Origin of the sequence: Streptomyces incarnatus (genome assembly GCF_001027185.1) — a bacterium.
Lineage (GTDB): Bacteria > Actinomycetota > Actinomycetes > Streptomycetales > Streptomycetaceae > Streptomyces > Streptomyces puniciscabiei.
This window is the reverse complement of sequence record NZ_CP011497.1, coordinates 3,868,094-3,925,764: the sequence shown is the minus strand read 5'-3', so window position 1 is coordinate 3,925,764 and position 57,671 is coordinate 3,868,094. Positions and strand designations below refer to the sequence as shown.

General features: G+C 72.0%; 45 protein-coding genes, 1 tRNA gene and 2 pseudogenes (2 of these 48 running past the window's edge). 28 read left to right on the top strand and 20 right to left on the bottom strand.

All coding sequences use genetic code 11. From position 1 onward, the window contains the following. Positions 1-2,335 carry the 5' portion of a DEAD/DEAH box helicase gene (locus tag ABB07_RS17545; protein ID WP_208899587.1) on the bottom strand. Its footprint begins 170 nt before the window's first position, so the window shows 2,335 of its 2,505 coding nt (coding positions 1-2,335); its start codon is at positions 2,333-2,335; the stop codon falls past the left edge of the window. 83 nt (positions 2,336-2,418) lie between these two features. Between ABB07_RS17545 and bldG the strand changes: the two genes are divergently transcribed. The 11 genes from bldG (at position 2,419) to ABB07_RS17490 (ending at position 19,605) form a co-directional block, all read left to right on the top strand. After that, entirely contained in the window at positions 2,419-2,760 is a 342-nt protein-coding gene (gene bldG / locus ABB07_RS17540; RefSeq protein WP_010986038.1) for an anti-sigma factor antagonist BldG, read from the top strand. Positions 2,761-2,962: 202 nt separating this feature from the next. Next, positions 2,963-3,394 carry an ATP-binding protein gene (locus ABB07_RS17535; protein WP_055710162.1) on the top strand — a complete coding sequence of 144 codons (432 nt, stop codon included), beginning with the start codon at positions 2,963-2,965 and terminating at the stop codon, positions 3,392-3,394. A 283-nt stretch (positions 3,395-3,677) separates the two neighbouring features. Continuing rightward, entirely contained in the window at positions 3,678-6,080 is a 2,403-nt protein-coding gene (locus ABB07_RS17530) for a sodium-translocating pyrophosphatase (protein ID WP_208899586.1), read from the top strand. Between the two features lie 245 nt (positions 6,081-6,325). After that, positions 6,326-6,952, top strand: coding sequence for a small secreted protein (locus ABB07_RS17525; protein WP_208899585.1), 627 nt, complete (start codon positions 6,326-6,328; stop codon positions 6,950-6,952). Between the two features lie 283 nt (positions 6,953-7,235). Beyond that, on the top strand, positions 7,236-8,756 hold the full coding sequence (locus tag ABB07_RS17520; protein ID WP_208899584.1) for a N5-glutamine methyltransferase family protein: 1,521 nt from the start codon (positions 7,236-7,238) through the stop codon (positions 8,754-8,756). 525 nt (positions 8,757-9,281) lie between these two features. Next, positions 9,282-9,479, top strand: a complete 198-nt coding sequence (locus ABB07_RS17515; protein WP_208899583.1) for a hypothetical protein — start codon at positions 9,282-9,284, stop codon at positions 9,477-9,479. Positions 9,480-9,745: 266 nt separating this feature from the next. Beyond that, positions 9,746-12,577, top strand: coding sequence for a type I DNA topoisomerase (gene topA, locus ABB07_RS17510; RefSeq protein WP_208899582.1), 2,832 nt, complete (start codon positions 9,746-9,748; stop codon positions 12,575-12,577). Between the two features lie 305 nt (positions 12,578-12,882). Further along, positions 12,883-16,230 carry a dTMP kinase gene (tmk, locus tag ABB07_RS17505; RefSeq protein ID WP_208899581.1) on the top strand — a complete coding sequence of 1,116 codons (3,348 nt, stop codon included), beginning with the start codon at positions 12,883-12,885 and terminating at the stop codon, positions 16,228-16,230. 185 nt (positions 16,231-16,415) lie between these two features. Then, entirely contained in the window at positions 16,416-17,621 is a 1,206-nt protein-coding gene (locus ABB07_RS17500) for a DNA polymerase III subunit delta' (RefSeq protein WP_208899580.1), read from the top strand. Between the two features lie 187 nt (positions 17,622-17,808). Continuing rightward, positions 17,809-19,410: an alpha/beta hydrolase gene (locus tag ABB07_RS17495; RefSeq protein WP_208899579.1), complete on the top strand. Its 1,602-nt coding sequence runs from the start codon at positions 17,809-17,811 to the stop codon at positions 19,408-19,410. Between the two features lie 118 nt (positions 19,411-19,528). Further along, positions 19,529-19,605, top strand: a tRNA-Thr gene (locus ABB07_RS17490). Between the two features lie 101 nt (positions 19,606-19,706). Here ABB07_RS17490 and ABB07_RS17485 read toward each other — a convergent pair. Next, positions 19,707-21,482 (bottom strand): SpoIIE family protein phosphatase, encoded by a 1,776-nt coding sequence (locus ABB07_RS17485; RefSeq protein WP_208899578.1) that lies wholly within the window; start codon positions 21,480-21,482, stop codon positions 19,707-19,709. A gap of 157 nt (positions 21,483-21,639) precedes the next feature. Continuing rightward, positions 21,640-21,984: a hypothetical protein gene (locus ABB07_RS17480; RefSeq protein ID WP_208899577.1), complete on the bottom strand. Its 345-nt coding sequence runs from the start codon at positions 21,982-21,984 to the stop codon at positions 21,640-21,642. Positions 21,985-22,261: 277 nt separating this feature from the next. Here ABB07_RS17480 and ABB07_RS17475 point away from each other — a divergent pair, with 277 nt between their 5' ends. Continuing rightward, complete coding sequence (locus tag ABB07_RS17475) at positions 22,262-23,155, top strand: glycosyltransferase family 2 protein (protein ID WP_208899576.1); 894 nt, start codon at positions 22,262-22,264, stop codon at positions 23,153-23,155. Positions 23,156-23,637: 482 nt separating this feature from the next. Next, positions 23,638-26,826 carry an AfsR/SARP family transcriptional regulator gene (locus tag ABB07_RS17470; RefSeq protein WP_208899575.1) on the top strand — a complete coding sequence of 1,063 codons (3,189 nt, stop codon included), beginning with the start codon at positions 23,638-23,640 and terminating at the stop codon, positions 26,824-26,826. An 82-nt stretch (positions 26,827-26,908) separates the two neighbouring features. Here ABB07_RS17470 and ABB07_RS17465 read toward each other — a convergent pair whose 3' ends face one another. The 3 genes and pseudogenes from ABB07_RS17465 to ABB07_RS17455 form a co-directional block, all read right to left on the bottom strand. After that, complete coding sequence (locus tag ABB07_RS17465) at positions 26,909-28,609, bottom strand: bifunctional 3'-5' exonuclease/DNA polymerase (protein WP_208899574.1); 1,701 nt, start codon at positions 28,607-28,609, stop codon at positions 26,909-26,911. Positions 28,610-28,657: 48 nt separating this feature from the next. Next, positions 28,658-29,419, bottom strand: coding sequence for a Clp protease N-terminal domain-containing protein (locus ABB07_RS17460; RefSeq protein ID WP_208899573.1), 762 nt, complete (start codon positions 29,417-29,419; stop codon positions 28,658-28,660). A gap of 55 nt (positions 29,420-29,474) precedes the next feature. Continuing rightward, positions 29,475-29,800, bottom strand: a pseudogene (locus ABB07_RS17455) (LysE family translocator); the annotation flags it as partial. Between the two features lie 304 nt (positions 29,801-30,104). On the opposite strand from ABB07_RS17455, the gene ABB07_RS17450 reads away from it, so the two are divergent. After that, the gene (locus tag ABB07_RS17450; protein WP_208899572.1) at positions 30,105-31,256 is read left to right on the top strand and encodes a DUF2786 domain-containing protein; all 1,152 of its coding nucleotides are present in this window, start codon (positions 30,105-30,107) and stop codon (positions 31,254-31,256) included. Between the two features lie 152 nt (positions 31,257-31,408). On the opposite strand, the gene ABB07_RS17445 is transcribed toward ABB07_RS17450, so the two are convergent. Further along, positions 31,409-31,924: a DUF4232 domain-containing protein gene (locus tag ABB07_RS17445; RefSeq protein WP_208899571.1), complete on the bottom strand. Its 516-nt coding sequence runs from the start codon at positions 31,922-31,924 to the stop codon at positions 31,409-31,411. A gap of 195 nt (positions 31,925-32,119) precedes the next feature. Further along, positions 32,120-32,620 (bottom strand): hypothetical protein, encoded by a 501-nt coding sequence (locus tag ABB07_RS17440; RefSeq protein WP_244189400.1) that lies wholly within the window; start codon positions 32,618-32,620, stop codon positions 32,120-32,122. Between the two features lie 289 nt (positions 32,621-32,909). On the opposite strand from ABB07_RS17440, the gene ABB07_RS17435 reads away from it, so the two are divergent. The 4 genes from ABB07_RS17435 to ABB07_RS17420 all read left to right on the top strand — a co-directional run bounded on the left by ABB07_RS17435 (position 32,910) and on the right by ABB07_RS17420 (position 34,553). Further along, on the top strand, positions 32,910-33,284 hold the full coding sequence (locus ABB07_RS17435; protein WP_208899570.1) for a VOC family protein: 375 nt from the start codon (positions 32,910-32,912) through the stop codon (positions 33,282-33,284). Positions 33,285-33,291: 7 nt separating this feature from the next. Then, entirely contained in the window at positions 33,292-33,648 is a 357-nt protein-coding gene (locus ABB07_RS17430) for an ArsR/SmtB family transcription factor (protein WP_142218641.1), read from the top strand. Then, a complete protein-coding gene (locus ABB07_RS17425) occupies positions 33,645-34,109 on the top strand; it encodes an SRPBCC family protein (RefSeq protein WP_208899569.1) in 465 nt (154 codons plus the stop codon). Before ABB07_RS17430 ends, ABB07_RS17425 begins: the two co-directional genes overlap by 4 nt. Positions 34,110-34,283: 174 nt before the next feature. After that, positions 34,284-34,553 (top strand): DUF397 domain-containing protein, encoded by a 270-nt coding sequence (locus tag ABB07_RS17420; protein WP_208899568.1) that lies wholly within the window; start codon positions 34,284-34,286, stop codon positions 34,551-34,553. An 88-nt stretch (positions 34,554-34,641) separates the two neighbouring features. Here ABB07_RS17420 and ABB07_RS17415 read toward each other — a convergent pair whose 3' ends face one another. After that, on the bottom strand, positions 34,642-35,136 hold the full coding sequence (locus ABB07_RS17415) for an ATP-binding protein (RefSeq protein ID WP_208899567.1): 495 nt from the start codon (positions 35,134-35,136) through the stop codon (positions 34,642-34,644). A 344-nt stretch (positions 35,137-35,480) separates the two neighbouring features. Here ABB07_RS17415 and ABB07_RS17410 point away from each other — a divergent pair, with 344 nt between their 5' ends. From ABB07_RS17410 to ABB07_RS17400, 3 genes are all read left to right on the top strand, one after another. Next, positions 35,481-36,305, top strand: coding sequence for a helix-turn-helix domain-containing protein (locus ABB07_RS17410; RefSeq protein WP_208903486.1), 825 nt, complete (start codon positions 35,481-35,483; stop codon positions 36,303-36,305). 111 nt (positions 36,306-36,416) lie between these two features. Next, positions 36,417-37,877, top strand: coding sequence for an aldehyde dehydrogenase family protein (locus tag ABB07_RS17405; protein ID WP_208899566.1), 1,461 nt, complete (start codon positions 36,417-36,419; stop codon positions 37,875-37,877). 148 nt (positions 37,878-38,025) lie between these two features. Further along, positions 38,026-38,574 (top strand): DinB family protein, encoded by a 549-nt coding sequence (locus ABB07_RS17400; RefSeq protein WP_208899565.1) that lies wholly within the window; start codon positions 38,026-38,028, stop codon positions 38,572-38,574. 72 nt (positions 38,575-38,646) lie between these two features. On the opposite strand, the gene gad is transcribed toward ABB07_RS17400, so the two are convergent. The 3 genes from gad to ABB07_RS17385 all read right to left on the bottom strand — a co-directional run bounded on the left by gad (position 38,647) and on the right by ABB07_RS17385 (position 41,874). After that, a complete protein-coding gene (gene gad / locus ABB07_RS17395; RefSeq protein WP_208899564.1) occupies positions 38,647-40,053 on the bottom strand; it encodes a glutamate decarboxylase in 1,407 nt (468 codons plus the stop codon). Between the two features lie 32 nt (positions 40,054-40,085). Next, entirely contained in the window at positions 40,086-41,375 is a 1,290-nt protein-coding gene (locus ABB07_RS17390; protein WP_208899563.1) for an ion channel protein, read from the bottom strand. A 133-nt stretch (positions 41,376-41,508) separates the two neighbouring features. Beyond that, positions 41,509-41,874 (bottom strand): YbjQ family protein, encoded by a 366-nt coding sequence (locus ABB07_RS17385; RefSeq protein WP_208899562.1) that lies wholly within the window; start codon positions 41,872-41,874, stop codon positions 41,509-41,511. A 150-nt stretch (positions 41,875-42,024) separates the two neighbouring features. On the opposite strand from ABB07_RS17385, the gene ABB07_RS17380 reads away from it, so the two are divergent. Continuing rightward, the gene (locus tag ABB07_RS17380) at positions 42,025-42,927 is read left to right on the top strand and encodes a DedA family protein (protein ID WP_208899561.1); all 903 of its coding nucleotides are present in this window, start codon (positions 42,025-42,027) and stop codon (positions 42,925-42,927) included. A 75-nt stretch (positions 42,928-43,002) separates the two neighbouring features. Here ABB07_RS17380 and ABB07_RS17375 read toward each other — a convergent pair whose 3' ends face one another. Both ABB07_RS17375 and ABB07_RS17370 read right to left on the bottom strand, forming a co-directional pair. Further along, on the bottom strand, positions 43,003-44,658 hold the full coding sequence (locus tag ABB07_RS17375) for a threonine/serine exporter family protein (protein WP_208899560.1): 1,656 nt from the start codon (positions 44,656-44,658) through the stop codon (positions 43,003-43,005). Between the two features lie 118 nt (positions 44,659-44,776). Beyond that, positions 44,777-45,268, bottom strand: a complete 492-nt coding sequence (locus ABB07_RS17370) for an inorganic diphosphatase (RefSeq protein ID WP_031115900.1) — start codon at positions 45,266-45,268, stop codon at positions 44,777-44,779. Positions 45,269-45,347: 79 nt separating this feature from the next. Here ABB07_RS17370 and dacB point away from each other — a divergent pair, with 79 nt between their 5' ends. The 6 genes from dacB (at position 45,348) to folE (ending at position 53,123) form a co-directional block, all read left to right on the top strand. Continuing rightward, entirely contained in the window at positions 45,348-46,937 is a 1,590-nt protein-coding gene (gene dacB, locus ABB07_RS17365) for a D-alanyl-D-alanine carboxypeptidase/D-alanyl-D-alanine endopeptidase (RefSeq protein ID WP_244189399.1), read from the top strand. A 168-nt stretch (positions 46,938-47,105) separates the two neighbouring features. Next, complete coding sequence (locus ABB07_RS17360) at positions 47,106-48,251, top strand: zinc-dependent metalloprotease (RefSeq protein WP_208899559.1); 1,146 nt, start codon at positions 47,106-47,108, stop codon at positions 48,249-48,251. 190 nt (positions 48,252-48,441) lie between these two features. Continuing rightward, positions 48,442-49,521: a tRNA lysidine(34) synthetase TilS gene (tilS, locus tag ABB07_RS17355; protein ID WP_208899558.1), complete on the top strand. Its 1,080-nt coding sequence runs from the start codon at positions 48,442-48,444 to the stop codon at positions 49,519-49,521. A 48-nt stretch (positions 49,522-49,569) separates the two neighbouring features. Beyond that, entirely contained in the window at positions 49,570-50,130 is a 561-nt protein-coding gene (gene hpt, locus ABB07_RS17350; RefSeq protein ID WP_031165039.1) for a hypoxanthine phosphoribosyltransferase, read from the top strand. Between the two features lie 215 nt (positions 50,131-50,345). Beyond that, on the top strand, positions 50,346-52,385 hold the full coding sequence (gene ftsH / locus ABB07_RS17345; RefSeq protein WP_208899557.1) for an ATP-dependent zinc metalloprotease FtsH: 2,040 nt from the start codon (positions 50,346-50,348) through the stop codon (positions 52,383-52,385). 132 nt (positions 52,386-52,517) lie between these two features. Further along, positions 52,518-53,123, top strand: coding sequence for a GTP cyclohydrolase I FolE (gene folE / locus ABB07_RS17340; RefSeq protein WP_208899556.1), 606 nt, complete (start codon positions 52,518-52,520; stop codon positions 53,121-53,123). A gap of 24 nt (positions 53,124-53,147) precedes the next feature. Here the strand turns inward: folE and ABB07_RS17335 are convergent, their stop codons facing one another. The 6 genes and pseudogenes from ABB07_RS17335 to ABB07_RS17310 form a co-directional block, all read right to left on the bottom strand. Next, on the bottom strand, positions 53,148-53,636 hold the full coding sequence (locus tag ABB07_RS17335) for a DUF3180 domain-containing protein (protein ID WP_208899555.1): 489 nt from the start codon (positions 53,634-53,636) through the stop codon (positions 53,148-53,150). A gap of 79 nt (positions 53,637-53,715) precedes the next feature. Beyond that, on the bottom strand, positions 53,716-54,327 hold the full coding sequence (gene folK, locus ABB07_RS17330; protein WP_208899554.1) for a 2-amino-4-hydroxy-6-hydroxymethyldihydropteridine diphosphokinase: 612 nt from the start codon (positions 54,325-54,327) through the stop codon (positions 53,716-53,718). After that, on the bottom strand, positions 54,324-54,683 hold the full coding sequence (gene folB / locus ABB07_RS17325) for a dihydroneopterin aldolase (RefSeq protein WP_208899553.1): 360 nt from the start codon (positions 54,681-54,683) through the stop codon (positions 54,324-54,326). The genes folK and folB overlap by 4 nt, the downstream gene beginning before the upstream one ends. A 263-nt stretch (positions 54,684-54,946) precedes the next feature. Then, positions 54,947-55,474, bottom strand: a complete 528-nt coding sequence (locus tag ABB07_RS17320) for a nuclear transport factor 2 family protein (protein ID WP_208899552.1) — start codon at positions 55,472-55,474, stop codon at positions 54,947-54,949. Positions 55,475-55,674: 200 nt separating this feature from the next. Beyond that, a pseudogene (folP, locus tag ABB07_RS17315) lies at positions 55,675-56,565 on the bottom strand (dihydropteroate synthase); the annotation flags it as partial. A 175-nt stretch (positions 56,566-56,740) separates the two neighbouring features. After that, positions 56,741-57,671: the 3' portion of a phosphatidylglycerol lysyltransferase domain-containing protein gene (locus ABB07_RS17310; protein WP_208899551.1), read on the bottom strand. It continues 884 nt past the right edge of the window; only the last 931 of its 1,815 coding nucleotides appear in the window; its start codon lies off the right edge, out of view; it ends in the stop codon at positions 56,741-56,743.

Here is a 57,671-nt window from a genome sequence, read left to right as displayed (position 1 = left end):
CGCACTCGCAGGACGCGATGGCCTCGCGGGTGGCGGCGAGCCAGGTTCGGGCGGTGTGGAAGGCGCGCTCTGCGAAGCCCGCGCCGCCGGGGTGGCCGTCGTACACGAAGACCGTCGGCAGCAGGGTGTCCGGGTGCAGCGGGACCGAGACGCCGCCGATGTCCCAGCGGTCGCAGGTCGCGAAGAGCGGGAGCAGACCGATGGAGGCGTGCTCGGCGGCGTGCAGGGAGCCGCCGAGGATCTCCGGGATGATCCGGGCCTCGTCGAGCTGGTCGTCGGTGACCGTCCACCACACCGCGCGCGTGCGCAGCGTACGAGGAGGGAGGTCGAGTTTGGTCTCACCGAGCACTTCGCCGGTGATGAGGCGTCTGCGGAGGTAGGAGACCACCTGGTTGGTGACCTCGACCGAGCCGTAGCAGAGGCGGCCGGCACCCCAGGGGATCTCGGTGTCGGTCTCCAGGATGGAGATGGAGGTGGTGTCACGGGCGACCGTGGAGTACGGCGGGTCGGCCTGCTCGACCAGGGCGACCGAGTCCTCCAGGTCCAGGTGCCGCACCAGGTAGGTGCGGCCCTGGTGCAGGTGGACCGCGCCCTCGTGGACCGTGGAGTGCGCGGCGCCCGCGTCGACCGTGCCGAGCAGGCGGCCGGTGCCGGACTCGACGACCTGCACCGGGCGCCCGCCCGCGCCGCGGATGTCGGTCAGGTCGGCGGCCCGCTCGCGGCGTGTCCAGTGCCAGGCCTTCGTCCGCCGGCGCAGCAGCTTCGCGGCCTCCAGCTGCGGCAGCACATCCGCGCAGGCGGGGCCGAAGAGGTCCAGGTCCTCCTCGGTGAGCGGGAGTTCCGCCGCCGCCGCGCACAGGTGCGGGGCGAGGACGTAGGGGTTGTCGGGGTCGAGGACGGTGGATTCCACCGGTTGGTCGAACAGGGCCTCGGGGTGGTGCACCAGGAAGGTGTCCAGCGGGTCGTCGCGGGCGACGAGGACCGCGAGGGCGCCCTGGCCGGAGCGGCCCGCGCGCCCCGCCTGCTGCCACAGGGAGGCGCGCGTGCCCGGATAGCCGGCGATGACCACCGCGTCCAGGCCGGAGACGTCCACGCCGAGTTCCAGGGCCGTCGTGGCGGCGAGCCCGAGGAGTTCACCGGAGTGCAGGGCGCGCTCCAGGGCGCGGCGCTCCTCGGGGAGATAGCCCCCGCGGTAGGCCGCGACCCGCCGGACCAGGGCGCGGTCCACCTCGGCCAGCTTCTCCTGGGCGATCACCGAGATCAGCTCGGCGCCGCGCCGGGACCGTACGAAGGCCACCGAGCGCACGCCCTGCACGGTGAGGTCGGTCAGCAGGTCGGCGGTCTCGGCGGTGGCCGTCCGCCGTACGGGTGCGCCCTTCTCGCCGTGCAGCTCGGTGAGCGGGGGCTCCCACAGGGCGAAGACGAGTTCACCGCGCGGGGAGGCGTCGTCGGCGACCTCGGTCACCGGCAGGCCGGTCAGCCGGCGGGCGGCGACGGCGGGCTCGGCGGCCGTCGCCGAGGCCAGCAGGAAGACGGGTGAGGCGCCGTAGCGCGCGCACAGGCGGCGCAGCCGGCGCAGCACCTGGGCGACGTGCGAGCCGAAGACGCCCCGGTAGGTGTGGCACTCGTCGATGACGACGTACTTGAGCGCCTTCAGGAAGGAGGCCCAGCGCGGGTGGGAGGGAAGTATGCCGCGGTGCAGCATGTCGGGGTTGGTGAGGACGTAGTTGGCGTACTGGCGGATCCACTCCCGTTCCTCGAACGGGGTGTCGCCGTCGTACACGGCCGGGCGCACCGAGGTGCCGAGCGGTTGTGAAAGTTCCTTCACCGACCGGCACTGATCCGCCGCGAGCGCCTTGGTGGGGGCCAGGTAGAGCGCGGTGGCCCCTCGGCCGTTCGGAGCCTCGGCGCCATCCATCAGGGTGGACAGGACGGGCACGAGGTAGGCGAGGGACTTGCCGGAGGCGGTGCCGGTGGCGACGACCACCGAGTCGCCGTCCAGGGCGTGCTCGGCGGCCAGCGCCTGATGGGCCCAGGGGTGTTCGATGCCGCACGCCCGGACGGCCGCGATCACCTCGGCCCGGATTCGGTCAGGCCAGACGGCATGGCGGCCCGCGCGCGGGGGCAAGTGCTCCGTATGAGTGATGCGCGCAGACCGGCTCGGCCCGGAGGCGAGCCGGTCCAGGACCGCGCCCGGAGACGGGCGGGACGCCGGGGCTGCCGGGGATCGATCGGATCGGTGATTCTTGGCCATCGGCACCGAGTGTGTCACTGGCGTGACGGACAATGGAGCCAAGGCGTCGTGCACGCCTGCCGGTAAGTGATTGAATGCCATCGCGGCTGGCGATGCGTCCCGGGGGCCGCAAGCCGAGGTGTCCTTAAGGGGCGACCGCTCGATAGCAAGGTGCTGGAGGATCCGTGGACCTGTCCCTGTCGACCCGTACCGTCGGCGATCGTACGGTCGTCGAGGTCGGTGGCGAAATCGATGTATACACCGCGCCCAAGCTGCGCGAGCAGCTGGTCGAGCTGGTGAACGACGGGAATTTCCACCTCGTCGTCGACATGGAGGGCGTGGACTTCCTCGACTCCACCGGGCTCGGCGTGCTGGTCGGCGGCCTGAAGCGAGTGCGTGCCCACGAGGGCTCGCTGCGCCTGGTCTGCAACCAGGAGCGCATTCTCAAGATCTTCCGTATCACCGGCCTCACCAAGGTGTTCCCGATCCACACCTCGGTCGAGGAAGCGGTGGCGGCCACCGACTGACCCTGGACCGGTCACCGGCGCCGGGCTCCCGTCGGAGCCCGGACGTCGGCCGGTGCCGTCCGGCCCGCTGCGTTCGGGGCCGGTGCACCGGCCGGTTCCGTCCCGGGCCCTCAAGCGGACCGGGGCACAGAAGCACAGCAGGGGGTGTGGCCTCTCGGCGGCCCCGCCCCCGACCGCACGCCCGTAGTCGCTAGGGGGATGCATGGCCACCGTCGAACTCCGCTTCAGCGCGCTGCCCGAGCACGTACGGACCGCCCGACTGGTGGCGGCCGCGGTGGCACGCAGGGCCGGAGTGGACGAGGCCGTCCTCGACGAGGTCCGGCTCGCCGTCGGCGAGGCCTGCTCCCGTGCCGTCGGGCTGCACCAGATGGGCGGCATCAGCGCGCCCGTGAAGGTGGCGCTGATCGAAGAGGAGAAACAGTTCTCCATCGAGGTCGGCGACGAGGCTCCGCATGCCGTCCCGGGCGACACGCCCGGCGCCGCGCAGGACGGCGAGGCGGAGGTCGAGGAGGACGAGATGGGCCTCGCGGTCATCAGCGGCCTCGTCGACGACGTCCAGGTCACCACCGGGCACGACGGCGGCCTGATCCGCATGACCTGGCCGACCACACCGCCGGCCACGGCGCTGGTCTGACCGGCGCCGCAGCACGTCACGAGGGCCCTGCCTGGCAGGGCCCTCGGTGCTTTTCCGGGCGCGGCACATGCCCCCTCGAATTCGTGAAGGAATTCACGATCATTAAACACGATCATTGAACATGCCCTGAGCCCGTTACTCCATTCGGGTTGTCGGGTGGGATCTCGATCATTTACTGATGCGTCGGCGGAGGCGAATTCCGTTTACCGCGCTCTGTTTAGATCACACTGAGGTACCTAGAATCCCCACATCTTGAGCTCAGCCCAAACGTCAAGGAGGACGAATGGCGGGGCTTTCTACCCCTCAATCGGGTCATCCCACATCCCTCGCGGCCGCAGTCCTGACCGGCGACAACCGGATCATCGTGGCCGTCATCGCGGCGGTCGCCCTGGCCGCACTGGTGGTCGCCGGGATCTTGGTGCGGCAGGTGCTGGCGGCCGGCGAGGGCACCGACAGCATGAAGCGGATCGCGGAGGCGGTCCAGGAAGGCGCGAAGGCGTATCTCGCCCGGCAGTTGCGCACGCTCGGCGTATTCGCCGTGGTCGTCTTCTTCCTGCTCATGCTGCTGCCCGCGGACGACTGGAATCAGCGTGCCGGACGGTCGGTGTTCTTCCTGATCGGTGCGGCGTTCTCGGCGGCCACCGGCTATATCGGCATGTGGCTCGCCGTGCGCAGCAATGTGCGGGTCGCCGCGGCCGCCCGGGAAGCCACCCCGGGTCCGGGCGAACCGCAAAAGGATCTCACCACCGTCTCGCACACCGCGATGAAGATCGCATTTCGCACGGGCGGCGTCGTCGGCATGTTCACGGTGGGGCTCGGCCTGCTGGGCGCCTCCTGCGTGGTGCTGGTGTACGCGGCCGACGCGCCGAAGGTGCTGGAGGGCTTCGGCCTCGGCGCCGCCCTGATCGCCATGTTCATGCGTGTGGGCGGCGGCATCTTCACCAAGGCCGCCGACGTCGGCGCCGACCTGGTCGGCAAGGTCGAACAGGGCATTCCGGAGGACGACCCGCGCAATGCCGCGACCATCGCCGACAACGTGGGCGACAACGTCGGCGACTGCGCGGGCATGGCGGCCGACCTGTTCGAGTCGTACGCCGTGACCCTGGTGGCCGCCCTGATCCTCGGCAAGGCCGCCTTCGGCAACTCCGGCCTCGCCTTCCCGCTGCTCGTGCCCGCGATCGGCGTCCTCACCGCGATGATCGGCATCTTCGCGGTCGCCCCGCGGCGTGCCGACCGCAGCGGCATGACGGCGATCAACCGCGGATTCTTCATCTCCGCGGTGATCTCGCTCGCGCTGGTCGCGATCGCGGTCTTCGTCTACCTGCCCTCGAAGTACTCGGCGCTGCACGGCGTGACCGACGCGGCGATCAGGGGCAAGGCCGGCGACCCGCGGCTCCTCGCCCTGGTCGCGGTGGCGATCGGCATCCTGCTGGCCGCCGTCATCCAGCAACTGACCGGCTACTTCACCGAGACCAACCGCCGCCCGGTCAGGGACATCGGCAAGACCTCCCTCACCGGACCGGCCACCGTCGTCCTGTCCGGCATCTCGGTCGGGCTGGAATCCGCCGTCTACACCGCGCTGCTCATCGGGCTCGGCGTGTACGGCGCGTTCCTGCTCGGCGGTACGTCGATCATGCTCGCGCTGTTCGCGGTCGCGCTGGCCGGCACCGGCCTGCTCACCACGGTCGGCGTGATCGTCGCCATGGACACCTTCGGTCCGGTCTCCGACAACGCGCAGGGCATCGCCGAGATGTCCGGCGACGTCGAGGGCGCCGGCGCGCAGGTGCTCACCAACCTGGACGCGGTCGGCAACACGACCAAGGCCATCACCAAGGGCATCGCCATCGCCACCGCCGTGCTCGCCGCGTCGGCGCTGTTCGGGTCGTACCGCGACGCGATCACCACCAACGTGCAGGACGTCGGGGCGAAACTCACCGGCCGGGGCGCGCCGCTGAGCCTGTCCCTGGACATCTCCCAGCCCAACAACCTCGTCGGCCTCATCGCGGGCGCCGCGGTCGTCTTCCTCTTCTCCGGACTGGCCATCAACGCCGTGTCGCGTTCGGCGGGTTCGGTGGTGTTCGAGGTGCGGCGGCAGTTCCGGGAGCGGCCCGGGATCATGGACTACAGCGAGAAGCCGGAGTACGGCAAGGTCGTCGACATCTGCACCAGGGACGCCCTGCGGGAGCTGGCCACGCCCGGTCTGCTCGCCGTCATGGCGCCGATCTTCGTCGGGTTCACGCTCGGCGTCGGCTCGCTCGGCTCCTATCTCGCCGGCGCGATCGGCGCGGGCACGCTGATGGCGGTGTTCCTCGCCAACTCCGGTGGCGCCTGGGACAACGCCAAGAAGCTGGTGGAGGACGGCCATCACGGCGGCAAGGGCAGCGAGGCCCACGCGGCCACGGTGATCGGCGACACCGTCGGTGACCCCTTCAAGGACACCGCGGGACCGGCGATCAACCCGCTGCTGAAGGTCATGAACCTGGTCTCGCTGCTGATCGCGCCCGCGGTGATCAAGTTCTCCTACGGCAGCGACAAGAACCTCGGCGTGCGGATCGCGATCGCGCTCCTCGCGCTCGCGGTGATCGTCGCCGCCGTGTACGTCTCCAAGCGGCGCGGAATCGCCGTCGGCGACGACGAGAGCACCGAGCGGGTCACCAACTCACCGAACACGGCGGTGGTTTCGTAGCCGTCCTTACCGCCTGATCGAGAGGCCCTGCTCAACCGGTGGGCGGGCGGCGCGTGTTGGCGCGCCGCCCGCCCGCTGTCGTCCGCGGGGGCGTGGGTGGGGCGCCCTCTGCCGAGCCGGCTGTGGGCTCGCCCACGTGGTGAGCCTTCTCTCTCATGGTGCAAAGAGTCACAAAGGGTGCCTTGGGGGACGTTCGGGGAGTGGAGGGTGTGGGTCCGCCGTGTAGGGTCCGTGGGCCGAGAGCCATGGAAGGGACCGATCCGGTGAACAAGAAGCTCGCGGCCGCACTGTCCGGCGGTGCGGTACTGGTGGTGGCGCTGACGGGATGCAGCAGCGGCGGCGGTGACAAGGGACCCGACCCCAAGCTGGTCGCCTGGGCCAAGTCCGTGTGCGACGCGGTGCCCGCGCAGGACGCGAAGATCAAGGCGGCGAACGCGGCGATCAGCACGACGGCCGCCGACACCGCCAAGCCCGAAACCCTCCAGAAGACGGACTCGCAGGCCTTCCAGGACATGGCCGACGGCTACAAGGCGATCGCCACGGCCGTCAGCAACGCGGGCGCGCCTCCCGGTGTCAGCGACGGCGCCCAGCGCCTGCAGGACGTCGTGAAGAGCTTCAACGGTCTCTCCGCCTCCTACGCCGGCCTCAAGAAGCAGGTCGACGCGCTGAACACCAAGGACCAGGCCAAGTTCGCCTCCGGTCTGCACGACATCGCGGTGCAGATGACGGACCTGGAGAAGCAGCACAAGAGCGGCACCGACGCGTTGGAGAAGCTCCAGCAGGGCGACGTCAAGAACGCCATCGCCCAGCAGGCCAGCTGCAAGAAGGTCGCGGCCACGGCTTCGTCCGCGTCCTCGCCGTCGGCGGGCTGACGGGACGCTTCCCGGCTGCGGGCCGACGGCTCGCGTACGGCCGTCGGGGCGCGGCCGGGCCGCGGCGTGGGGCGCGCCGTGCATGCGTCTGTGAGGCGTGCCCGCACTGCGGCGGTGAGGCGTGTCGAATTGCGTCTGTTGGCGTGCCGAGTTGCGTCCGTTGGGCGTGTCTAGCTGCGTCGTTGAGGTGTGCCGGGCTGCGTCCGTGAGGCGTGGTGCCGAGCCGTGTCGGTGAGGCGCGCTGAGGCCGCGCGCGGAAGGTGCCGCGGGCCACAATGGGGGCGTGACTGACTCCGGACTCGCTTTCCTGCCCGCTTCCGACCGGCCCGACATCGCCGCGCGCCTGCGTGACGCGCTGCTGGCCGCCTCCTTCACCGCCGACGGTCTGCTGGACCTGCTCGGCGCCCCCGCGTACGCGGCGCTGGCCCGCAGCGAGACCGTGCCCGCCCTGAGGGCGACCCGTGGCGACACGCCGCTGGAGACGCTCGTACGGCTGTTCCTGCTCCAGCAGCCGGTGCCGCACGCGCGCGTGGCGGCCGTTCTGCCGGCCGAGGAGGCCCTGGAGGCCGGCTGGCTCACGCGCGTGGGCGGCGACGAGGTGGCCGCCACCGTGGACGTACGGCCCTACGGCGGCCCCGGCGGCGAGGACTGGTTCATCGTGTCCGACCTCGGGTGTGCCGTGGGCGGGGCGGGCGGCATCGGGCAGCGCGACGAGGGCGTGGTCCTCGGCGTCGGCGGCGCCTCCACGACACTGGCCGGCATCACCGTCCGTACACCGGTCGCGTCCGCCCTGGACCTCGGCACCGGCTCCGGCATCCAGGCGCTGCACGCCGCCCAGCACGCCACGCGCGTGACGGCCACCGACCTCAACCCGCGCGCCCTGCACATCACCGCGCTCACGCTCGCGCTCTCCGGCGCGCCCGCCGCCGATCTGCGCGAGGGCTCGCTGTTCGAGCCGGTCCGCGCCGACGAGACCTTCGACCTGATCGTCTCCAACCCGCCCTTCGTCATCTCGCCGGGCGCCCGGCTCACGTACCGGGACGGCGGGATGGGCGGGGACGATCTGTGCCGCTCGCTCGTTCAGCAGGCGGGGGAACGGCTGAACGAGGGCGGGTTCGCGCAGTTCCTCGCCAACTGGCAGCACGTAGCGGGGGAGGACTGGCAGGACAGACTCAGGTCGTGGGTGCCGCGCGGGTGCGATGCCTGGATCGTGCAGCGCGAGGTACAGGACGTCACGCAGTACGCCGAGCTGTGGCTGAGGGACGCCGGCGACCACCGCGGCGATCCGGCGGAGTACCAGGCGCGGTACGACGCCTGGCTCGACGAGTTCGAGGCGCGCAAGGCCAAGGCGGTCGGCTTCGGCTGGATCACCCTGCGCCGGACGGGTTCCGCCGAGCCCGTCGTCACGGCCGAGGAGTGGCCGCATCCGGTCGAGCAGCCCCTCGGCGACACGATCCGGGCGCACTTCGAGCGCCTCGACTATCTCCGGGAGCACGACGACGCGGCGCTGCTCGAGAGCCACTTCAAGCTCGCCGCCGAGGTGGTCCAGGAGCAGGTCGGGCTGCCCGGTGCCGAGGACCCGGAGCATGTCGTGCTGCGCCAGCACCGCGGGATGCGCCGGGCGACGAAGGTGGACACGGTCGGCGCCGGGTTCGCGGGCGTGTGCGACGGCACGCTGAGCGCGGGGCGCATCCTGGACGCCATCGCCCAGCTCATGGACGAGGACCCGGTGGTGCTGCGCGACCGGACGCCCGCGCAGATCCGCCTGCTGGTGGAGCAGGGCTTCCTCGATCCGGCGCGCTGACCGAGCCGACGTGCTGACCGAGCCGGCGCGCTGACCGGTCCGGCGCGCTGACCGAGCCGACGGGGGCGGCCGGGCGGGGGCGGGCAGGACAGCGGCGGCCGGGCAGGACAGCGGCGGCGGGCAGGACAGCGGCGGCCGGGCAGGGCAGCGGCGGCCGGGCAGGGCAGCGGCGGCCGGCCGGGCCTGCGGCGGGTCACGGCGGCCTGGGTCGGGTGAGGTACGCCGGGTACGGGGGCGGTCGTAGCCGGACCCCGATGCCTTCGTGGCCGCGTCCGGATCATCGTCGTATGCCGGGGGCGTGGACCGGTGCGGACCGGCGTTGGGTGCCGTGACGCGCCGATGCGGGGAAAACGGCCGGAAAAATATGGGTGCCGCGAGCCCAGCCCGTACTAATCGGTCTTGTGTTCGATGTCACGTCGACTTTCCGTTCACCCCGATGTCCCCCGCCCGTCCCCCCTCCGTCTCCCGCGCGTGCCAGTCTCCCGGCGCGGGCGGAGGCGGACGGCACGGAAGGGGTGGGCGGGGATGGAGAGCGGACCGGCGATCTTCGCGGGAATCGTGTTCGCCCTGTTCGGAGGCGCCCTGCTGACCTGGACCGGCACCCGCCTCAGGCGCCGCGAGCCGGTGGCCCACGGTGTGAACCGGGTCGCATCGGCGGCCGTCGCGAGCGGGGCCGGGACCGTCGCGCTGGCCCTCGCCGGGTACTGCCTGACCCGCCTCTGACGTCGGCGGGCGCGCGGCGGTGAGGCTGCCGCGAGAGTAAGAGGAGCATCACGCTCCGGACAGGCGTCCAGTGGGTACCCGGGACTCCGGGCGGCAGGAATACCGGTAGTCGGGTTACCGTTCGAGTGGCCGTTGTGGGCTTTTCCCGTTTGACACGGGGGCGGGATGTACCGTCACACTCCGCAGCGTCACACGTGCCAGAAGTACGCCGCGACCCCGGGAGGAACCTGGGGAAGCCCCAGCGTCGACCGGAGAGAAGAGCGAAGTTGTCCCCGACCAGCGAGACCGCACAGGGCGGCCGCCGACTCGTCATCGTCGAGTCGCCTGCCAAGGCGAAGACGATCAAGGGCTACCTCGGCCCCGGCTACGTCGTCGAAGCGAGCGTCGGGCACATCCGCGACCTCCCCAACGGCGCCGCGGAGGTGCCCGAGAAGTACACCGGCGAGGTACGCCGCCTCGGTGTGGACGTCGACCATGACTTCCAGCCGATCTATGTGATCAACGCCGACAAGAAGGCACAGGTCAAGAAGCTCAAGGACCTGCTGAAGGACTCCGACGAGCTGTTCCTGGCCACCGATGAGGACCGGGAGGGCGAGGCGATCGCCTGGCACCTCCAGGAGGTCCTCAAGCCGAAGATCCCGGTCAAGCGGATGGTGTTCCACGAGATCACCAAGGACGCGATCCGCGAGGCCGTCGCCAACCCGCGCCAGCTCAACCAGAAGCTGGTCGACGCCCAGGAGACCCGCCGCATCCTCGACCGCCTCTACGGCTACGAGGTCTCCCCGGTGCTGTGGAAGAAGGTCATGCCCCGGCTGTCGGCCGGCCGTGTCCAGTCCGTCGCGACCCGTCTCGTGGTCGAGCGGGAACGCGAGCGCATGGCTTTTCGTTCTGCCGAGTACTGGGACCTGACGGGCACCTTCGCGACCGGCCGCGCGGGCGATCCGTCGGACCCGTCGTCGCTGGTCGCCCGCCTGCAGACCGTCGACGGCAGGCGGATCGCGCAGGGCCGCGACTTCGACTCCCTGGGACAGCTGAAGAGCGAGAACACCCTCCACCTGGACGAGGCGACCGCCCGCGCCCTCGCCGCCGCGCTGGAGAACACCCGCTTCTCCGTGCGCTCCGTCGAGTCCAAGCCGTACCGCCGCTCGCCGTACGCGCCGTTCCGTACGACGACGCTGCAGCAGGAGGCCAGCCGCAAGCTCGGCTTCGGCGCGAAGGCGACCATGCAGATCGCCCAGAAGCTGTACGAGAACGGCTACATCACGTACATGCGTACGGACTCCACGACGCTGAGCGACACCGCGATCGCGGCCGCCCGCGCCCAGGTCACCCAGCTGTACGGCGCCGACTACCTGCCCCCGCAGCCGCGTACCTACGCCGCCAAGGTCAAGAACGCGCAGGAGGCCCACGAGGCGATCCGCCCCTCGGGTGATCGTTTCCGCACTCCCGCCGAGACCGGCCTGACCGGCGACCAGTTCAAGCTCTACGAGCTGATCTGGAAGCGGACCGTCGCCTCCCAGATGAAGGACGCGACCGGTAACTCCGTGACCGTGAAGATCGGTGGCACCGCCGCCGACGGGCGGGACGTGGAGTTCAGCGCCTCCGGCAAGACGATCACCTTCCACGGCTTCCTGAAGGCCTACGTCGAGGGCGCCGACGACCCGAACGCCGAGCTGGACGACCGCGAGCGCCGGCTGCCGCAGGTCGCCGAGGGCGACGGGCTGTCCGCCGAGGAGATCACGGTCGACGGCCACGCCACCAAGCCCCCGGCCCGCTACACCGAGGCCTCCCTGGTCAAGGAGCTGGAAGAGCGCGAGATCGGCCGTCCGTCGACGTACGCGTCGATCATCGGCACGATCCTCGACCGCGGCTACGTGTTCAAGAAGGGCACGGCCCTGGTGCCGTCCTTCCTCTCCTTCGCCGTGGTCAACCTCCTGGAGAAGCACTTCGGGCGGCTCGTCGACTACGACTTCACCGCCAGGATGGAGGACGACCTCGACCGCATCGCCGCCGGTCAGGCCCAGGCCGTGCCGTGGCTGAAGCGCTTCTACTTCGGCGAGGGCACCGGTCACGGCGGCGCGGCGGAGGCGGGCAACGGCGACGGGGACCACCTCGGCGGCCTCAAGGAGCTGGTGACCGACCTGGGCGCGATCGACGCGCGCGAGGTGTCGTCGTTCCCTGTGGGCAACGACATCGTGCTCCGCGTCGGCCGCTACGGCCCGTACATCGAGCGGGGCGAGAAGGACACCGAGCAGCACCAGCGCGCCGACATCCCGGACGACCTGGCGCCGGACGAGCTGACCGTCGAGCTGGCCGAGGAACTGCTGGCCAAGCCCAGCGGCGACTTCGAGCTGGGCACCGACCCGGCCACCGGCCACCAGATCGTCGCCAAGGCCGGCCGCTACGGGCCGTACGTCACCGAGGTCCTCCCCGAGGGCACCCCGAAGACCGGCAAGAACGCGGTCAAGCCGCGTACGGCCTCGCTGTTCAAGTCGATGTCGCTCGACACGGTGACGCTCGACGACGCCCTGAAGCTGATGTCGCTGCCGCGGATCGTCGGCACCGACGCCGACGGCCAGGAGATCACCGCGCAGAACGGCCGCTACGGCCCGTACCTGAAGAAGGGCACGGACTCGCGCTCCCTGCAGTCCGAGGACCAGATCTTCACGATCACGCTGGAGGAGGCGCAGGCGATCTACGCCCAGCCCAAGCAGCGTGGCCGGGCCGCCGCCAAGCCGCCGCTGAAGGAGCTGGGCGAGGACCCGGTCTCCGGCAAGCCGGTCGTGGTCAAGGACGGCCGCTTCGGGCCGTACGTCACCGACGGCGAGACCAACGCGACCCTGCGCTCCGGCGACAGCGTGGAGACGATCACCCCGGAGCGCGGCTTCGAGCTGCTCGCGGAGAAGCGCGCGAAGGGCCCCGCCAAGAAGACCGCGAAGAAGGCCACGGCCAAGAAGACGGCCCCGGCGAAGAAGACCGCCGCCAAGAAGACGGCGGCGAAGAAGACGACCGCGGCCGCGAAGAAGACCACGGCGAAGAAGACGACCGCCAAGAAGGCGACGGCTTCCAAGGCCACGGCTTCCGGCGCGGAGGACTGACGGCCCTGGCACCTCTCGCGGTCCGCTGGGGCTGTGGGTACGGGTGGTCGCCGGCTTTCGGTAGTGGTCGAGGGCGGGTTTCGGCGCCGGGAGCCGGCGTCCTCCTGCCCGGGATGCCGCGCCGTCCGGTCGGGGGCTGAGTCCCGTGCCGTCCCGCCCGTTCCGTCCAGCCACAGGGACGAGCGGCCGTAAACCTGCTTTCCCGGCTTCGCAATGTGAACGCCCCGGCATCACTTTGATGTCGGGGCGTGCCCATGCCAGGAGAGGCGGGGTGTGGTGTCGGTGGCTGCCGATAGGCTGAACGCATGACGCGAGCCGAGCAGCCAACGGCCCCCACCACCGCCCCGGACGACGCCCTGGTCGCGGACTCCCGCGAGCGCGCCGTGCGTTCCCTGCTGCGCCGACCCGAACTGCGGCGCCTGTGGAGCGCGCAGCTGGTGAGCGGTGTCGGCGACACCCTCGCACTCCTCGTCCTGGTCGTCCTCGCCCTCCAGGCGGCGATCGCCCAGGGCGCGTTCGGCGGTGGATACCGGGGTGTCGCGTTCGCAGTGGCGACGGTCTTCGCGGCACGGGTCCTCGCCGCGCTGCTGTTCGGCGCGGTCCTCCTCGGCCCGCTGACCACGCTGACCGCCCAGGAGGGCCCCCTCGACCGCCGCTGGACCATGGTCGGCGCCGACGGCGTGCGCGCCGCGCTGCTGATCGTCGCGCCGCTGTGGATCGACTGGACCCCGGCCAACGCACTGGCCGTCCTGCTCGTCACCGCCTTCGTCACCGGCGTCGCCGAGCGCCTGTGGACGGTGTGCCGGGAGAGCGCGGCCCCGGCCCTGCTGCCCGGCCCGCCCCCGGAGGGCGCCACCGTACGGCCGCTGCCGGACCACATGGACGCCCTGCGCCGCCTGTCGCTGCGCACCGGTTTCCTCGCCGTACCGCTGGCGGCCGCCACACTGGTCGTCGCCGCCCTGTTCAACAACCTGCTGGGCACTGGCATGGCCTGGTTCGACCAGCATCACGCGGCGCTCGCCTCGTATGTGGCGGCCGGCCTGTTCGCCGCCTCCCTGTCCGTGCTGACCTCCCTGGAGCTGCCCGAGGTGCGCACCCCGCGCGCCCGGTCCCCGCTGGAGGGCCTGCGCCGCCCGCGCACCGGCAGCGGCGTCGACAAGGGCCGCACGGGCGCCATCCCGCTGCTCGTCCCCGCCTGCGCGGCGGTCGCCGGGGCCATCGCCGCGGCCGTCTCGGTGTGCGTGCTGCACGCGACCGACCTGGGCGGCGGCCCGGTCCTGTACGGCCTGCTGGTGCTGGGCCTGACCGGCGGCGTCGCCGTCGGCATCCGTACCGCCCCCGCGCTGCTGCCCTCGCTCTCGCGCCGCCGGCTGCTCGCGCTCGCGATCGCCTTCACCGGCATCGCCCTGCTCGCCGCCGGGCTGGTCCCGGACGTCACCACGGTGCTGCTGATCGTCACCCTGGCCGGCGTCACCGCGGGCGTGGCCGCGAACACCGGGCACGCCCTGCTCGACCAGGAGACCGAGGACTACCGCCGGGCGCGCGTCACCGAGCACCTGCACGCGGTCGTCCGCGTCTTCATCGCGCTCGGCGCCCTGATCGCGCCCGTGGTCGCCGGGCTCATCGGCCGGCACCGCCTGGCGAACGGCCGGTTCGTCTTCGCGCACGGCGGCGCCTCCTTCACGCTGATGCTCGTCGGCGCGCTGCTGCTGCCGGTCGCGGCGCTGGTGCTCGCCAAGGTCGACGACCGCTCCGGCATCCCGCTGCGCCAGGACCTCAAGGACGCGCTGCTCGGCGGCGACGACCCGGTCGAGGCACCGGCGGCGAACGGCTTCTTCATCGCCCTGGAGGGCGGCGACGGCGCCGGCAAGTCCACCCAGGCCGACGCCCTCGCCGAGTGGATCCGCGCCAAGGGCCACGAGGTCGTGCTCACCCGCGAGCCGGGGGCCACGCCCGTCGGCAAGCGGCTGCGCTCGATCCTCCTGGACGTGTCCTCGGCCGGCCTGTCGCACCGCGCGGAGGCGCTGCTGTACGCCGCCGACCGGGCCGAGCACGTCGACACCGTCGTACGGCCCGCCCTGGAGCGCGGCGCGGTGGTCATCTCCGACCGGTACACCGACTCGTCGGTCGCCTACCAGGGCGCCGGCCGCGATCTGTCCCCGACCGAGATCGCCCGCATCAACCGCTGGGCGACCAACGGGCTGGTCCCGCACCTGACCGTGCTGCTGGACGTCTCCCCGGAGACCGCCCGGGAGCGGTTCACCGAGGCACCGGACCGGCTGGAGTCGGAGCCCGCGGAGTTCCACGCGCGCGTGCGGTCCGGTTTCCTCACCCTGGCCGCGGCCGACCCCGGCCGCTACCTGGTCGTGGACGCCGGGCAGGAGCCCGAGGCCGTCACCACCGTGATCCGGCACCGTCTCGACACCGTGCTCCCGCTCTCCGAGGCCGAGATCAAGGCTCAGGAGGAGGCGCGGAAGAAGGCCGAGGAGGAGGCCCGCCGCAAGGCCGAGGAAGAGGCCGCGCGCAAGGCCGAGGAGGAGCGCCTGGAGCGCGAGCGCCAGGAGGAGCTGGCCCGGCTGCGCGCCGAGGAGGAGGAGCGCAAGCGCCGCGAGCTGGAGGAGGCGCAGCGCCGCGAGGCCGAACGGCAGGCGGAGGAGGCCCGGCAGCGGGCGGCCGAAGCGGCCCGGCGCGCGGAGGAGGAGCGCCAGCGGCTACTCGCCGAGGAAAAGGCCCGCGCCGAGGAGGAGGCCCGCCGCAGGGCCGAGGAGGAGCGCCGCCGCAGGCAGGCCGAGGAGGAAGCCCGGCTGCGCGCGGAGGAGGAAGCGCGCCGCCTGGAGAAGCAGCGCAAGGCCGAGGAGGCCCTGCTGCGCGCCGAGGAGGCCCGCCGCCAGGCAGCCGAGGCAGCGGCGGCGGCCGACACGGCGGCCCGCCGCTCCAGCACGCCCCTGCCGGCCGCGCCGGGCCCGGTCCCGGACGCGGCGACGGTTCCCACCCCGGTGGTGTCGCCGGACCCGCGCGGCACCGAGGAGACGGTCCCGACCCCGGCGGTCTCGCCGGGACAGGGCGAGCCGGACGGGCGCGGGGCGGGCACGGACGAGACGACGGTGCTGCGTCCCGTGCGCGACGGGGCCGACGAGCGCGAGGAGGGCGCGGCACCGGGCGCGCGCGACGCGCGTGCCGCACGGCCGGCCGGGCCCGGTACGCCCGGCACCGACACCGAGGTGACGGCCGAGCTGCCCCAGCCGCCGGTTTCCGGCGCGGCGGACGAGACGGCGGTGCTGCCGCCGGTTCCGGGGGCGGCCGATGAGACGGCGGTGCTGCCGCCGGTGGTCCCCGGCGCGGCCGACGAGACGGCCGTACTGCCGCCCGTACGGGGTGACGCCCCGGCGGACCGGATGCCGTCCGGCTTCTTCCGCGACGAGCGGCCCGCCGCCGGCCCCGACGGCTCCGAGGACCGTACGCGCGAGATGCCGCAGCTCGACGCCGACGGCACCCCCCGTCGCCGGCCGCGTCCCGACTGGGCCGAGGAGACCCCGCTGGACGACCTGCCGTCGCTGGCGGACGAGCTGCTGGGGTCGCACGACGAGCGGGAGTACGGCGACCACGACGAGGAGCAGGGCCGCAGGGGCCGCGGCCGGGGCCGGCGCGGTTGATGGCCGCGCGGAACTGAGGCGGAACTGAGCAGGGGGCGGCGTCGTCGGAGCACGGGCGGCGCCGCCCCTTCGCTCGCCGTCGCGGCCCTCCGCGGTCCTCCGACCGCCGGTGACCCTCACTGTCAGTGCCCGCCCGCACAATGGAGGGCAGGAACGCGGAGTGTGACGGAAGGGCGGCGTGACCCATGACCGTATGGGACGACCTCGTCGGGCAGGAGAAGGTGAGCGCGGTGCTCGACGCGGCCGCGCGGGACGCCGACGCCCTCGTCACGGCCGCCGCGGCCGACGAGCCGCTGCCCGAGGCGTCGAGGATGACGCACGCCTGGCTGTTCACGGGCCCGCCCGGAGCCGGCCGGAACCAGGCGGCCAGGGCCTTCGCCGCGGCCCTGCAGTGCGTCAGCCCCGACCGCGCCCTCGGCGGAGCCCCCGGCTGCGGCTTCTGCGACGGCTGCCACACCGCGCTGCTCGGCACCCACGCGGACGTCACCACCGTGGCCGCGGTGGGCTCCGAGATCCTGGTGAAGGACATGCGGGACACGGTCCGCAAGTCGTTCACCGCCCCGGCGAACGGCCGCTGGCAGATCATCCTGGTCGAGGACGCCGAGCGGCTGAACGAGAAGTCGGCCAACGCCGTCCTCAAGGCGGTGGAGGAGCCCGCCCCGCGCACGGTCTGGCTGCTGTGCGCCCCCTCCATCGAGGACGTCCTGCCGACGATCCGCTCCCGCTGCCGCCACCTGAACCTGCGCACGCCGTCCGTGGACGCGGTCGCCGATATGCTCGTACGGCGCGACGGCATCGAACCCGAGGTCGCCGCGGCCGCCGCCCGCGCCACCCAGGGGCACGTCGACCGCGCCCGGCGCCTGGCCACGGACCCGGCGGCCCGGGAGCGCCGTGCGGCCGTGCTGAAGCTGCCCCTGCGCCTGGACGAGGTCGGCGCGTGCCTCAAGGCCGCCCAGGAACTGGTCGACGCGGCCGCCGAGGACGCCAAGCAGCTCGCCGAGGAGATGGACGGCAAGGAGGCCGAGGAGCTGAAGGCGGCGCTGGGCGCGGCCCAGGGCGGCCGGCTGCCGCGGGGCACCGCGGGGGTGATGAAGGACCTCGAGGACATGCAGAAGCGCCGCAGAACCCGTACGCAGCGCGACAGCCTCGACATCGCCCTCGGCGACCTCACCGCCTTCTACCGCGACGTGCTCGCCCTGCAGCTCGGCTCCCGCGTGGCGATCGCCAACGGCGACGCGGCGGACGCCCTGGAGCGGCTGGCGCGCGGCAGCAGCCCGGAATCCACGCTGCGCCGCATCGAGGCGATCGCCGCGTGCCGCGAGGCCCTCGACCGCAACGTGACCCCGCTGCTGGCGGTGGAGGCGATGACGATGGCGCTGCGCGCGGGCTGAACCACCTGGTGCGCGGACTGAGCCCGTCTGCGGGGGGCTGGACACCGGAACGGGAGGCCGATCGACGATGCCACTGGGGAGCCGACCGACGATGCACCTCGTGCGAGGCCGCCGCCGCTGTCCCTCGTACGAGGCGACAAGTCCCACGCACCGCATCCGGGGCGTCGCACAGCGTTACGCTCGCGGGATGCACACCAGGCCATCCCTCCGCCGGACCCGCGGCGCCCGCCCCCGGACGACGGCTCGCCTCACGGCCGCCCTGTTCACGGCCGCCGCCCTGCTCGTGTCCGCCTGCTCCTCCGGGAGCTCGACCACGTCGTCGGGCGGTGCGGACGCGGTGCTGGCCGCGCTGCCGCGCGCGACACCGTCGACGCTGTCCTCGTACTACTCCCAGCGGCTGCGCTGGCGCGGCTGCGGTGTCCCCGGTTTCCAGTGCGCGACGATGCGGGTTCCGCTGGACTACGCCGATCCCGGTGCGGGCGACGTCCGGCTCGCCGTTGCCCGCAAGCTCGCCACCGGCAAGGGCAGGCCGCTCGGTTCGCTGCTGGTCAACCCGGGCGGCCCCGGCGGCTCGGCGGTGGGCTACCTGCAGAGTTACGCGGGCATCGGCTACCCGGCCGACGTCCGCGTCCACTACGACATGGTCGCGGTGGACCCGCGGGGCGTGGCCCGCAGCGAGCCCGTGGAGTGTCTCGACGGCCGCCGGATGGACGCGTACACCCAGACGGACCTGACCCCCGACGACCAGCGGGAGCAGGACGCGCTGGTCGCGGCGGACCGGGCGTTCGCGGAGAGCTGCGGCGCGCACTCGGCGCGGCTGCTGCGGCACGTCTCCACCGTCGAGGCGGCGCGGGACATGGACATCCTGCGGGCGGCGCTGGGTGATCGGAGACTGAACTACGTGGGGGCGTCGTACGGCACGTTCCTCGGCGCGACCTACGCCGGTCTGTTCCCCGACCGGGTCGGCCGGATGGTGCTGGACGGCGCGATGGACCCGTCTTTGGACGCCCGGCAGATGAACCTGGACCAGACGGCCGGTTTCGAGACCGCGTTCCAGGCCTTCGCGAAGGACTGCGTATGGCACTCCGGCTGCGCGCTCGGCGGCAGGGGCACGACACCGGCGCAGGTCGGCGACCACCTCAGGGCGTTCTTCCGGAAGCTGGACGCGCACCCCATCCCGGCGGGCGACGCGGACGGCCGCAAGCTGGGCGAGTCGCTGGCCACGACCGGGGTGATCGCGGCGATGTACGACCAGGGCACCTGGGAGCAGCTGCGGGAGGCACTGACCTCGGCGATGAAGGAGAACGACGGCGCGGGCCTGCTCGCGCTCTCCGACAGCTACTACGAACGTGACGCCGACGGTCACTACAGCAACCTGATGATGGCCAACGCGGCCGTGAACTGCCTGGACCTGCCGTCGGCCTTCATGGGCCCCGGGCAGGTCGAGCAGGCGCTGCCGGCCTTCGAGAAGGCGTCCCCGGTCTTCGGCGAGACCCTGGCCTGGGCCTCGCTGAACTGCGCGTACTGGCCGGTGAAGGCCACGGGCGAGCCGCACCGCATCGAGGCGCGGGGCGCGGCGCCGATCGTGGTGGTCGGCACCACCCGTGACCCCGCGACCCCCTACCACTGGGCCCGGTCCCTGGCCCACCAGCTGTCCTCCGGCCGCCTCCTGACGTACGTCGGCGACGGCCACACCGCCTACGGCCGCGGCAGCACCTGCATCGACACGGCGATCAACACCTACCTGCTCCAGGGCACCTCGCCGAGCGTGGGAAAGCGCTGCTCATAGCCCTGCCCGGCCCCTGCCCCGCGCCCCGGAGCCCTCGCTGCCGGGGCGTGGTCGGAGCACCCCCGGAAACTGTGTAGACTTACCGACGTTGCCGATCGCACCATAGTGCGGACGGCGCGCCGCCTTAGCTCAGATGGCCAGAGCAACGCACTCGTAATGCGTAGGTCTCGGGTTCGAATCCCGAAGGCGGCTCCATTCAAAGCCCAGCTCAGACGTCGTCTGAGCTGGGCTTTCGCGTTCAGCGGATAGGACGGGGGCGCAGGGAGCGCGCCGCGCGGGTGCCGGAAATCGGGCGCTCACCGCGGAGACCGCCGTAGTCGCGCGGCGAGCAGTGCGATGTCGTCGTCACAGATGCCGCTGGTCAGCTCCGTCAGGAGCGTGTCGAGCAGGTGCTCCAGTGGATCGTCTGCCGACAGTCCCAGCTCTGTGAGAGCCCGTACGGAGTCGTCGATGTCCACGCCGCGCTGCTCGACGAGGCCGTCCGTGTAGAGCAGCAGCACCGAACCCGGTTCGAATGCGAACGTTGTCATCTCGTAGGCGCCGAGTTCCGTGCCGATGGGAGGGCCGGCCGGGAGGTGCATCAGGCCGGTGCTGCCGTTCGGGCGGATGACCAGGGGCGGCAGGTGTCCGGCCGTGGTGGCGGTGCAGGTCCCGGCCTCGGGGTCCACGAGGACGAGCAGGCAGGTGGCGGCTCGGTCGAGGCCGATGCGCGCGGCGCGCCGGTCGGCTTCGGTGAGCATCGCGTCCACGGGCAGGCCGGCGGCGGCGACGGTGCGCAGGACGGAGCGGTACTGGCTCATGGCGACGGCGGCCTGGAAGCCGTGGCCCATCACATCACCCATGACCAGCAGGGTCCGGGAGTCGGGGAGCGCGACGGAGTCGTACCAGTCGCCGCCGACCAGGGCGCTGCGGCCGGAGGGCAGATAGCGGGTGGCCACCTCGACCGTGGGGTGCGATCCGTCCGGCTCGGACAGCAGGGCTCGCTGGAGTTCCAGCGCCATGGTGTGCTCACGGCTGTACCGGTGGGCGCTGTCGATGGAGACGGCGGCCCGCGCGGCCACCCCCTGGGCGGTGAGGACGTCGTCCTCGCTGAAGGGCGGTGACGCCCCGGCGCGCATCAGCATGGCGATGCCGACGCAGCGCCCGGCCGTGGGCAGGGGAACGATGAGCACCGAATGGACGCCGGCCGCACGGAAGAGCCCTACCCGCTCGGAATGGACGATGACCTTCTGGAGCGTTTCGTCGGAGGCCAGGTTGCCCAGCCACGGCCGGCCGCTGTCGATGCAGCGCCGGGGCGCCGAGTTGCGCGGGAAGTCCGCGTACGGCTCGGGTCCGCCGAGTTCGCGCAGGCGCCGTAGCACTTCGGGCGGTCCCGACAGTTTCATCTTGCGCAGCCGGAGGATGCCGGGAGGCGGTGGGGGCTCGCCGAAGAACTCCTCCTCGACGACCGCCACCCCGGCCACGTCTGCCAGGGACGGCGCGAGGAAGTCCGCCAGCTCGGCGCACGTGACCTTCACGTCGAGGGTGGTACCGACCCGCGTGGTCGCGGCATCCAGCAGGGCGAGCCGCTGGTGGGCGCTCTCCAGGTCGTCCACGTACTGGCGCAGATTGCTGACCTCGACCCCGATTCCGCACACGCCCACGACATGCCCCTGCGCCTCGAGCCGGTGGAAGACCGCACGCCAGAGCCTGCGCCCCACCGGCGAGGGGATGCGGGTGGTGCCGGTGAGCGTCACCTCTCGGGGCTGGCCGTCGGCGAGGACCTCGATCAGCACGTCGTCGGGCACCTGCACGTCCGGCAGCACCTCGCCGAGCGTCCTGCCGATGAAGCCGGCGGCGGGCACGCCGGTGACCCGGGTCCAGGCCGGGTTGACGTACAGGTGTCGCAGATGGCGGTCCAGGATGACCACGGGGGCGGCGGTTCCTTCGACGATCCCGCGCAGTAACCCGCACTCGCAGGAGGTCTGCGAACCGTCGACCAGCGGTATGAAGGGGTCGGTCGCCGTGCTTCGCGGCGCCTGGACCGGCTCCTGGGGAAGGAGCCACGACGGCGGGAGTCTTTCAGCATTCACCGTCTTCTCCTGCTGTCTGGACAAGGCACGGCTCTTGTCCATCGTGAGGCGAGGGCGGATGCGCCGCATCTCGGCCGGCGGTGACCGGATGCGTGTCCCACCTCGGGTTGTACGCCCCGCATACGGCCGTGCGCCCCCTGCATGCCCGAGGCGGCCGTCACCGGTTTGTGTCCGTGGGCGGCGCGGTGCTACCGAGAGTCCGCCGGGCCTCCAGCCATACCCTCTCGAACTCCTCGGCCGAGATCGCGCCGGCCCGCGCCGCCTCCTCCCAAGCGGTGAGCCTCCCCTCGGCGACGAGCCCGTACCGCTGCTCGTAACGGCTCATCACGGCCACGTCCGCACGCTCCTCGTACCGGAGGACCTCCTCCAGGGCGGCAGCGGTCACCGGGGTGCCGTCAGCGCCTCGCACCTCCACTTGCCGAAGCACTCGCCCCTCCTCATCACTTTCGAAGTACTGCCACAGGTCCGAAGCCTCGTCATACACGCGGATCCACATCGTCATGGCACCACGCTCGCGCAGGTGACAGGCTCCACTGGTGCGGCACGCCCGCGCGACCGCGCCGATCCGCCGGGCGGTCCGCAGGGCCTCCACCACCGCCTGGCTGAGCGGAGGGCGGCCATCCCCCAGCCCATCACCCGCCAGGACAAAGCCGGAGCAAAAGGGCGGCAAAGTGAATCGGGATCAGATGAACCCACGGATCTGAGGCAACATCTTGGTGAACGGTGTGCACCGCGCGGTCAGGGCGCGGTGCCGCCGTCGGCCGGATGGGGTGAGGGACGTGGTGGAGCCGAGGATCGCCGTCGCCGTGGTGACCATGGGCAACCGGCCCGCCGAGGTCGACGCCCTGCTGGAGTCCGTGGCCAAGCAGGACCTCGCCCCCGCCCGCATCGTGATCGTCGGCAACGGCTGCCGGCTGCCCGAGTTCGCCCGCCGGCTCTCCCTGCCCGGCGAGGTCACCACCATCGACGTGGAGGAGAACCTCGGCTGCCCGGGAGGCCGCAACGTCGCCCTCGCCCGCCTGCGGGAGTACGGCGACGTCGACGTCGTGGTGGAACTGGACGACGACGGCCTGCTCGTCGACGCCGATGTGCTGCGGCGTGTACGGGACCTGTACGCCGCCGACCCGCGCCTCGGCATCGTCGGCTTCCGCATCGCCGACGAACACGGCGAGACCCAGCAGCGGCACGTGCCCCGCGTCGGCAAGTCCGATCCGCTGTGCGGGGGTCACGTCACCGGGTTCCTCGGCGGCGGACACGCCCTGCGCATGGCCATGCTGGCCGAGACGGGGGACTGGCCCGCCGAGTTCTTCTTCGCGCACGAGGAGACCGACCTCGCCTGGCGCGCCGCCGACGTCGGCTGGAAGATCCTCTACGCCCCCGAACTGCTGCTCCAGCACCCCAAGACCTCGCCGGCCCGGCACGCGATCTACTACCGCGTCAACGCCCGCAACCGTGTCTGGCTCGTCCGGCGCCGGCTGCCGCTGCCGCTCATCCCCGTGCACCTCGCGGTGTGGACCCTCCTCACCCTCGCCCGCACGCGCTCCGCGGCGGGGCTGAAGGCGTGGTTCGGCGGGTTCGTGGAAGGTCTGCGGAAGCCGGCCGGCGAGCGCCGGCCCATGCGCTGGCGGACGGTGTGGCGGCTCACCCGGCTGGGCCGTCCGCCGGTGATCTGAGGCGAAGGGCGTCTGCCCGGGCGGGCCGGACTCGGCGGTGGTCCACGGCGACTTGAGGCAGGGTCACGTGGGGCCGGACGCCTCCTGACGGAGGAAACGGGACGGGGCCCCGGGCGTTCACCTCCGCCGACCGGGGCCCCTTGCGTCCCCGGATCCGGCCTACGGCGACACTCCCCCGAGTTACGCGACATACGCGCGCGCCGTCGGACCAGATCCGATGGAAATGATCACATCAGGACGCACCAACGAATCGCTAACATGTGGCCAACGGTTCGTCGTCAGGTGGCGGACCCGTTGGCCGGAACGCGCCGACAGTATCCGAAGCAGGCCTTCGAACAGGCCGATCCGGGGCAGGTCCGGCCGACGGCAGGTGGCGGGAAACCACCCAGGACAGGGCAGAATTCCGCCAGGGGACGGCGGGCACAGGCTCGTCGCGGAGCACGGTCGGCCCCGGCCGCGCAGGAAGACAGTGGAGCGGCGTGATGCGGCGGTGCGAGCTGCGGTTCGGACTGCTGGGGCCACCCGTCCTGTACGACCGACAGTCGTTCGAGATCTCGAGCGAGACCCCCGACAGCGGCGTCCGCACCATTGGCAGCCCCAAGGTGCGCGCACTGCTGGCCGCCCTGCTGCTGGAGCCGGGCCGGGTCGTCTCGGTGGAGTCGCTGAAGGACGCCCTGTGGGGCGGGGCCCCACCCATCTCCGCGCAGGCGTCCCTGCACAACCACGTCACCCGGCTGCGCCGGCTCCTGGACGACCCCGACCGGCTCAGGGCCGTACCGCCGGGATACGTACTGCGCGTGAACCACGGCGAGTTGGATGTGCACCTCTTCGACGCCGGGGTCACCGAGGCGCGCGCCGCACACGCCCGGCGCGACTGGCCGGGTGTCGTCCGGGCCTGCACGGCCGCGCTCACGCTGTGGCGCGGCACCCCGCTCAGCGGGCTCCCCGCCGATCTCGGCGGCTACGCCCTGGTGCAGCGCTTGGAGGAGGCCCGGCTGCTCCTGCTGGAGTGGCGCTACGACGCCGAACTCGCCCTGGGCGGCGCACGGGTGACCGGCATCGTCCCGGAGCTCGCGGCGCTGGTCGCCGAGTATCCGCTGCGCGAGGCGTACCACCGTCAGCTCATGCTCGCCCTGCTCCGCACCGGCCGTCAGGCCGAGGCGCTCGCCGTCCACCGTGATCTGCGCGCCCGGCTGATCGAGGAACTCGGCATCGAACCCGGCCCGGCGGTCCGCGAGGCCCACGTCGAGGTGCTGCGGGGGAGCGACGGAGAGCTGCAGGCGGCCGAGGGGGAGCGCGAGGCCCGTCAGCGGGACACCGAGGGCGACCACCGCCAACAGCACGCGCGCGCCGGTCACTTGGCCGGTGCCGCCAAGGAGGAGGCCGAGACGCCGGCTTCGCACGAGGGCGGCGGCGCACCGGACCCTCGCCGGACCCCGCGACCAGCCCAACTCCCGCCGCCACCGGCACACTTCACCGGACGCGTGGACGTCCGGCGCGAACTGCGGCGCGCGCTCGCCGAACCCCCTGTTCCGGCTCCGGCCGTCGCCGTGGTCAGCGGCATGGCGGGGGTCGGCAAGAGCGCCCTCGCCCTGGCGGTCGCGCATGAGCTGCGGGATCGTTTCCCCAGTGGGCAGCTGTACGTCAACCTGCACGGCGCCACCCCCGGCATGACGCCGCTCAGCTCCGGCCAGGCGCTCGCCGCGCTGCTCCGGGACCTGGGCGCCGAGCCGCGCAGCATCCCCGAACACCCGGACGCCGCAGCCGCTTTGCTCCGCTCCCTGCTCGCCCCGGCCCGCATCCTGCTGGTGCTGGACGACGCGGCGAACGCGGCCCAGGTACGGCCCCTGCTGCCGGCCGGGCCCGGCTGTGCGGTGATCGTCACCAGCCGCTCGCCGCTGACCGCCCTCGACGGCGCCCGGCGTTTCCCGCTCGCCCCGCTGACCGGCGAGGACAGCGCGGCACTGCTGCGCGCGGTGAGCGGACGCGAGGGGCTGGACGCCGGTCACCCGCTGGTCGAGCTGACCGGCCGGCTCCCGCTGGCGCTGCGCGTCGTGGCCGCCCGGCTCGCCGCCCGCCGGGCCCTCACCCCGGATGTGCTGGCGGGCCAACTCGCGCAGACCGGCGGCCGCTTGCGCCATCTCGAGTACGACGACCTGAGCGTGCGGCGTTCCCTGGCCGTCGCCCACGACGCGCTCGCCGCAGCCGAGCGTGAGGCGGACCGGGACGCGGCACTGGCGTTGCGCCGCATCGGCGCGCTGGACCTGCCGACCTACGGTGCCCCGCTGATCGCCCGCCTGACCGGCACTGACGCGCGGCGCGCCGAGGCGGCCCTGGACCGCCTGGTCGACGTCGCGCTGCTGGAGGAGACCTCCTACGGCCGCTATGCCCCGCACGACCTGGTCCGCGACTTCGCCCGCGAACTGGCGGACACGGGGGTGGGCACCGGCACGGACGCACCGGGCGCGCTCGCGCACACCGAGCGGAGTCCGGACACACAGGGGGAGGCCGGCCGCCGGACCGGCTCCGCCGCCGTAGCCGCCCCCGATCTGATCGCCCTGCGCTGGTACGCCGCCGTGGCCGAACGGCTGCTGGAGGCGGTGGTGGAGCCCGGGGTCGACCAGGAGGACCGGCGCCGGCCCACCTCCGCACAGCCGCCGGAGCACGCGGCCGACGTGGCCGCGCTGGCGTCCTTCGACTCCGCCGAGCAGGCCTTCGGCTGGGGCGAGGTGGAGCTGGAGAACGTCGTCGCCCTGGTGTCACGCAACGCGGACACGTCCGACCCGCGCCGGGCCGCGCACCTCTCCGCGCTCGCGCGGCTGCTCTTCCCCTACGTCCAGCGCGGTGGCCGGGTCGCCGAGATGGAGGTGCTGGGACGGGCCGCGCTCGGGGCGGCGCGGCGGCTCGGGGACGCGGCGGCCGAGGCGTACGCCCTCGGTGACCTGGCGGGGCTGCACTTCCTGACCGGCCGCCAGAAGGACGCCCTCGCCCTCACCGACCGGTCCCTGGAGATCTGGCGGCGGCTCGGTGCCGTCTCCCGGATCCGGCGCTGCCTGAACAACCGGGGCCTGCTGCTGGAGGGACTCGGGCGGTTCGCGGAGTCCGGGGAGGCGCTGCGGCAGAGCCTCGCGTACTCGCGCCGGCTGAACGACCCCTTCGGAGAGGCCGTCACCCACAGCCACCTCGGCAACCTCTACGAGCACACCGACCCGCGTGCCGCGATCGAGCAGCACCGGCGCTCGCTGGCGATCGGGGACGCGATCGGCGCGGTCATCGTGCAGCACTCGGCGCACTGCAACATCGGGTACGCCCATCTCACCCTCGGCGAACCGGCGGCCGCGGCGGAGCACTTCGAGGAGAGCCTGCGCATTCTCGGTGGCCACGGCGACTGGCACGGGGAGTCCCAGACCCGGCTCGGTCTGGTCCGCGCGCTGCGGCAGCTGGGGGAGAGCGAACGGGCGGGCCACGAGTGCGACGAGCTGCTGCGCCGGGCCGACGCCCGCGCCGACCGCTACACGGCCGGCCTGGCCCGGCACCAGCACGGGCTGCTGCTGAGCGCGCGGGGGCGGCGGGCGCAGGCGCACGACGCCTGGCGCGCGGCGCTCGCGGCGCTGGACGGCACCGACGAGCAGGCGGTCGTGGCGGAGCTGCGCGAGCTTCTCGGGGAGTGAACGGGGTGAGCGCGGCGGGCGGAGTGACCGAAGGATCCTCGAACAGCCCTCGATGAGGGACCGAAGTGCGCCCCGGCAGCGCTCACTTGGCGTCGGCATAGCACTCCACCACCGATGTCGTGAACGGGAACCGCACCGGTGTCTCGCCGAAGGTCAGCCGTCCGGCGAGGTCGGCACAGGCGCGGATGGCCTGGACGACCGTGTCGGCCTCCTCGGCGGGGCAGTGCACGATCACCTCGTCGTGCTGGAAGAAGACCAGCTCCGCCTTGAGGTCCGCGCAGGCCCGGCGGAGCCCGGCGAGCATCAGCAGGGCCCAGTCGGCGGCGCTGCCCTGGACGACGAAGTTCCGCGCGAAGCGGCCCCGCGCCCGGGAGTTGGTGGAGGCGTAGCCGGGGACCCAGGCGGTCCGGCCGTCGGCCTGCGTCTCGGCGTCGTCGTCGCCGACGGGGATGCCCGCCTCCTCCGCCGGGTCCTCGCCGGCACCGGCGGCCGGCGGGCAGGTCCGGCCCAGCCAGGTGCGCACCAGCCGGCCCTCCTCACCCGCGCGGGCCGCCTCGTCGACGTAGGCGACGGCCTTCGGGAAGCGGCGGCGCAGCGCGGCCAGGTTCTTCAGGCCGTCGCCCGAGGTCTGGCCGTAGACCGCGCCGAGGACGGCGATCTTGGCCTGGTCGCGGTCGCCGGAGAAGGCGCGGTCGGACACGGACTGGTAGAGGTCGCTCTCGCGGCCGGCGACCTCCATCAGCCCGGGGTCGCGGGAGATGGCGGCGAGCACGCGCGGCTCCATCTGGTCGGCGTCGGCCACCACCAGCCGCCAGCCGGGGTCGGCGACCACGGCCCGCCGGATCACCTTGGGGATCTGCAGCCCGCCCCCGCCGTTGGTCACCCAGCGTCCGGTGACCGTGCCGCCGGCCAGGAACTCGGGGCGGAAGCGGCCGTCGCGCACCCAGTCCTGCAGCCAGGACCAGCCGTGCGCCACCCAGATGCGGTACAGCTTCTTGTACTCCAGCAGGGGTGCGACGGCCGGGTGGTCCACGGACCGGATCTCCCAGCGGCGGGTGGACTTGACCTTGATCCCGGCCTGCGCGAAGGCCTTGATCACATCGGCGGGCAGGTCGGGGCGGACCCGGCGGCCGAAGGCGGCGGAGACCTCGTCGGCCAGCTCGGCGAGGCGGCGTGGCTCGCCGCCGCCCGCGTACCGCTCGCCCAGCAGGTCGTGCAGCAGGCGGCGGTGGACCTCGGCGCTCCACGGCAGGCCCGCGTGGTTCATCTCGGCGGCCACCAGCAGGCCGGCCGATTCGGCGGCCGTCAGCAGCCGCATCCGGTCGGGGTGGGCGGTCCGCTCGTGCCGCCGCAGCTGCTCGGCGTAGACCGTGAGGAGGTCGGTCAGGGGCAGGCGGGTGCCGGTGGGCTCGAACAGCGGGGACTGGGCGCCCGGTTCGGCCGGGCGCTGGGGCGGATCGGCCGGTACGGGGCCGCCCCGGAGGCGGGCCAGGGCGGCGGCGGCCGAGCGCGGCTCGCCGTACCGGCCCTCGTGGCCCAGCAGGAGGGTCTCGGCGTCCTCGATGTCGTAGCACCGCTCCACTCGCACCCCCGTGGCGAGCAGACGCGGGTAGACCTCGGGGGTGGACCGCCACACCCAGCGCGTCACCTCCGGGCGGCTCCGCACCGCCTGGGCGAGATCGCTCTCCCGCCGCACCGGCCCGGCGGGCAGCCCGTCCGGGCCGAGGGGGGCGACCTCCGCGCCTGAGTCCTCGGCCGGTGCGAGAGCCCACCGGTCGGTCATGGGTGCGAGTCTGGCAGCCGGGTCTGACAATCGCTCCGACCTGCGGTTTCAGTCCTCCGACGCGGCTCCGCCGTCCCCGGCGGCGAACGGGTTCTGCTGCTCCGCCAGCAGCGACAGCACTTTGGCGAGGTACGCCTCGGTCGCGGCCTTGGTGACGCCGAGGCCGCTGAGGACGCCCTGGCCGTTCTCCTGCTCCAGGAGCGCGAGCAGGATGTGCTCGGTGCCGATGTAGTTGTGGCCGAGCCGCAGGGCCTCGCGGAAGGTGAGCTCCAGCGCCTTCTTGGCGTCGGGGCCGTAGGGGACGAGGTCCGGGACGTTCTCGGCGGCGGGCGGGAGCGCGGCGGTCGCGGCCTGCCGTACGGCGTCCAGCGGGACGCCCTGCTCGGTGATCGCCTTCGCCCCGATGCCCTCGGGTTCGGCCAGCAGCCCGAGGACCAGGTGCGCGGGGCGGCCCTCCGGATTGCGGGCGGCCACCGCCTCGTTGTGCGCCGCCATGACCACGTTCCGCGCGCGCGGTGTGTAGCGGCTGAAGTCACCGGGGTCGAGGTCGGTGGACTCCTTCTGCACGAACCGCTTCTGCGCCGCCTGCCGGGTCACGCCCATGCTCCGGCCGATCTCGGTCCAGGACGCGCCCGAGCGCCGGGCCTGGTCCACGAAGTGACCGATCAGATGGTCGGCCACGTCACCGAGGTGATCGGCCGCGATCACCGCGTCCTGGAGTTGTTCGAGGGGCTCGTGGTGGGCCTTCTTGATGGCCTCGATGAGGTCGTCGAGGCGTACGGATGCCGTGATGTTCGGGTTGGTCGCCATGTGTCAACCGTAGGTTGCACCCTGCCCGGTGTCAACCGATGGTTGACAGTGCCTCGGAGACATTGAAGAGGTTCACCTTGGGGTTGAGCAGGTTGGTGACGGCGCCCCGGAACGCCTTGACCGCCAGGAACAGCAGGTAGGCCGCGCCCGCCCAGTGCAGCGCCTCGTAGAGCGTCGGCAGGGTCAGGAACAGCGCCGACAGGCCGAGCGCCGCGGTGACCGTGTGCGCGAGCATGGCGCAGGCGACCCCGACGGGGGCCACCATCCCCGTCAGGGGGCCGCCCCGGCCGCCCACGGCCACGATGAACATCATGTCGGGCCCGGGTGACGCAGAGCGCGAAAGCGGCGATCAGGAACGCCGCGTAGAGACGTGTCCACCATGCCGCCATGCTTCGCGCGCCCCTACGCGCGCGTGGCGGAATTCCAGGGACCGAGAGGATCCGCCGGCCAAGTGAGCGACGAGGTCGCGAGGTTGAGGGCCGGTGGCGGCTACCTTGGTCTCGACCACCGCAACCCACACATCCCCGGCACATCCGGCGACCTGGACCGACCTCGAAACCTGCACGCGCGACCCTGCGCCGGGCCCTGCCCCCGCGACTTTGCGCCGGGCCCCGCCCCGCCCTTCATCCACAGCCTGTGGACAGAGCCCGGCCCGCTGTCGGTGGGGCATGGCACGATCGACGGTGTGACCAGCACTGCCAGCACGGTCGAGAGAGCCTTCGGGGCAGCCCTCTACGACGACACCGACACCGGCCTCGACACCGGTGCCTCCCTCCTCGCCGCCGACCCCGCCGCGGATGCCGAACTCGCCCGGCGCGGCGAGGAGTTCGTGGCGATGGCCTGGCGGCGCGGCTGGCAGCCCGCCGATGTCGTACGGCTGGTGCGGCGCGAGCTGGAGGACGGGCATGTGCGCCTGGCCGCCGCGCTGATCCGCGCGCAGGCCGGGCGGGACCGCCCGCGGGGGCGCCGCTGGACCGCCCAGCTGGCGGAGCTGCCCGAGGGTGCCGCCTGCGAGACCGACCGCTTCGCGCAGGCCACGACCGCGCTGGAGCTGTACCGCCTGCTGCTGCGCCTGCCCGCCCTGGAGCCCCTGGAGGAGCAGCCCCGGCGCGCCCCCGGCCCGGGCGCCTCGCGCATACCGGCCCGGATCCGCGCGCTGCTCGCCAAGGCCGAGGCGACCGGGTATCCCGAGGAGGCGGAGGCGCTCAGCGCCAAGGCGCAGGAGCTGATGGCACGGCACAGCGTCGACGAGGCGCTGCTCGCCGCCGAGGCGCCCGCGCCGGACGCGCCCGGCGCCTGCCGGATCGGGGTCGAGCCGCCGTACGAACAGGCCAAGGCGGTCCTGCTCGACGCGGTGGCCGGCGCGAACAACTGCCGCGCGGTGTGGAACGAACCGTTCGGCTTCTCCACGGTCGTCGGCTTCGAGGCGGACCTGGAGGCCGTCGAACTGCTCTACACCTCGCTGCTGGTGCAGGCCACGCACGCGATGACCAAGGCGGAGGCCGCCCAGAGAGCCGGCGGACGGAAGCGGACCAAGACCTTCCGGCAGTCGTTCCTGGCCGCCTACGCCCACCGGGTCGGCGACCGGCTCGCCACCGCCGCCGAGACCCAGGTCGGCCAGGACCTGCTGCCGGTCCTCGCGACCAGAGAGCTGGCCGTCACCGACCGGCTGCAGCGCCTGTTCCCCGAGACCACCACCACCCGGCTGCGCGGGGTGACCGACGCGGCGGGCTGGACGGAGGGCGCCCGCGCGGCGGACCGGGCCCGCGTCGGCTCCCGCCCCGGCCTGCAGCGCCCCCGCCCAGGCGACACCCGGCCCGCCCCGGGACCGGAGTGACCCGCCCGGGCCGCCGGGGCGAGCCCTCCTTGGCAACCCCGCCCGGACCGGACTCGGTGACCCCGCCCAGGCCGGACTCGGTGACCCCGCCCGAGCCGGACTCGGCTCGGTCCGTCCGAAGTCGGCGTCAACGCGGCCGGCGTGCCGTGGTGTCAGTCGCCGACCTGCTGGAAGGCGGTCACGGAGGCGTTCGGGCCGGTGCCGGCGGTCTGGGTGGCGACGGGGCCGTACGACCAGGGGAAGCTTCGGGAGGCGGTGGTGCCGGGCAGGGTGATCTTCACGCTCTTGGCGTCCAGGGCCGCCTTGCCGCCCGCCTTGCCGCGCACGTACGCGATGGTGAACGACGCCGAGTCGCCCTTGGCGAGCTTCAGCTTCTGGGCCTTGGCGCCCTTGAGGGCCGGCACCGTGGCCTCGGTGCCGCCGGCGCTCAGGACGACGCCCGCGAAGTGGTCCAGGGTGCAGGGCCTGCTCTGGTTGGTGATGCTGACCGGAATCTCACCCGTGTCCCCGGCCTGCGGCGCCACGCTCGCGGACCCGATCTGCACGGAGACCCCGCCGATCTCGCAGGCCGAGCCGTTCTGGCCGGCGCTCTTGCCCCCGCCGCCGTCGCAGGCGGTGAGCAGCAGGGCGGCGGCGAGGGCCGTGACGGTGAGCGGAATGGCGCGCATGAGCAGGTCCCATCGAGGTCGTGACGGTGCACCTGCATCATGGCGCCTGCGCGCCGGCCCGGTTCGCCCACCCCGGCGGAATCACCGCTTCAGGTGGCGCCCGCTTCTCGCTGGACGCACACCTGTCACCGCCTCAACTCACCGCTTCAGGTGGCGCCCGCTTCTCGCTGGACGCACACCTGTCACCGCCTCAACTCACCGCTTCGCCTTGGTCGGAAGCGCCGAAGGCAGCTTGCCGCCCTCCGCCTTGGTGTAGGTCTCCTTGCCGGTCCCGCCGGACCAGGTCACCGTCATGCCCTTGCCGTTGACCGAGTCGACCATGCCGGTGACCCGGTCCTTGTTGCCGTCGGGGCAGCTCAGATGGATCATCTGCATCCCGGACTCCTCGCCGGCGGCGCCCTGGCACCAGGTCTTCCGGCCGGTCACGAAGAGCCCGGCCTTCTTGCCGGTGATCACCAGGGCCACGATCTTGCCGCCGCTGGTGGTGATCCAGCTGCCCTGGAGCTTGCCGGAGGCCCCAGCCACCGCCGAGGCGCCGGAGGAGGAGGCGGACGCGGCCGCGCTCGGCGTCGCGGTGGCACTGGTCTTGGCAGTGGTCTTGTCGCCGTCGCCCCCGCCGCCGCTGCACGCGGTCAACGCGGAGAGCGCGCCCACCAGGCCGACGGCCACGATCCCGGTCCGCACTCTCGCACCCACGGCACGCACCGCACCCGTAACAGGCGCAGTACTCGCAGCAGTATCAGTAGCAGTCGCAGAAGTCGCGTCCGTCGCAGACGTCACCGGAAAGCCCCCTAGTTGTAGCGGCCGGCCGCCCTCGGCCGGACGGCCCGCAGCAAGCTACCAGGAGTGACCGCGAGGACCCTGGGACGCCGGGCAGGAATCCGTTGTGAAGCCTGCCATGCCTCATGGATACCTGCTCATGGCGTATAGGTAGGCACTTCCCTACGCTTGACTGGTAGGGAAAGTCCTACCTATTGTCGCCCTCATGAACATCACCCACGCCTCCTTCGTCACCCTCCCCGTCGCCGACCAGGACCGCGCCCTGCGCTTCTACCGGGACGTCCTCGGCTTCGAGGTCACCGCCGATCTGCGGATGCCGCCCGGGCGCTGGCTCCAGGTGGCGCCGAAGGGGGCGCAGACCGTCTTCACGCTCTCCGGGCCGGAGATGGGCGGTTTCGAGCCCGGTTCGGCACGGGGGATCATGTTGGTGACGACCGATGTCGACGCCGACTGCGCACGGCTCGCCGAGGCGGGCACCGAGGTGCGGGGCCCGGAGGAGTACCCGTGGGGGCGCATGGCCTCCTTCACGGACCCCGACGGCAACGGTCTGATGCTGCTGACGGAGAAGGAAGGCTTCTGACCGCACCATGAGCACCGGGACCGGGACGGGTACCGCCGCCGAGGACCGCGTCTTCGCCGCACTCGCCAACGCCACCCGCCGGGAGGTGCTGCGCCTGCTGCGCGAGCGCGGACCGCAGCCCGTCCAGGCCCTGGCCGACCACTTCGACATGCGCCGCCCGAGCCTCTCGGAACACCTCAAGGTGCTCCGGGAGGCCGGCCTCGTCTCCGAACAGCGCTCCGGGCGGCAGCGCATCTACCGCCTCGAGGCCGCCCCGCTCGCCGAGGTGCAGGACTGGCTCCACCCGTACGAGCGGTTCTGGCGCGACCGGCTGAAGGGCCTCGGTGACCTGCTCGACCGTCTGCCCGACGATGACCAGCCATGAACGCCCGACCCGCTGACGACCTGACCACCATCCGTGTCGACCAGTTCTTCCCGCACCCGCCCGCCAAGGTCTGGCGCGCCCTGACCGACCCCGCCCTGCTCGCCCAGTGGCAGATGCCCGGCGCCGAGGAGTTCCGGCTGGAGGTGGGTCACCGGTACCGGATGACCTCCGTCCCGCGTCCGAACGCCCGCTTCTCGGGGGTCGTGGAGGTGCGGGTGCTGGCCTACGACATCGAGCGGATGCTGTCCGTCCGCTGGGCCGACGCCGATCCGGCCAACCCCGCGGACTGGACCATCACCTGGACCCTGGAACAGGAAGGGCGCGGTACGCGTCTTTTCCTGGTGCACGAAGGTTTCGATCCGGACGACCCGGCTCAGCTGATGGCACGGAAGATCATGGACGGGGGGTGGCGGGGGCATGTCCTGCCCGCTCTGGGGCAGACGCTGGAGCAGCTTCGCTGACGCAGGCGTCCCCCGGACGGTGACGGTAAAGCGGACGTCAAAGCTGTAACCGTGGGACCACCCCGCGTGCACGTGCACTTGCTCATGCACCTGCACATGAAGAGGTTATGATCCGGGTCAGTTGACCACAGCATCTATGGCCACACCAGCCAGTGCACCACCGGGGAGCGACCTGTGGACCGCGACGTTGACGGCGTGTACGGGGGGTACGACGTGTACAACGGCATGGCTGCCGCGCAGTTGGTCGGAGTGGCCTGGCAGAAGAGCAGGCACAGCAACTCGCAGGGTTCCTGCGTGGAGTTCGCGCGGCTGCCCGGCGGCGACGTCGCCGTACGCAACTCGCGTTTCCCGGACGGCCCCGCGCTCGTCTACACGCGCGCGGAGATCGAGGCCATGCTCCTCGGCGTCAAGGACGGCGAGTTCGATCACCTGATAGTGAGCTGAGGCCGAGGGGGCGCCCCGGCGCGTGTTCTTGGCAACGATGTCGGGGTGTACGCGCGTAGAAATCCGGCGTCCGTGGGTGCGTACCGCGTCAGCCGGCCGACTGCAGCCGGAACAGCGCCCAGACCACCTTGCCGTGGAGCGTGCCCGCGAGCGGGTGCCAGCCCCAGCTGTCGGCGAAGGAGTCGACCAGGAACAGCCCGCGCCCGGACTCGGCGGAGAAGTCGTCCGAGTCGCGCGGCGCCGGCGTCTCGTGGCTCGGGTCGCGCACCGCGCACACCAGCCGCCCGGTCCAGCGCATCAGGTGCAGCCGCACCGAGGACTGGTGCTCGGCGCATCCGGTGTCGGACGGCAGTCCGTGGCGCAGGGCGTTGGTGACGAGTTCGGAGACGACGAGACATATGTCGTCGAAGCGGTCGCCGACGTCCCACTGGTCGAGGGTGCCGCGGGTGAAGCGCCGGGCCTCGCGCACCGCTTCGTAACGGGCGGGCAGGGCGCAGGAGGCGGCATCGGACACGGCCGCGGGATCCAGCGGCGGAAGGCCCTGCCGTAACGGCTTGAGCATGGTCGATCCATTCGTCCCCATGCGAGGCACTCCCGGGAATTCGCGGTCGTTGCGATGCAGCGGTGGCGCGGCACCATGGTTTCGGATGCGCAGAGCAGATGCAAGGGCAGATGCACGTGCACGCGACCGAAATGGCACTGCCCGTACCACTTCTTGGCCATTTTTTCCGCCATGTTGTCGGCGGTCACTGCCAGAGGTCCTGACCTCTTCGCGACCACACCCAGGCGGAAACGGCCCGCCTCTTTCCGTTTCCGTAACCGGACGAGTACTGCTCGGAGTGTTTTAGTGGCAGACTGCGGGCCCTGAAGACGGTTGGGGAGGCGGCGAACGTGAGCGCGGGAGAGCCCGGATCGGTGGTGCGGCGGATGCTGCTCGGCTCGCAACTCAGGCGACTGCGTGAAGCACGCGGCATCACGCGCGAGGCGGCGGGGTACTCCATCCGCGCCTCCGAGTCGAAGATCAGCCGGATGGAGCTGGGCCGGGTGAGCTTCAAGACCAGGGACGTGGAAGACCTGCTGACGCTGTACGGCATCACGGACGGGACGGAGCGCGAGTCGCTGCTCTCCCTCGCCCGCGAGGCCAACGTGGCGGGCTGGTGGCACAGTTACACCGACGTCCTGCCCAGCTGGTTCCCCACCTATGTGGGCCTGGAGGGCGCCGCCTCCCTGATCCGCGTCTACGAGGTGCAGTTCGTGCACGGCCTGCTGCAGACGGCGGACTACGCCCGCGCGGTGGTCCGGCGCGGTATGAAGGGCGCCAGCCCGGCCGACGTCGAACGCCGGGTCGCGCTGCGCCTGGAGCGGCAGAAGCACCTGTTCGCGTCCGGCGCCCCGGAGTTCCACTTCGTCCTCGACGAGGCCGCCCTGCGCCGCCCCTACGGCGACCGTGAGGTGATGCGCGGCCAGCTCCAGCACCTCATCGAGGTCTCCGAGCGGCCCAACGTACGGCTGCAGATCATGCCGTTCAGCTTCGGCGGGCACTCCGGCGAGAGCGGCGCCTTCACCATCCTCAGCTTCCCCGACGCCGACCTGTCCGACGTCGTCTACATGGAGCAGCTGACCAGCGCCCTCTACCTGGACAAGCGCGAGGACGTCGCCCAGTACGAGCAGGCACTGAAGGAGCTCCAGCAGGACAGCCCGGGCCCCGACGAGAGCCGGGACCTCCTCCGAGGACTCCTCCAGCTGTCCTGAGCACTTCCCGAAGTGTCCTGACTGAGCACTCAACTCGCTTTAAACACAAGTACGATGACGTGCGATCAGACCGTGACCAGGATCTGTCTCCGCTAGTGATTGAGGGATCACATGTCGTCCTACTTCAGCGACCTGGCCCAGCAGTACATCGACGGAGAATGGCGACCGGGCACCGGCTCCTGGGACGTCATCGACTTCAACCCCTACGACGACGAGAAGCTGGCCTCGATCACGGTGGCCACGGTGGACGAGGTGGACCAGGCCTACCGGGCCGCCGCCCGGGCCCAGCAGAAGTGGGCCGCGACCAACCCCTACGCCCGCCGCGCGGTCTTCGAGCGGGCGCTTCGGCTCATAGAGGACCGTGAGCAGGAGATAGCCGACCTGATCATCGCGGAACTGGGCGGCACGCGCGTGAAGGCCGGTTTCGAGCTGCACCTCGCCAAGGAGTTCCTGCGCGAGTCGGTCAACCTGGCGCTGCGCCCCGAGGGCAGGATCCTGCCCTCCCCGGTCGACGGCAAGGAGAACCGCGTCTACCGGGTGCCGGTCGGCGTCGTCGGCGTGATCAGCCCGTTCAACTTCCCCTTCCTGCTGTCGATCAAGTCGGTCGCCCCGGCGCTCGCGCTCGGCAACGCCGTCGTCCTCAAGCCGCACCAGAACACCCCGATCGCCGGCGGCACCCTGATCGCGAAGATCTTCGAGGAGGCCGGGCTGCCCGGCGGTCTGCTCAACGTCGTCGTCACCGACATCGCCGAGATCGGTGACGCGTTCATCGAGCACCCGGTCCCGAAGGTCATCTCCTTCACCGGTTCCGACAAGGTCGGCCGGCACGTGGCCACCGTGTGCGCCGCGAACTTCAAGCGCTCGGTGCTCGAACTGGGCGGCAACAGCGCGCTGGTGGTCCTGGACGACGCCGACATCGACTACGCGGTGGACGCCGCGGTCTTCAGCCGGTTCGTCCACCAGGGCCAGGTCTGCATGGCCGCCAACCGGGTCCTCGTGGACGCGTCCGTCGCCGGGGAGTTCACCGAGAAGTTCGTCGCCAAGGTGAAGTCGCTGAAGGTCGGCGACCCGCGCGACCCGCAGACCGTCATCGGCCCGGTGATCAACTCCCAGCAGGCGAACGCCCTTTCCGGCGCCGTCGAGCAGGCGATCGCCGAGGGCGCCACGGCCCTGGTGCGGGGCACCACGGAGGGCAACCTGGTGGCCCCCAGCGTGCTCACCGACGTCCCCGCCGACTCCGCGCTGCTCCAGCAGGAGGTGTTCGGGCCGGTCGTCTTCCTCGTCCCCTTCGACGGCGAGGAGGAGGCGCTGCGCATCGTCAACGACACGCCGTACGGCCTCAGCGGCGCCGTCCACACCGGTGACATCGAGCGGGGTGTCGCCTTCGCCAAGCAGATCGACACCGGCATGTTCCATGTGAACGACGGCACGGTCCACGACGAGCCCATCGTGCCCTTCGGCGGCGAGAAGCACTCCGGCATCGGCCGCCTGAACGGCGAGACGACGCTGGAGGCCTTCACCACCGTCAAGTGGATCTCGGTCCAGCACGGCCGCAGCGGGTTCCCGTTCTGACCGCTGCCTGACCGCCGTCCTCGAACTCCGGCCGCCGTCCTGGAAAGTCGCGGGCCATTGCGGACAGAACCTGACCGCGATGGCCCGTAGCGTCGTCGGTGTCAGGGGGCGCAGGCCCCGGCGAGGACGGACGAAGGGCGGCGGACACATGGTCACGCACGTACCGGCGGAGGCACAGGGCGACGAGCGCGGGGCGCTGCTCGCCTTCATCGAGGAGCAGCGCGGCGGGATCCGACGGGCCCTGCTCGGCCTGACCGAGGAGCAGGCCCGCTCCCGCCCCAGTGCCAGCGAGCTGTCGCTCGGCGGCCTGCTCAAGCATGTCGCGGAGGTCGAGCAGAGCTGGATCGCCCGCGCCCGGCAGGAACCGCCGGTGATCAAGCGCGACGAGTCCAACTGGCACGAGACCTTCCAGCTGGTCGGCGAGGAGACGGTCGCCTCGCAGCTGGCGTACTGGGAGCAGGTCGCCGCCGAGACGGAGGAGTTCATCCGCTCCGCGCCGAGCCTGGACGACACCTTCCCGCTGCCCCCGGACCCCTGGTTCCCGCCGGAGGGCCGGGTCTCGCTGCGCTGGCTGTGCCTGCACCTGATCCGCGAGACGGCCCGGCACGCCGGCCACGCCGACATCATCCGCGAGTCCCTGGACGGCCGGACGGCCTTCGAGCTGGTCGCCCAGGAACAGGGCGCCTCCTGGGGGTGACCGCGGGGCGGTCGGCCGTACGGCGGTGACCCGGACCGCATGCGGGCAGGGCCCGGAGGGCGACCGGGGATGTCAGTGGTGGAACCCGGTCGCCGCCTCCTTGTCCCGGGTCAGCGGATGCGGCTGCCTTCGCAGTTCGGGCAGCAGACGGGTCAGGTCGGCGAGGAACAGGTCGGCCAGGTCGTGGGAGAAGCCGTTGCGGCACACGACCCGCAGCACGGAGAGGTCCTCCCGGTTGGCCGGGAAGGTGTACGCGGGCACCAGCCAGCCGCTCTCGCGCAGCCGCCGGGAGACGTCGAAGACGTCGTACGACGTCACCTCCGGGGCGGTGGTGAAGGCGAAGACCGGCAGCTGGTCGCCCCGGGTCAGCAGCCGGAAGTCGCCCAGCTCCGCGATCCGCCCGGCCAGCGAGGTCGCCACCTCCCGCGTCGACTGCTGCACCGCGCGGTATCCCTCGCGGCCCAGCCGCAGGAACGTGTAGTACTGCGCGACCACCTGGGCACCGGGCCGGGAGAAGTTGAGCGCGAAGGTCGGCATGTCGCCGCCCAGGTAGTTGACCCGGAAGACCAGCTCCTCGGGCAGCGCATCCTTGTCCCGCCACAGCGCCCAGCCGACACCCGGATACACCAGCCCGTACTTGTGCCCCGAGGTGTTGATCGAGGCGACGCGCGGCAGCCGGAAGTCCCACACCAGGTCCGGGTCGAGGAAGGGCGCCACCATGCCGCCGGACGCGCCGTCCACGTGCACCGGGACGTCCAGCCCGGTGCGCTCCTGCAGGGCGTCCAGGGCGGCGCACAGGTCGGCGATCGGCTCGTAGGAGCCGTCGAAGGTCGAGCCTAGGATGCCGACGACCCCGATGGTGTTCTCGTCGCACAGTTCGGCGGCGGCCTGCGGGTCGAGATGGAAGCGGTCGCCCTCCATGGGCACGAGCCGGGCCTCCACCTCCCAGAAGTTGCAGAACTTCTCCCAGCACACCTGGACGTTGACGCCCATGACCAGGTTGGGGCGGGCGCCCGGGTAGCGGTCGGCGTTGCGCTGGGCCCAGCGTCGCTTGAGCGCCATCCCGGCGAGCATGCACGCCTCGCTCGACCCGGTCGTCGAACAGCCCACCGCCGCCGCCGGGTCCGGCGCGTTCCACAGGTCGGCGAGCATCGCCACACAGCGCCGCTCCAGTTCGGCCGTGCGCGGGTACTCGTCCTTGTCGATCATGTTCTTGTCCCGGCACTCCGCCATCAGCACCCCGGCCTGCGGCTCCATCCAGGTGGTGACGAAGGTGGCCAGGTTCAGCCGGGAGTTGCCGTCCAGCATCAGTTCGTCGTGCACCAGCTGGTACGCCGTGGACGGGGCGAGCGGCGCGTCCGGGAGCCGGTGCGTGGGCGGGGCCTCCGTCATGCCGCCGACCGGATTGGCCTCCCCGTAGAACGGGTTGACGGAAACCGTCCGCTGTTCGTGTTTTTCGGGACCTTTGTGCAGGGCCATGAACGTGCCTCCAGGGAGTCCGGGGATGGGTGTCAGCGGATCGGGGTGCTGTCGTCGCGAAGCTGCATCTGCGGTCGCCCGGTGACCAGCAGCCAGGCCGGCAGCGACGCGATGCACAGCACGGCGACGATGGCGGGCGAGGCGACCAGGACGGCGGCGGTGAACAGGCTCACCCAGCCCTGCCGGGTGATCGCCAGGAGCATGCCCAGGACGCCCGTCGCCACGCCGAGTGCCGGTTGCACGGCCGGAACGAGCGCATGGGCGCACAGGCCCAGGGCGCTGCCGATGAAGACCGCCGGGAAGATGCGGCCGCCGCGGAATCCGCAGGACGCGGCGACGAGCAGCGCGGCCAGCTTCACCACCGCCATCCCGGCGAACTGCCCCGCCGACCAGCCCTGCGGGTGCCGGGCCAGCTCTCCGACCTCCGACAGCCCCTTGAAGAGCGTCAGATGGCCGCCGAGGGCCCCCAGGGCGCCCAGTACGACCCCGCCGGCCGGAATCATCAGCATCGGGTGCCGCAGCCGCCGGAAGGCCCTGTGGACGTACGGGAAGGCGTACACGGCACCCATGCCGAGCAGCGCGGCCGCCGAGGTGATCACGAGCGCCGCCAGGACGTCCTTCGCGTCCGGGTGGCCCAGGGGCGGCAGCCCCAGGTCGAAGGTCGGACGGAACACCAGGGTGGTCGTCACGGCCCCGCACGCGCCGGCGGTCAGCGGCGCGAACACGTTGTCCCACAGCCGGCCGTGCATCGGGCGCCCGGCCAGCGCCTCGGAGATGACCAGCGCCGCCGCCACCGGAGTGCCGAACAGCGCGCCGATCGTCCCCGCCTCCGCGAGCACCGGCCACAGACTGCCCGGCGCCCGGGGCACCAGGCGTGCGCCGAGCCAGGCCGCGAGGCCCACGTTCACGGCGATGATCGGGTTCTCCGGGCCGAGGCTCGGGCCGCCGGCCAGCATCAGCCCGGTCGCCAGCACCAGCCCCGGCAGCACGAGCGGCGGCAGCACGGGCGCGTTCAGACCGACCGTGGCCGGATCGGGACCGGCGTGCCCGGGCACCTTCCACACCACCAGCCCGACCGCGAGGCCCGTGGCGGTCAGCATCACGAACATCCACAGCACCGAGTAGCGGCCCACCCCCAGCGCGTCCGGCAGCGGTCCCCACAGCACGTGCAGGAGCTGCTCCGCCGCCGCGCTGACCCCGACGTAGACCAGGCTCGAGACCACGCCGACGGCCACGGCGGGCAGGATGAACGGCAGCAGGGCCCGCGCCGGAGCCGTAGGTGCGGTCGGGGGCGCCTGCGGCGCGTCGGTTTCCTGGGCCACGGGCTCACCATAAGCGGACAAGATCCGCATAACATCCTGAACGTTCCGAACGGCAACCGGCTTGTGCCAACCGGCTTGTGCTTCGGGGGAGAAACGCTTCAAGGCGTTGTACCGGCCCGGGAGTGCGCGGGGTTCACTCCCGGGCCAGGACCACCGCCGTGCCGTAGGCGCACACCTCGGTGCCCACGTCGGCGGCCTCCGTCACATCGAACCGGAACGCCAGCACCCCGTTCGCGCCACGCGCGCGTGCCTGCTCCACCAGCCGCTCCATGGCCTGGTTGCGGGTCTGCACCAGTGTCTTGGTGAGCCCCTTCAGCTCGCCGCCGATCATCGACTTCAGCCCGGCGCCGATCTGGCTGCCGAGGTGCCGCGAGCGCACGGTGAGCCCGAAGACCTCACCGATCACCTGCTGCACCCGGTAACCGGGCACGTCGTTCGCCGTGACAACCAGCACATCCGGCTGGGGCCCCTGGCCGCCGCCGTAGTCATCGAGTCCCATGAGTCACAGCTTTCTCCCAGGCATCCCACAGTGCATCCTGGAGACACCCGTGGAACCTGGGGCGGTCACATCACGTTGATAGCTTTGTGCGGCCCTCCGTCGAAGAGGCGGCCGCCGTAGCCGCCTTCACCCCCTCAGGAGCCCGGACCCGTGATGACACTCGCCCTCGGCCCGAGCTGGCTCGACCCCAACCACCTGCTGAACACCTACAGCATCTGGGGCCTGCTGCTCGTCGTCTTCGCCGAGTCCGGCCTGCTCATCGGCTTCTTCCTGCCGGGCGACTCGCTGCTGTTCACCTGCGGCCTGCTGATCACCTCGCACGCGATGCACTTCCCGCTGTGGGGTGCGATCGGCCTGATCTGCCTCGCCGCGGTCCTCGGCGACCAGGCGGGCTACATGTTCGGCAAGAAGGTCGGCCCGTCCCTGTTCAACCGCCCGGACTCCCGCCTGTTCAAGCAGGAGAACGTCACCAAGGCCCACGAGTTCTTCGAGAAGTACGGCCCCAAGTCCCTGGTCCTGGCCCGCTTCGTGCCGATCGTGCGCACGTTCACGCCGATCATCGCCGGCGTCAGCGGCATGAAGTACCGCTCGTTCCTGATCTTCAACGTCATCGGCGGCTGCCTGTGGGGCGCGGGCGTCACCCTGCTCGGCTCCTGGCTCGGTGACATCGGCTTCGTCAAGAACAACATCGAGGCGATCCTCATCCTGATCGTCCTCGTCTCCGTGGTCCCGATCGCGATCGAGTTCCTCCGCGCCCGCGCCAAGCAGAAGAGGACCCCGCAGCCCGCCCCGGCACCCCGGCCCCAGTTCCAGCAGGCCCCGGCCATGGACACCGCCACCACCCAGCTGCGCCGCATAGAGCCGGACCAGCCGTACGTGCAGGAGGAGCAGCAGGAGCAGCAGTACTGGAACCAGGGGTACGACAGCCAGGGGTACGGCAACCAGGGGTACGGCAGCGACCAGTACTACGACCAGCAGCAGTACCCGCAGCAGCAGTACGACCGGAACCAGTACCCGTACGACTACAACCAGGGCAACTACCGCGCCCCGTAGAGCGCGGGGAACTGCGCGAGCAACCGCAACGGACCCGGAGCCGCCGACGATGAGGCATTCCCGAGCTGGGCGGCGCTAAAAGCCCCTGGTCCGCTTGGCGGCCCGCCGCTTCCCCGCGGACCCGACCCTCAGGAACAGCCGGAAGACCTCCGACCCGAGATTCACCCCGATCGCGATGGCCATCGCCAATGACGCCGCGTTGGCCAGCGAGACCAGCCCCTTGTCCACCTCGTTCTGGGCCATGTTCAGCAGCCCGAAATACGTGGCGGAGCCCGGCAGCAGCGGCCCGATCGCCGCCGTCGTATAGGGCAGCGCCGACGCGAACCGGTACCGCGACAGCAGCTGCCCGAACAGACCGACCAGCCCCGCCGCCACGGCGGTCGACGCCACCGGCGAGATGTCGGCGACGTAGTGCATCGCGCCGTACACCGTCCACGCCACGCCACCGTTGAGGGTCACCCACAGCACGGTCGACCGCTCCTGCTGGAGCAGCACCGCGAAGGTCAGCGACAGCAGCATGGAGGCCGCGATCTGGATCAGCGGCCGTTCGTTGATGACGAGCGCCGCGTCCGGGTTGAGCTTGCCGCCGACCTTCACCCCGAAGTACAGGACGACCAGCACGCCCGCGACGATGCCCACGAAGAAGTACAGGACCTCCAGCAGGCGGGCCGACGCGGTGATGTAGAAGCCGGTCAGACCGTCCTGCACGCCCGCCACCAGCGCCCGTCCGGGCAGCAGCGCGAACAGTCCACCGGTGACGACGGCGGACGCCTTCACGTCGACGTGCGCCAGCGCGAACGCCACGCCGATCGCCGCGGGCGGCATCGCGGCGACCGTGAACTGGTAGAACTCCGGCAGCCCGCGCCCGGCGCACAGCCAGGCCAGCCGGTCGCCGAGCATCGCGCCGAGGGCCGCCGCGACGAACACGATGAGATCACCGCCGACCAGCATCGAGGCCGCACCCGCCAGCAGCCCGCTGGCCAGGGTCAGCGCCCAGCCGGGGTAGGGGTGGCGGTTGCGGCGGATCTCGGCCAGCCGCCGGTAGGCCTCCTCCAGGGAGACATGCGTCTCCGGGTCGGTCAGGTCGTCCACCAGCCGGAACACGGCCGCGAGCCGCGTGTAGTCGGTGCCCCGCCGCCGTACCGTCCGCGAGGCCGTCACGGGGTCGTCCACCAGCGACGGCTGGTGCGAGATCGACAGCAGGGTGAAGGTGACGTTCGGCTCGCAGCGGTCCAGGCCGTAGGAGCGGCACACCGCGAACATCGCGGCCTCCACGTCCTCCGCGCCCTCGCCGCCGGCCAGCAGCAGCTCGCCGATACGCAGGGTCAGGTCGAGCACGCGCGGGACGGCCGGGCCCTCCTCCTCCACCCGCTGCACCGGCTCGGGCGCGGGCCGCTCGGCCACCGGCATGCGCAGCATCGTGCGCATCCGGTCCTGCCAGGGAGCGTCCTTGACCAGGCTGACCAGCGGAACCCCGGCGGCCGGGGTGAACGCCGTGGGGCCGTCCTTGGCGCCGTAGGTCTTCGGCGGGCTGAACGCCGACCCCTCCGGCTCGGCACCGGGCGGCTGCGGCGTCCGAAGGCCCTCCGGCAGGGCGAACTCCGAGGTGCTCTCCGGCTCACCGCCACCCTCGGGGACCTCGATGCCCTCCGGGATGGCGAACTCGGACGTGATCTCCGGGTCGTACCGCGCCTCGTCCGACCGGGGCTTGCGGTCCTCCGCCTCCGTCACCTCGCACCGCTCCCTGAACGACACCTTCCGTACGGCTCAGTATGCGCATGGACGGGCAGCGGACGTACAAACGGGCCGCACACGCACGCGTGCGGCCCGTTCAGCGGGACAGGACTGCTCAGTGGCCGCCCTGCTCCTTGAAGCGCTTGTACGACCGCTCGATCTCCGCCTCGGCGTCGGTGCGGCCCACCCAGTTGGCGCCCTCGACCGACTTGCCGGGCTCGAGGTCCTTGTACACCTCGAAGAAGTGCTGGATCTCCAGGCGGTCGAACTCCGACACGTGGTGGATGTCGCGCAGGTGCTCCACCCGCGGGTCGGTGGCCGGAACGCACAGCAGCTTGTCGTCGCCGCCCGCCTCGTCCGTCATGCGGAACATGCCGATCGCGCGGCACTTGATCAGGCAGCCCGGGAAGGTCGGCTCGTCCAGGATGACCAGCGCGTCCAGCGGGTCGCCGTCCTCGCCGAGGGTGTTCTCGACGAAGCCGTAGTCGGTCGGGTAGGCGGTCGAGGTGAAGAGACGACGGTCCAGGCGGATCCGACCCGTCTCGTGATCCACCTCGTACTTGTTGCGCGAACCCTTCGGGATCTCGATCGTGACGTCGAACTCCACCGGTGGCTCCTCCATGATCAGCACATAGTTCTGGTGATTAAGTGTCCCTCACGCAGGTGTGTGATCGCGAAAGGGGCTGGTGGTCGTGCCAGAGCTGAGGCCGTGGCGGGCCGCGAGACCGCGGGTGGAGCGGATCGCGAACGCCGTACGACCGCGTCTGGCGCGGGCCGGGGCGGCCGCGAGGCCGCGGATCACGCGGTGGACGCGGGCCCTGGCGCCGCATCCGCCGCGGTCACGGGCCCTCAGGACCTGGCAGTACACCGCGGGCGCCGCCACCGCCGGCCTGGCACTGGCCGCCGGTGTGGTGACCGCGGCCGGCCCCTGGGACGCCAACGGTCAGCGTACGGCCGAGCGGGACCGGGCCGCCGCCCTGGAGCGGACAGGTGGCGCAGATCACGGCCGGTCCGGGACGACGGCCACACCCCGGCCCGCGCCGAGCGCCGCACCCGTCCTGGTGGGCCTGGACGGCACGACGAGCGCCGTCGGCATCAAGGAGGCCCCACGGGACGGAAAAGCCCTCTCCGACGTCCTGAAGCCCCTCCTGGGCGCCTCCGCGCTCGGCGGCACCCGCGCGGCCGCCGTCGTCGACGTGGCCACCGGCAAGCGGCTGTACGGCACGGACGCCGACGAGGCCCTCACCCCCGCCTCCACCACCAAGATCGCCACCGCCGTCGCCGCCCTGTCCGCCCTGGGCCCCGACCACCGCTTCACCACCCGCGCCGCCCTCGAACCCGACACCGGTGAACTCGTCCTGGTCGGCGGCGGCGACCCCACCCTCACCGCCCGCAAGAACAGCGACGGCTGGGCGAGCCTGCGCACCCTGGCGGCGGACACCGCGAAGGCCCTGGCCAAGCGCGGCGTCCACAAGGTCACGCTCTCCTACGACACGACCCTGTACTCCGGCCCCGCCCTGCACCCCATCGGCGTCAACGACAACCTCGCCCCGGTCAGCGCCCTGATCGCCGACGAGGGCCGCACCGACGGCTCCAGCAGCGGACCGGCGCCCCGCGTGAGCGACCCAGCGAAGGACGCGGCGGCCAGGTTCGCGGGCTTCCTGAAGGACGCCGGCATCACCACCACACCCCCCGGCCCCTCCAAGGCCAGCACGCGCGCGCAGACCCTCGCCACGGTCTCCTCGCCCCCGCTGGCCGACGTGGTCGAGCGCATGCTGACCAACAGCGACAACGACATCGCCGAGGCCCTGGCCCGCCAGACGGCCCTCACCAGCGGCCAACCCGGCAGCTTCGACGGCGGCGCCGAGGCGGTCTCCGCCCGGCTGACCAAGCTGGGCCTGCCGATGACCGGCGCCTCCTTCCACGACGGCAGCGGCCTCGACCGCGACGACCGGCTCACCGCCGACCTCCTCACCGCCCTCCTGGTCACCGCCGGCGACCCCGGCCGCCCCGGGCTGCGCCCCGTCCTCACCGGCCTGCCCGTGGCCGGCTTCACCGGCACCCTGGCCGACCGCTACACCGACACCGCGGCCGGCGTCGTACGCGCCAAGACCGGCACCCTGACCGGCGTGAACACCCTTGCCGGCACGGTCGTCGACGCCGACGGCCGCCTCCTGGCCTTCGCCTTCATGGCCTCCGGCACGACGGACGCCCAGGCGGCCGAGTCGGCCCTGGACCGGACGGCCACGGCACTGGCGGGATGCGGCTGCAGATGACACCCGCCGGCGGCCGCAGGTGACTCCCGCCGCCCGCCGCGGGTTCCGGCCGCCATCGCCCGGTGGACAGCACGGGGCGGACAGCACCACGTGTCACGGCAACACCCCCGGCCCTGCCCGCCCCACACGGCCTGCCCCCAGTGGGAACGTTCCCGTACGGTTGACGACATGACTGGCTTCGGTGGCACCACATCTCCCGGGATGGTCGACTGGAACCTCGCGGTGGCGACCGCGACACGGCTCGTACGACCGGGCCCCGACGTCAGCCGCGACGAGGCCCGCGCCGTCGTCGCGGAGCTGCGCCGGCACGCCAAGGCCTCGGAGGAACACGTCCGGGGCTTCACTCGTATGGGCACCGACGAGGTCCACGACACCCCCGTCCTGGTGGTCGACCGCCCCGGCTGGGTCCGCGCCAACGTCGCCGGATTCCGCGAGATCCTCCGGCCCCTGCTGGAGAAGATGCAGGAACGGCGCGCCGGCAGCCCCACCGGCGCGGTCCTCGGCACCGTCGGCGGCAAGGTCACCGGCGTCGAACTCGGCATGCTGCTGTCGTTCCTGTCCTCCCGTGTCCTCGGCCAGTACGAGACCTTCGCGCCCGCCACCCGCGACCTCCCGGCCGGCGGCCCCCCTGATGCACCGAGTGGCGGCCGGCTCCTCCTCGTCGCACCGAACATCGTCCACGTCGAACGCGAACTCGACGTCGACCCGCACGACTTCCGCCTGTGGGTGTGCCTGCACGAGGAGACCCACCGCACCCAGTTCACGGCCGTGCCCTGGCTGCGCGACCACCTGGAGGGCGAAATCCAGTCGTTCTTGGCCGAGACCGACGTCGATCCGATGACCTTCCTGGAGCGCATCAGGGACGCCGCCCAGTCCCTCGCCGGAGGCCGCCCCGAGGGCGAGGAGGAGGACGGCGGCCGCTCCTTCGTGGAGCTGGTGCAGACCCCCGCCCAGCGCGAGATCCTCGCCCGCCTCACCGCCGTGATGTCCCTGCTGGAGGGCCACGCCGACTACGTCATGGACGGCGTCGGCCCCAGCGTCGTACCCACCGTGGCGGAGATCCGGGAGAAGTTCCAGCAGCGCCGCGCCAAGGGCGCCTCCCGCCTCGACATCGCCCTGCGCAAGCTGCTGGGTCTGGATGCCAAACTGAGGCAGTACCGGGACGGCGAACGGTTCGTCCGGGCCGTCGTCGAGCAGGTCGGCACCGACGGCTTCAACCGGGTGTGGACCTCGCCCAACACCCTGCCCACCAAGGCGGAGATCGCCAAACCGGCGGACTGGGTCGCGCGGGTGCACCGCAAGGCCGAGTCGTGAACGGCATGGACACGTCGTGAAACGAATCCGGCCGACGGCAGGCGAACGCCCTCCCAATCACCCGTCCGAGGGACCGTGAGCCATGCGTAGGCGTGCAATGCTCGGGGAACCGCCCGCTTCTGTCACCATCTACACACTCTGAGTGACCGGCTCGGGCTCACCCCCGAAAACTTCATGAAGGGAACCGGACATGGGTCCCCATCCTGCGGTCGCGGCGATACGCCTGGCGGTCCGCCGCGTCCTCCACGACATCCTCAACGACCACCAGACCCCCGGCGGCCCGGGCCTGCACGCCCCCGGCGCGCCGGATCGGCGGGCCTTCGGCACGCACCCGGACCCCACGGCCGAGCGGCCCCCCTCCCCGCTCGTGCTCGTCGCATGCTCCGGCGGCGCCGACTCCATGGCCCTCGCCTCCGCCCTCGCCTTCGAAGCGCCCAAGCTCGGCGTCCGCGCCGGCGGCGTCACCATCGACCACGGCCTCCAGCCCGGCTCCGACCTCCGCGCCGACGAGGTCGTCCAGCGCCTGCGCGAACTCGGCCTCGACCCCGTCGAGTCCGTCGCCGTGACCGTAGGCCGCGACGGCGGGCCCGAAGCCGCCGCCCGCGACGCCCGCTACGCCGCCCTCGACACCGCCGCCGAACGCCACGGCGCCACCGCCGTCCTGCTCGGCCACACCCGCGACGACCAGGCCGAGACCGTCCTGCTCGGCCTCGCCCGCGGCTCCGGCATCCGCTCCCTGTCCGGGATGGCCGCGGTCTCGGGGGCCGGCGGCCGCTACCGGCGCCCCTTCCTGCAGCTCGACCGGCAGACCGCCCGCAAGGCCTGCATGGTCCAGTCCCTCCCGGTCTGGGACGATCCTCACAACGCCGACCCGGCCTACACCCGCTCCCGGCTCCGCCACGAAGGCCTGCCCGCCCTGGAGAAGGCCCTCGGCAAAGGGGTCGTGGAGGCGCTCGCCCGCACCGCCCAGCTCTCCCGCGACGACGCCGACGCCCTCGACGCGTGGGCCAGCCAGGCCGAGGCCTCCGTACGCGACGCCGCAGGTCAGCTGGAGTGCACCAAGCTCTACGCCCTCCCGTCCGCGGTACGCCGGCGCATCCTGCGCCGCGCCGCCATCGAGGCCGGGGCCCCGGCAGGTTCCCTCTTCGCACGCCACATCGAGGAAGTCGACCGCCTGATCACCGGCTGGCGCGGCCAGGGAGCCATCAACCTCCCGGGCAGGGTCGTCGCCCAGCGGCAGGGTGGCAGACTGGTGATTCGGCAAGGCTGAATCCTCGCCCCCACGAGGGGTGAGCGGCCGGTGGGACGACCGAAAGTGATGCGGGTGGACGCGAAAGACATGGGTGCCGACCTCCAGCAGGTGCTCATCACCAAGGAAGAGATCGACGCGAAGCTGGCCGAGCTGGCCGCGAAGATCGACGCGGAGTACGCGGGCAAGGACCTGCTCATCGTCGGCGTCCTGAAGGGCGCCGTGATGGTCATGGCGGACCTCGCCCGGGCGCTGTCCACCCCCGTCACCATGGACTGGATGGCCGTGTCCTCCTACGGCGCGGGCACCCAGTCCTCCGGTGTCGTGCGGATCCTCAAGGACCTCGACACCGACATCAAGGGCAAGCACGTCCTGATCGTCGAGGACATCATCGACTCCGGCCTGACCCTGTCGTGGCTGATCAACAACCTCGGCTCCCGCGAGCCCGCGTCCCTCAAGGTGTGCACCCTGCTGCGCAAGCCGGACGCCGCCAAGGTCGCCATCGACGTCGAGTGGGTCGGCTTCGACATCCCGAACGAGTTCGTCGTCGGCTACGGCCTCGACTACGCCGAGAAGTACCGCAACCTGCCGTTCGTCGGTACGCTCGCGCCCCACGTCTACGGCGGCTGAGCCGGCCGGGACGGTGTGAGCCACTCGGCTCAAGCCTTGTAGGACGATCGGGAACCCCGGCGGGTTCCGGGCCGTTGGAGCATGCAGAGACGGGCTCCCCGGCCCCCGAAGCGGACTTCGTGCGGCTTCGGACCACCACGCTGGGGTACCGTCAGAAGAACTGTCTTATCAAACTCACTATGGCAGGAGGGACGGGGCGGCACCGCTCCGTATGGATGGACGTGAAGCGATACTTCCGTGGGCCGGTCATGTGGATCGTGCTGGCCGTCCTTGCCGTGGTCGTGTTGATGCAGGTCGTCGGCTCGTCCGGCGGCTACAAGACGGTGGACACCGGCCAGGTCGTCGCGGCGATCAATGACAACAGGGTCCAGTCGGCCAAGCTCACCACCGGCGACGAGCAGACCATCAAGGTCACCCTCAAGGACGGCCAGAAGGTCGACGGCAGCTCCAAGATCCAGGCGAGCTACATCGGCGACCAGGGCGTGACCATCGCCGGCCAGCTGCAGACCAAGTACCAGGACAAGCAGATCCCGGACGGCTACACGGTCTCGCCGTCCAAGCAGAACCCGTTCGTCGGCGTCCTGCTCTCCCTGCTGCCGTTCGTCCTGATCGTGGTCGTCTTCCTGTTCCTGATGAACCAGATGCAGGGCGGCGGCTCCCGGGTGATGAACTTCGGGAAGTCCAAGGCCAAGCTCATCACCAAGGACACCCCGAAGACGACCTTCTCCGACGTCGCCGGCTGCGACGAGGCCGTCGAGGAACTCCACGAGATCAAGGAGTTCCTGCAGGAGCCGGCCAAGTTCCAGGCCGTCGGCGCCAAGATCCCCAAGGGTGTGCTGCTCTACGGCCGCCCGGGTACCGGTAAGACCCTGCTCGCGCGCGCCGTGGCCGGCGAGGCGGGCGTCCCCTTCTACTCGATCTCCGGCTCCGACTTCGTCGAGATGTTCGTCGGTGTCGGCGCCTCCCGAGTCCGTGACCTCTTCGAGCAGGCCAAGGCGAACGCCCCGGCGATCGTCTTCGTCGACGAGATCGACGCGGTCGGCCGCCACCGCGGCGCCGGCCTCGGCGGTGGTCACGACGAGCGCGAGCAGACCCTGAACCAGCTGCTCGTCGAGATGGACGGCTTCGACGTCAAGGGCGGCGTGATCCTCATCGCCGCCACCAACCGCCCCGACATCCTCGACCCCGCGCTGCTGCGCCCCGGCCGCTTCGACCGCCAGATCGCGGTCGACCCGCCGGACCTGCAGGGCCGCCTGGAGATCCTCAAGGTCCACCAGAAGGGCAAGCCGGTCGCGCCCGACGTCGACCTGGCCGCCGTCGCCCGCCGCACTCCCGGCATGACCGGCGCCGACCTGGCCAACGTCCTCAACGAGGCGGCCCTCCTGACCGCCCGAGGCGACCAGAAGCTGATCGACAACCGCGCGCTGGACGAGGCGATCGACCGCGTGGTCGCGGGCCCGCAGAAGCGGACCCGGATCATGTCGGACAAGGAGAAGAAGATCACCGCGTACCACGAGGGCGGTCACGCCCTGGTCGCGGCGGCATCGCCGAACTCCGACCCGGTCCACAAGATCACGATCCTGTCCCGCGGCCGCGCCCTCGGCTACACGATGGTCCTGCCCGACGAGGACAAGTACTCGACCACGCGCAACGAGATGCTCGACCAGCTCGCCTACATGCTGGGCGGACGCGCCGCCGAGGAACTGGTCTTCCACGACCCGACCACCGGCGCCGCGAACGACATCGAGAAGGCCACCAACCTGGCCCGCGCGATGGTCACGCAGTACGGCATGACCGAGCGGCTCGGCGCCATCAAGTTCGGCGGCGACAACAGCGAGCCCTTCCTCGGCCGTGAGATGGCTCACCAGCGCGACTACTCCGAAGAGGTCGCCGCGCTGGTCGACGAAGAGGTCAAGAAGCTCATCGAGACCGCGCACAACGAGGCCTGGGAGATCCTGGTCGAGAACCGCGACGTGCTCGACAACCTCGTTCTCCAGCTGCTGGAGAAGGAGACCCTCGGCAAGGAGGAGATCGCCGAGATCTTCGCCCCGGTCGTCAAGCGCCCGCCGCGGCCCGCCTGGACCGGCTCCTCCCGCCGCACCCCGTCCACCCGCCCGCCGGTGCTCTCCCCCAAGGAGCTGGCCCTGACCAACGGCGCGAACGGCGCGACGGCCGCCATCAGCACGGCCAAGTCCACCGCCGCGGAATCCGCCCCGGTGACGGACCAGACTCCGGAGGACCGCCCGGAGAACTGACCGGGTTTCGGCCAACCGGCCTGGAATGAACGCCGCGCCCACCAGGTTCTAGCCTGGGGGCGCGGCGTTCGTATGTCCGCAGCAGGCGCGTGGCCGCCGTCACGCGTTGGAAGTTCAGGAACGAGGAAGCACATGACCGACCCGGTGACGCTGGACGGCGAGGGCCCCATCGGCGAGTTCGACGAGAAGCGCGCCGAGAACGCCGTACGGGAACTGCTGATCGCGGTTGGCGAGGACCCGGACCGGGAGGGCCTGAGGGAGACGCCGGCGCGGGTGGCGCGGGCCTACAGGGAGATCTTCGCGGGGCTGTGGCAGAAGCCCGAGGATGTCCTGACGACGACGTTCGACCTGGGACACGACGAAATGGTCCTGGTGAAGGACATCGAGGTGTACTCGACCTGTGAGCATCACCTGGTGCCGTTCCGAGGCGTCGCCCACGTCGGCTACATCCCGTCCGTCACCGGAAAGATCACCGGTCTGTCCAAGCTGGCCCGCCTGGTCGACGTCTACGCCCGTCGGCCGCAGGTGCAGGAACGACTCACCACGCAGATCGCCGATTCCTTGATGGAGATCCTGGAGCCGCGGGGCGTCATCGTCGTCGTCGAGTGCGAGCACATGTGCATGTCCATGCGCGGCATCCGCAAGCCGGGCGCGAAGACCATAACGTCCGCCGTGCGCGGTCAGCTGCGGGACGCGGCGACGCGGAACGAGGCCATGAGCCTGATCATGGCGCACTGAACCGGTGCGTGGGGAGACCGGCGGTCATGCCGCCGGTTCCGCTCCCTGGGGGTTCTGGTCCTCGTCCTCCGGGAGTTTGCAGACCCGCTCCAGGAACAGGGCCGCCGCTATGACGCCGATGCCGGCCAGGACCGAGAAGCCGGCGTAGAAGGCCTGGTCGCGGCGGGCGGGGATGTCCAGCAGTTCCAGCAGGAAGACGCCCGTGCCGCCGTACATGCCGGCGACGAGCGCGGCGACCAGGGCGCTGGCCTGCCCGAAGACGACCGCGCGGGCGGCCATCAGGGGGTCGACGCCCTTCGCGCCGGGGCGGCGCTCGCGCTGGGCCTTGAAGCGGGCGCGCAGCGAGAGCGCCGTCGCGAGCAGGACCACCGCGATCAGGGCGAGCACGATGGGGGCGGCCAGGGGGACGCTGGGAAGGGTCCCGATCGAGTTCCAGAGGCGGGCGCCCGCCCAGGACAGGATCCCGGCCACGACGAACACGCCCGCCAGCACCCTGATGCGCAGCTCTCTCACGGTGTCCCTTCAGCTCCCCCGGACCGGTCCGGACGGCGGTCGTCTCGGCCTTGTCGTCGAGTCGTCTTGACCTTAACGACTACTCGGGCAGTCGGAGTTCCAGGTCCTCGCGGGGCTGGACGCCCGCACGGGTGACGGCCGACAGCAGTTCGGCCACCGCCCCGCGGCCGGGAAGCTGGGCCTGCGGGTCCACGTCGTGCCAGGGCGCGAGCACGAAGGCGCGCTCGTGGGCGCGCGGGTGGGGGAGGGTGAGCTGGGGGTCGTCGGAGGTGACGTCGGCGTAGGCGACGATGTCGACGTCCAGGGTGCGCGGGCCCCAGTGTTCGTCGCGGACGCGTTGGTACGCCTCCTCGATGGCGTGGGCCCGCTCCAGGAGGGAGGAGGGGGGCAGGGTGGTCTTGAGGGCCACGACCGCGTTGAAGTACGACGGCTGGCTGCCGGGCTCGACGCCCCAGGGCTCGGTCTCGTACACCGGGGAGACGGCCTTCACGCGGACGCCGGGGGTGTCCTCGAGCGCGTCGACGGCGCCCTGGAGGGTCTCCAGGCGGTTGCCGAGGTTGGAGCCGATGGAGATGACGGCCCATTTGGGGTTCTGCAGGGTCGTGTCGGCGGCGTCGACCTGCTCGACCACCGAGGCGGGCACCGGCTGGACGGTCGGGTCGCTGTGACCCTGGAGGAAAGGTCGGGTCATACTCGGCTCCGGGTGATGGTGACGGTCACGTCGTCGAAGGGGACGGTGATCGGTGCGTCGGGCTTGTGGACGCAGACCTCGACCTCCTGGACCCCTTCGTGCTTCAGGCAGGTCTGGGCGATCCGCTCGGCGAGCGTCTCGATGAGGTCCACCGGCTCGCCCTCGACCACGGCCACGACCTCCTCGGCCACGATGCCGTAGTGGACGGTCTTCGCCAGGTCGTCGTCCGCAGCCGCCGGCCGGGTGTCCAGCCCCAGGACGAGGTCCACGATGAAGGTCTGGCCCTCCTCGCGCTCCTTGGGGAACACACCGTGGTGCCCGCGGGCCTTGAGGCCGCGCAGCGCGACACGATCCACGCGAATCACTCCTGCAATCGTCGGGAAGGACCGGTCCGTACCACGTGCGGGCGGCACACCGGCCTCAGACGAATCTACCTGCGGGCACTGACAAAACCGGGCCGCGAGCTGCGGGCCCGGGCCGGGACCACGAGGGTTCATCCCGTGTTTCCCCAGGGAAACCCGGCGGTGTCATGGGCTGGTAGCGGCTTCTACCCCGGGGTAGGTGATTCCAACCACTTCTTCATTCCTCCTGCTCGCTTTCCTGTGGAGCGTCTACCCGGTCAGGCGAGGGGGCCGTCGTCCGGATTCGCCCCGTCGGCGCCGGGTTCGTCGTCGGCGCTCTCGGCCAGGACCGGGGAGGCGTGGTGTGACCAGAGTTTCCAGCCGGAGGGTGTGCGCCGGAACACGTTCGTGGCGACGACGAGCTGGCCGACCAGCGGTCCGAGTTCCGCGCCGTCCTCGGGGGCCGGGCCGCCGCTGAGGATGTTCTCGGTGCAGGTGACGAGGGCGGTGTCGCCGGTGACGGAGACGTGCACGTCGGTGAGGAAGAACTGGATGTAGTCGGTGTTGGCCATGATCAGGGCGTATGACCTGAGGACCTCGCCGCGGCCGGTGAGCACCGGCCAGCCGGGGTGCACGCAGGAGATCACGCCGGTGTCCGCCGGGTCGTGGTACTCCTCGTCCACGCCCAGGTCGGAGGGGGCGAGCCAGAGGGAGGACAGGTCCTCGAAGTCGCCGCGTTCCATCGCCTCGTAGAAGGCGGTGTTGGCGGCCTCCACCTGCTCGACGTCGGTATGAGGGGCGCTCACCGGGGTCCTTCCGCCCCGCGCTCATCCGGGGCGCTGGGCGCGCGTCCACTGCCGCACGCCCCGGGCTCGCGCACGGCGCTCGGCGTGTTGTCCGTGGGGTGCGCCGGGTGTGCGCCCTCCGAGCGCGGCGCGACCGTCGCCGGACGCACCCCGCGTTCGCCCTCAGCGCCGGGCGTGTTCCCTGCCTCATGCGCCACGCGTTCACCGCGCGTCTCCGGCGTGGAGCCCGGCGTACGCGCCCCTTCCACGGCGCGCGCGACCCGTACCGCGTCCGCGGTGGCGCGTACCTCGTGGACGCGCACTGCCCACGCGCCGTTGTGCGCGGCGAGCGCGGAGACGGCGGCCGTGGCGGCGTCGCGCTCCCGGGCCGGCGGCGGTGCGCCCTCGGGGCCGGCGAGGACGCGGCCGAGGAACCGCTTGCGGGATGCGGCGACGAGCAGCGGGTGGCCGAGGGTGCGCAGGCGGTCGAGGTGGGCGAGGAGGGCCAGGTCGTGCTCGGCCTCCTTGGAGAAGCCGAGACCGGGGTCGACCACGATGCGGTCGGGGGCGATGCCGCCGGCCAGAACGGCCTCCACGCGTGCGTGCAGCTCGTCCACGACTTCGGTGACGACGTCGTCGTAGGTCCCCTTGACGTTGCCGCCCTGGAGGAAGCCGCGCCAGTGCATGACGACGAAGGGGGCGCCCGCGTCGGCGACCACCGGGATCATCGCGGGGTCGGCGAGGCCGCCGCTGACGTCGTTGACGAGGGCGGCGCCGGCCGCGAGGGACTGCGCGGCGACGGAGGCGCGCATGGTGTCGACGGAGACGACGACGCCTTCGGAGGCGAGGCCGCGGACGACCGGGATGACCCGCCTGAGTTCCTCGTCCTCGTCCACCCGGGTGGCGCCGGGGCGGGTGGACTCGCCGCCGACGTCGACCAGGTCGGCGCCCTCGGCGACGAGGTCCAGGCCGTGCTTGACGGCGCCGGTGGTGTCGAACCAGCGGCCGCCGTCGGAGAAGGAGTCGGGGGTCACGTTGACGACACCCATGACCGCGCACCGGTCCCATGCCGGAAGGCCGGCGACCCGGCCGCGCCCGCTGAGGTTGTTCATACGTTCAGCGTAGGCCCAGGAGCGCGCCGGGAACGCGCGGCGGCCCGGGCGGAAGCCCCGTGCTGGAGGGGGGCGCCCACCCGGGCCCGTCCTGGGACCGCACCGATCGGTCCTGCGGCCCGCAGGCCGTCGCGCACTGATCGGTCCGCGCGGACCGCATACCGTCCCGCAGGGCTCAGGCCGCGCGGACGTCCCGTTCCGCCACGGAGTGCGCGCAGGGGCGCTCGGCGGCCGCCCTGCGCCGGCGCAGGAAGCGCGGGAGCGGCAGGGCGAAGTTGACGAAGCCCTCCGCCTGCATGGCGGCGAAGCCGATGCGGGGCAGGTCGGCGCTGTTGCGGTAGACCACGAAGCGGGGTTCCCAGCGCGGCTGGAACTTGGCGTTGAACTTGTACAGCGACTCGATCTGGAACCAGCGCGAGAGGAACACCAGCAGCCCGCGCCACGCGCGCAGCACCGGCCCGGCGCCGATCTTCTCGCCGCGCGCGAGGGCGGAGCGGAACATCGCGAAGTTCAGCGAGACCCGGGTGATGCCGAACTTGGGGGCGGCCTGGAGGGCGGCGACGATCAGCAGCTCGTTCATGCCGGGGTCGGCGCTGCGGTCGCGGCGCATCAGGTCCAGCGAGACGCCGTCCGTGCCCCAGGGCACGAAGTGCAGGACCGCCTTCAGGTCGCCGTACTCGCCGGGCTCGTCGTCCTGCTTGTGGGCGGTGGCGATCAGGCAGTCGCCGTCGGCGGGGTCGCCGACGCGGCCGAGCGCCATGGAGAAGCCGCGTTCGGTGTCGGTGCCGCGCCAGTCCTCCGCCGCCCGGCGGATGCGCTCCAGTTCGGCCTCGCCGAGGTCACGGATGCGCCGTACCCGGGTTTCGTAGCCGGCCCGCTCGATGCGCTTGACCATTTGCCGTACGTTGCGCATCGCGCGACCGGCGAGCGAGAAATCCGCGACGTCCACCACCGCCTCGTCGCCCAGTTCCAGGGCGTCCAGGCCGGTCTCACGGGTCCACACCTCGCCGCCCGTCTCCGAACAGCCCATGACGGCGGGCGTCCAGGAGTGGGCCTTGGCCTCGTCCATGAAGCGCTCGATGGCGCCCGGCCAGGCCTCGACGTCG

Coding starts and splice junctions, on each gene's coding strand:
- ABB07_RS17535 (WP_055710162.1), top strand. CDS start 2,963: ATGGCCACCGTCGAACTCCGCTTCAGCGCGCTGCCCGAGCACGTACGG.
- ABB07_RS17530 (WP_208899586.1), top strand. CDS start 3,678: ATGGCGGGGCTTTCTACCCCTCAATCGGGTCATCCCACATCCCTCGCG.
- ABB07_RS17525 (WP_208899585.1), top strand. CDS start 6,326: ATGGAAGGGACCGATCCGGTGAACAAGAAGCTCGCGGCCGCACTGTCC.
- ABB07_RS17515 (WP_208899583.1), top strand. CDS start 9,282: ATGGAGAGCGGACCGGCGATCTTCGCGGGAATCGTGTTCGCCCTGTTC.
- tmk (WP_208899581.1), top strand. CDS start 12,883: ATGACGCGAGCCGAGCAGCCAACGGCCCCCACCACCGCCCCGGACGAC.
- ABB07_RS17500 (WP_208899580.1), top strand. CDS start 16,416: ATGACCGTATGGGACGACCTCGTCGGGCAGGAGAAGGTGAGCGCGGTG.
- ABB07_RS17495 (WP_208899579.1), top strand. CDS start 17,809: ATGCACACCAGGCCATCCCTCCGCCGGACCCGCGGCGCCCGCCCCCGG.
- ABB07_RS17480 (WP_208899577.1), bottom strand. CDS start 21,984: ATGACGATGTGGATCCGCGTGTATGACGAGGCTTCGGACCTGTGGCAG.
- ABB07_RS17470 (WP_208899575.1), top strand. CDS start 23,638: ATGCGGCGGTGCGAGCTGCGGTTCGGACTGCTGGGGCCACCCGTCCTG.
- ABB07_RS17465 (WP_208899574.1), bottom strand. CDS start 28,609: ATGACCGACCGGTGGGCTCTCGCACCGGCCGAGGACTCAGGCGCGGAG.
- ABB07_RS17460 (WP_208899573.1), bottom strand. CDS start 29,419: ATGGCGACCAACCCGAACATCACGGCATCCGTACGCCTCGACGACCTC.
- ABB07_RS17445 (WP_208899571.1), bottom strand. CDS start 31,924: ATGCGCGCCATTCCGCTCACCGTCACGGCCCTCGCCGCCGCCCTGCTG.
- ABB07_RS17435 (WP_208899570.1), top strand. CDS start 32,910: ATGAACATCACCCACGCCTCCTTCGTCACCCTCCCCGTCGCCGACCAG.
- ABB07_RS17430 (WP_142218641.1), top strand. CDS start 33,292: ATGAGCACCGGGACCGGGACGGGTACCGCCGCCGAGGACCGCGTCTTC.
- ABB07_RS17425 (WP_208899569.1), top strand. CDS start 33,645: ATGAACGCCCGACCCGCTGACGACCTGACCACCATCCGTGTCGACCAG.
- ABB07_RS17415 (WP_208899567.1), bottom strand. CDS start 35,136: ATGGGGACGAATGGATCGACCATGCTCAAGCCGTTACGGCAGGGCCTT.
- ABB07_RS17410 (WP_208903486.1), top strand. CDS start 35,481: ATGCTGCTCGGCTCGCAACTCAGGCGACTGCGTGAAGCACGCGGCATC.
- ABB07_RS17405 (WP_208899566.1), top strand. CDS start 36,417: ATGTCGTCCTACTTCAGCGACCTGGCCCAGCAGTACATCGACGGAGAA.
- ABB07_RS17400 (WP_208899565.1), top strand. CDS start 38,026: ATGGTCACGCACGTACCGGCGGAGGCACAGGGCGACGAGCGCGGGGCG.
- gad (WP_208899564.1), bottom strand. CDS start 40,053: ATGGCCCTGCACAAAGGTCCCGAAAAACACGAACAGCGGACGGTTTCC.
- ABB07_RS17385 (WP_208899562.1), bottom strand. CDS start 41,874: ATGGGACTCGATGACTACGGCGGCGGCCAGGGGCCCCAGCCGGATGTG.
- ABB07_RS17360 (WP_208899559.1), top strand. CDS start 47,106: ATGACTGGCTTCGGTGGCACCACATCTCCCGGGATGGTCGACTGGAAC.
- tilS (WP_208899558.1), top strand. CDS start 48,442: ATGGGTCCCCATCCTGCGGTCGCGGCGATACGCCTGGCGGTCCGCCGC.
- hpt (WP_031165039.1), top strand. CDS start 49,570: ATGCGGGTGGACGCGAAAGACATGGGTGCCGACCTCCAGCAGGTGCTC.
- ftsH (WP_208899557.1), top strand. CDS start 50,346: ATGGACGTGAAGCGATACTTCCGTGGGCCGGTCATGTGGATCGTGCTG.
- folE (WP_208899556.1), top strand. CDS start 52,518: ATGACCGACCCGGTGACGCTGGACGGCGAGGGCCCCATCGGCGAGTTC.
- folK (WP_208899554.1), bottom strand. CDS start 54,327: ATGACCCGACCTTTCCTCCAGGGTCACAGCGACCCGACCGTCCAGCCG.